Here is a 57,671-nt window from a genome sequence, read left to right as displayed (position 1 = left end):
TATAATACCCTTGTCTTTTGCGATTAGATTTATTTGAGCATTTTCATTTTTTAAAATCGAATCAGTTGTAATATCTCCACTGTTCATATCTTCCTTTAGGGCACAGATAATATACTTGTCAATTAGAAATGGATTTAGCTTTTTCATCCTCTCTTATCCTTTCAAAAATAATTTCACTTGCCTTTTCTTTATCAATCTTTTCATCAGTAATTTTAAAATCTATTTCTTTATCTTCAAATTTATTTTCATTTAAATAATCTGCCAATATTCTACCAAAAACCACACACTCAAGAAGTGAATTGCAAGCAAGCCTATTTGAACCATGAATGCCAACATTTCCAGCTTCACCAACTGCAAATAGTCCTTGTAAATTAGTTTTGCCATTTATGTCGCACTCAATACCGCCCATAGTGTAATGTTGACAAGGCACTATAGGAACATTATCATATCTTGCATCTATACCCCTATTTTTTAATTCCTTAAAAATCATAGGAAATCTATTAGGAATCCTATCTTCTCCAAGTGGCTTCATTGATAAATATTCAAAGTCCACTCCTTCTTTTTCCATTTCTTTTAGTATAGCCTTTGCCACAATATCTCTAGGCTTCATTTCATCAGTAAATCTCTCAGATTTATGATTTAAGAGTTGGGCTCCTTCACCCCTTGCAGACTCAGAAATTAAAAATTGCCTTTCAACATCTTCCTCATAAAGAGAAGTAGGGTGGAACTGAATATAAGAAATATCTTTTAACTTGACACCATTTTTTATTGCCATAGCATAACCATCGCCACATATATGAGGGAAATTTGTGCTTTTCTTAAAAATTCCTCCAAGACCACCTGTTGCAAGAACAACATTTGTTGAAACAAAAACATCATCTAAAGATCTTGCTCCATAACACTTACCATTATTTACAATAATATCAATAATTGGCGTATCTTCAAATATATCTATATTAGATCTTGATTTTACTTTTTCATATAGGACATCTAAAATTCCTTTTCCGATTTCATCATCAATATGAAGTCCCCTGGCGATAGAATGACCACCTTCTTGTGCATATTCAAGTTTTCCGTCCTTTTTTGTAAATTCAACACCGAGATCAATTAAAAATTTTATTGCATCTTGTGACTTATCAACCATCATCTCAACAGCTTGCAGGCTATTTTTATAATGACCTGCCTTTAAGGTATCTTCAATAAAAGTTTTTCTATCAGACTCATCCTTTAAAACATTTATGCCCCCTTGGGCAAGATAGGAATTAGAATCTGCTAATTTTTTCTTTGTAACAAGTCCAACCTTATAATTCTTACTTAATTCCAAGGCTGTGCTAACTCCAGCAAGTCCTGAACCAACAATTAAAATATCATATTTTTTCATTTCATGCGCCTAATTTCAACATTCTTTTTAGAGGTATTAAAGCTTTACTACTAATATCTTCACTAACATTCACCTGATTTTTATTATTTTCTATTACGTCTATAAGCTTATCCAAAGTTAATTTTTTCATATCATTACAAATTGGTTCTTTTCTTAACCTTCTATAATTTGTGTTGGGAAATCTTTTCTTTAATTCTGTGAAAATTCCTTCCTCTGTGACAACTAAAACATCATCATATTTGCCACTTTCATTAATAATAGCTTTAGTAGAGCCAATAAAATCGGCTAAGTCCAAAACTTCCTTTCTACATTCAGGATGGGCAAAAATTTTCACCCTACCCTTATAAGCCTTAATATCACTGGCATCAATTTCATCATGAACGGGGCAATAGCCGTCATTTAAAATGATGTTTTTATCTGGCAAAGATTTTTTTACATAATCACCAAGATTTTTATCCGGAATAAAAAATATATTTTTTTCCTTTAACTTATTTACAATTTTTGCAGCATTCGAAGATGTAACACAAATATCTGAATAAGCCTTAATTTCAGCAGTAGAATTTATGTAAGTTACAACTGCCAAATCATCATATTTTTCTCTAACTTCTTTAATTTTTTGAACACTAACCATGTGCGCCATAGGGCAATCAGCATCAATATCAGGCATCAATACATTTTTACTTGGATTTAGAATTTTCACACTTTCTCCCATAAAGTAAACACCAGCCATAACTATTGTCTTTTCTTTAAGCTCAGTTGCTTTTTGAGCAAGAAAAAAAGAATCCCCAATATAATCAGCCACAGCTTGTATATCCTCATTGACATAATAGTGGGCGAGAATGACAGCGTCTTTTTCAGCCTTCAAGCTATTTAGTAATTGCACCTTATCATTAAGCTTTAAATCCTTTAAATTTTTCAATTTCAGTCTATCTCCTAATAAAATTTGATTAGAATTATATTATACAGAAGAATATATGATATGACAAGTCAAGTGTATATACACTTGGTGTTTGTATTAAATTTTCCTAATAAAAAAATTTGTAAAATATATAGAAATCTAGATATTAAATTAAATAGGAAAAACTTTAAAACCCTCCCAAGATTAGCCATAAGTTTATGGAATAAATATATTGAGGTTCAATAACAATTATAATTTTGCTTTAATTATTCAGATTTTAAATTTTATTATGTTTATAATTATATTATAAGGATATATAATAATAGCTTAAGTCAAATCCATAATATTGTGTAAAATTTTCTAGTACAATATTTACTATTTCTTTCTAATATATAATTTAGAAGATCTTATCCAATCCTCATTGGTATCAATTGGGATTGGTCTCCCATAGCCGACAGGCTAGTTATTAATCGAATAGCTGAATCTTCATTAGGAAATATTCTAATTACTTTTTCGCGTCTTCTAACTTCTTCGTTTAGTCTTTCTAAGCAATTTGTTGACCTAAGTCTACTATGAATTACGATAGTTGCTAAATACGCAAAGGCATCTTCAAATCCTTCATCTAAGGTGTTTAGAGAGTTTTGATATTTATTTTCGCTTTCGTATTTTAAGATGATCTCATCTTTCATTTTTCTTGCCAAGTTTATGTCTTGGATTTTAAATAGTGCTTTGATGTCAGTTCTAAATTCTTCAGTGTTTTTCTTTGGTGCTTTTGATAGGATATTTATTAAGAAATGAACCTGACATCTTTGCCATATTACATTTACAAATGTTTCCTTAATTGCTTTTATTAGTCCTTTGTGGGCATCTGATATTATCATTTTAAGTCCAGATAAGCCTCTAGCTTTTAAATACTCAAAGAAGTTTGACCATGAGTATTCACTTTCGCTAGAACTTAAATCTAAGCATATGATTTCTCTATTTCCTTTTTACACAATTGTACTGACTCTATCACTTCTGCTGACTTCTCACTATTCTTTGCTAGCTACGCTCTGTAGAGATTTTCACCCCAGCATTAGAACATGCCCGTAATACAGTTAAAAGCCCCCATGAAGGGGGCTTTTAGTGTTTTTTGATAGCTTCTTTTAGATAATCTAAAACCGTCTTAGACTTTCTAAGTTTATCACTTGCTATATATTTGCTTATGGCTTTAAGGGTTTTCTTGTTATCTCTGCTTGCGAAAATGAAGTCGCCATTGTTTTTGGTGTGAATTGCAAATCTATTAATTCTTTTACCAAAGATAACTAGGGCAGTTATTAGTTTAATCTCTGTCCAAGGTATTTGAATGAAGTCATTCTTATTTCTATTGTTATAATATTCGAAGGCCTTATCTCCTACCATTATCTTTCCATTTGATGTAAAAGCGTTGAGATTTGTCGCATCAATAGCAAGATCCACCCTAGTATTTTGTGATTTTATCATTACATTATGCCAAAGAATCTAGCGACAATTCCTATTGCAAATAATACAAGAATTATTGTAATTGGAGAAACGTCTTTCTTTAGAAGTTTACAGATTCCAAGGGTTAGTAATAGTGGAACGAGTCCTGGGATTAGGCTATTAAGGTTATCTTGAAGGGTTGTAACCTTAACTGGATCTAGGGCTGTAGCTCCAATAGAGTTATATTGGCTTAGGGCTTGTTTTATTCCTTCTGCTCCAGCAGGAAGATTTGCCCAGTCTATATAAGAGCCTGTTTGTTGGGTAATTTCTGATACCTTTACTGTAAAGTTAATTGATACCCATCTTTGTACTAGGGCTCCAACTATAAACATACCAAGGATTGATGCCATCAAGGTGATTTTACCTAAGAGTCCTCCTGAAAGGTCTTTTGTAATTTCGCTACCTGCCTTGTAGCCCATCTCTTGAGTCTTCCATTCAAAGAAATATCTAATTAAGTTCCATGCTACAAAGAAAATTATTGGTCCTAAGATATTGCCGGATAGGGCAAGAGAAGCTCCTAGAGCACCTAAAATTGGTCTTAGGGTAAACCAGAATACTGGATCTCCTACACCTGCAAGTGGTCCCATCATTCCTACTTTGACACCATTAATTGCAGCATCATCTATTGGAGTTCCATTCGCCCTTTCTTCTTCCATAGCAAGGGTAACTCCCATTACTGGACTTGATACATATGGGTGGGTGTTATAAAACTCCAAGTGTCTTTTTAGCGCTTGTTTTTGATCTTCCTTATCCTTATAAAGAGCCTTGATAGCTGGAATTATAGAGAAGGCCCAACCACCATTTTGCATTCTTTCGTAGTTCCAAGTTCCTTGGAGAAATTGGTGACGATTGCAAACTTTCCTACGAACAGATTCTGTAAGGACAATTCTTTCTTGATTTGTTTTAGTATTTTCAGTCATAATTGCTCCTTTTAATAATCATTAATTATATCGCCAAGTGGGTCGCCAGAGCCTGAACCTCCACCTTGATTAGATATTGCCAAGTTTTTGAGTGTCATATAGATTATAGCTAACACCACACCTATAACACCAAGACCTATTAGGGTTATTTGTTTAATAGCAGCAAATACAAAACCTAGAGCAAAGAATGGCCATGTTTCTTTTGTACTCATCATGTTTAATACCATAGCATAACCTACGGCCGCAACCATTCCACCACCTACAGCCATACCACCTTTTAGCCATTCTGGCATCATGTTTAGGGCATCAGTTACTACTTTTGGTGGGATGAAGCAAAGAACTAGGGCAGGAATAGCAATTCTTAGTCCTTGCATAACAATTCCCATCCATGATAGGACTTCTATTTTCCCAAAATCAGCATTTTCTGCCGCAGCATCCATACCATGAACCATTGGTATAGCAAGAGTCCTTGCAATCATTGTAAGAAATAACCCTGCTACAGAAAGTGGGATTGCAAGAGTTATTGATGTGTTTATTGCTGTCTCTACATTTTGGCTACCACCTTCTAGGGCAAGAGCCATGATTATAGCACTCGCTACAGAAGCTAAAGCAGCATCTGGAGCAACTGCCGCACCAACATTTGCCCAACCTAGGGCTATAAGTTGTAAAGAACCGCCCAAGATAACTCCTTCTTTTAGGTGACCTGTTACAAGTCCTATTAGGGTACAAGCAACAAGTGGTTGGTGGAATTGGAATTGGTCCAAAATCCCCTCACAACCTGCAAGAAAAGCTACAAGGACAATTAAAATTATATTAAGTATATTCATAATTTCTCCTATTAATTCATATTAAGTTCGCTTTTTGCTTTCTTCATTAAGTTGTCAAAGTTTTCGCTCTTATCTGCTGGAACTTTTCTAACATCAATCTTGATTCCGTATGATAAAATTTTATCAAAACACTCAACATCTTCTTTATTCATTGAAACCGCATTGGTAAGGTTGATGTCGCCTTTTTTGTAGGCCATAGATCCTAGGTTAACCTTTTCTAGTTTGCCACCTATTTCTAGGAATTGCAAAACATCTTGTGGTTTTTCAAACAAGAGCATAACACGAGTTGCCCCGAAACGAGGGTCATCTACAATTTCTTTCATCTTCCAAATTGGAACTACGTGAGCCTTAACTCCTGGAGGAGCTGCCTCCATTACCATGTTCTTTCTTAACTCATCCTTACTTACATTATCGCTTACTACTATGATTCTGTCCGGGTTAATGGACTTTGTCCAGCTAGTAGCAACTTGACCATGAAGAAGTCTTGTGTCTATCCTTGCAAGGCCAATGTCAATTTTGCCATCGCCAAGGACTGTTCCTTCAGGGATTGCTCCTTTTGGACTAGAAGTATCCTTAACTTCTTCTTTCTTCTCTTCAACCGGATTTAGCTCTTCCGGTTTGATTCTTACGCCTTCCTTGGCAGATCCTACTATAGCCTTTGCTACATCGTGGCTTTTGTCCGCTGTAAATCTTTCGCTTAAAGCTTCGATAACCATAGGAAGGTTCATTCCTGCAACTATTGCCCATTTTTCTTCATTACCCTCAAATAAATTTGAGCTTTGGTTAAATGGAGTACCACCCCATAGGTCAACCAAAAAGAGGATTTCTTCAGAATCTACTGCTTTTATAGCATCTTTGAGCTTTTGTCTGAACTCATCTGGCCCCATTGAAGCTAATAGGCAAACTGACTCGAATTTTTCTTGCTCGCCAAAAATCATTTGGGCAGATTCTTTGATACCATCTGCAAATCTACCGTGGCTTGCGAGTATTATTCCTAGCATACGAACTCCTTTCTTTAATTAGTTTTAATATATTCATAATATACCCACCTTCCAACATCCTAAGCCTTAAAAGATAATTTTTATTAATAATTTGGAAAAATACGCCCAGCATTTCTTCTAACCCCATCTAAAATCCATGCTCTAAGTAGCTTCAGGAAATATTTATCGATTTCCTTGTATCACTTTAACTATAGGCTTATCATATTTCCTAAATTTATAAATAATCTATCCAAGGCTCATTTAAGTTTACTTGTTCATAATCTAAAAATATTAATATATATAAGTCCTAGACGTCTATTAGCTTGGGCTTACTATCATTTCTAACTCAATGACAAGTCAGTAGATTTTTTTTTCAATTAATAGGGCTAAAAACTTATCTAACAGTTTTTTCTGCCCTCCAAGCCCAAGTTTCATAAGTCTCTTTCAAAGATTAGCCTTAGTAAACTTACCTTTATATAATAACATAATTTCACATCTTGGCAATAGTTAAAAACTTATCAATTTCTTAATATAATTTCTTTAATCTATAAGCTTATTTTAAGTAGTATAATATTACAAATGGAGGAAGTATGACTTACGATTTATTAAAAAAAGAAACTTTTGACAAATTAGGCCTTGAGGTTTTCTATTATGAGCATAAAAAAACTAAGGCCAAGATTATATATGTTAAGACAGATGATGAGAATAAAACTTTTGCTATAGGCTTTAAGACACCGCCCACAGATTCTAAGGGCAAGGCTCATATTATGGAGCATTCTGTTCTTAATGGTTCCAAAAAATATAGGACCAAGGATCCCTTTATGGATATGGCCTCCTCTAGCCTTCAGACCTTCCTAAATGCCATGACCTATCCTGATAAGACTGTTTATCCAGTATCTAGTGAAAACGATAAGGACTTTAGAAACCTAGTAGATGTCTATTTGGATGCCGTTTTTAATCCCTTGGTTTTGGAGAAGAAGGAAATTTTAGACCAAGAAGGTTGGCACTATGAAATGGAAGATGGAAAGATTAAAGGAATTTCTGGAGTTGTTTATAACGAAATGAAGGGGGCACTTTCTGATCCAGAAAGTCTAATCTATAATGACATCAACTCCCTCTTATATAAGGATAGTCCTTACGAACACGAGTCTGGTGGCAATCCTGACTTTATCGGAGATTTATCCTATGATGAATTTATAGACTTTTACAAAGACCATTATCATCCATCAAACTCCCATATTTACTTTTATGGAAATATGGAAATTGAACCACTCCTAAAAAGTTTAGACGAAGATTATCTAAGCAAATACGACTATAGAGAGATTGATACTTCCATAGAAGTAAAGGAAAATTATTATCCAAAGCTAGTAGAAGGCAAATACCCAACTAATAAGTTTAAAGAAAATGAAGATTACTTATCCTACGCCTTTCTTGCAAGCTCTGCCCTAGATAGCAAAGAATACCTAACTCTTTCAATCTTAGTTAACACCATCTTTAATATGGATTCGTCTAAGATTAGAAATGAAATCATAGAAAGGCTCAATCCAGAATATTTCTATGCAAGGCCAGGCTATGGTAATAGGTCTTCTGTCCTTATCCAAGCTCAAAAGGCTGATGGAAGTAAGATAGATGAATTTGTAGAAATTATAGAAAGAGGCTTAGCTGAAGCAAGCAAAAATATTTCCATAGATAGCCTAAAGTCCGCTTTTTCTATATTTGATTTTGCCCAAAGGGAAAATCTAAATGATGTAAATCGTGGTCTAAATTATTATTTGATGACAAATTTCGATGGAGATCCTTTTTCTGTCTTTAGGATAGTGGATGTTTTAGATGAGTTAAAAGCTCTTATAGGAACTAGCTACTATGAGGATTTTATCAAAAAATATTTCATCAACAATAAGACCCGCCTAATCCACCGTGCAAGACCTGATGAAAATTATTGGCAAGAAAAAAATCAAAGCTTTAAAGATAAGATAGACAAACTAAATGCCACAATGGATGAAAAATCTTTGGCTATAATAGAAAATGACCTAAAAAGGCTCAATAATTATCAAAATAGGGAGAACACTCCAGAAGAAAAGGCGACTATACCAAGGCTTGACCTAAAGGATGTACCTACTAAGCTAAAGGAAATTCCAAGAGAAGTCCATGAGGATAAGTTCAAGATAATCTATCACGATTTAGAAACAAGTGGCCTTATCTATGCAAATCTATATTTTAATGTAAACCATCTAAGCCTAGAAGAATTGCAATATCTCCAACTAATCAATGAGTTTATGGGATCTATCGACACTAAAAATATTTCCTACAAGGAGATTGACGATGTCATCTGGCAATATTTGACAGGACTTAACTTTAGCCTAACAAATATTAGAATTAAGAAAGATGAAATCGAAAGTTACCTAAAGGCTTCCCTAAAGACCACTAGAGAAAATATTGATAAGGCCCTTGACATCATCAAGGACTTTCTATCAAATTCTATCTTTGATGACCAAAAGAGATTAATTGAACTATTGCGAATTAGAAAATCAGTTTTCGAGTCTAATATGTATGACTCAGGACACCTCATAGCTATTAATAGAAATAATTCTCATATTGATAAGCTTTCTTATATAAAGGAGGCGATTTCTGGAGTTTCATATTATCTTTTTGTTAAGAAAATAATAAAAGAAGCAGGTGAGGACTTCCCTAGCTTTAAGGATAAACTTTCTAAAGTTTATGGAAAAATCTTATCTAAAAATCTCCTAGTAAATCTTACAGGAGCTAAGGCTGACCTAGACTTCTTTAGAAACTCAATAGAAACTAAGCTAGGCTTTTTGGATAAGACCTATGAGAAAAAAGAAATTAACTTCGAGAAAAAAGCTATCAAGGAAGCCCTAGCCTCTGATGCTAATGTAAATTACGTTTCAAAATCAGCAGACCTTAAAGCCTTCGGAGCTAAATATGATGGTAGATTCTCTCTAGCAAGTGCTATAATATCAAACCCTTACCTCTATGAACTAATAAGGGCTAAGGGAGGAGCCTATGGGGCAGGCATGCTAGTAGATAGGTCTGGACTTTTTTCTAGTTATTCTTATAGGGACCCAAATATTAGAGAGAGCCTTGATAATTACGATAAAATTTCTACTATAGCAAGAGAGCTTGTAATGGATAAAAGGGATTTCGAGAACCAACAAATCTCTGCTATGGGGACAATCCTTAGACCAAAATCTCCTTCTCAAAAGGCCGACATGGATTTTCTAGCCTACATGAAAGGAAATCCTAAGAGCGAAGAAGAAATCCTCGCTGAGATTAAAAATGCTAAAATTTCTGATATTAGAAGTTTTGCTGATATCTTTGAAAAGGCCCTAGCCCTTAATAATATTTGTGTTTTTGGTAACAGAGGAAAGATAAGGGAAAACTCTGACCTCTTCGATAAGATAATAGACCTTGCTGATTAAGATAATTAATCAAAAATGAATTATATTTAAATATCTTTTATAATAAATTGATTTGTAGTATGATATAATTAAGAAAACAAAAGGAAGAATTATGTCAGATAAAAATAATAAAAATAAAAAAAACATCTCCGATTTTGTGGAAGATATCGAAAACTTCTCTTTTGACGATATCCCCTTTGCAGAAATTGGCGAAAGAATAAAAAATTCAATTAACGGAGCTTTAAGGGGCTTTTCTAATTCAGCCAAGAAGAGTCTTCCACCTACTAGAAATCCAAGGGTCTGTGCCCAAAAGCCACCACAAAAAGATTCGGGAGTCTTTGCAGGTATAGTTTCTTTTATAGGAGGCCTTACCGCTCTTTCAGCCTTTCCTATGTTACTCGATGGGGAAGTTATTGCAGCTTTCCTATCCTTCTTTTTTGGTATAGCCTTTGCAGGAGTTTTTTGGAAAATATCAGCTAGACTTAAAAGACTATCTAATAATTACCTAAGATATCTTAGGGAACTTGGGGATAATACAGTAATTTCCATCAAAGACCTGGCAAGTGCTGTCGCCCAAAGCGAAGAAGAAACCACCAAGGACCTCCTCTACATGATGAAGAAAAATTATTTCATGCAAGCAAGGATTGTCGAAAATGGAAAAATTTTTATCCTAGATATACCAACCTTCAAACTCTACAAGGAAAAACTTGAACAAATTCCTTCTTATAGGCAAAATCTAAGTGATGATAGCATGTTAGAGGCTAGTGATATGTCGGTTGAAGATTTAAATAGCGAAAGAGCCAAGGAGATTATTGCTGAATCCATAAAATCTTTGGATAGGCTTAATGATGAAAAAGAAAAAATCGAAAACTTAGCTTTTAGGGAGAATTTGGGAAAGCTTATTGATAATTCAACTGCTATCCTAAGGATAATCGAGAAGTATCCAGAAAAAGCAACAGGCCTTAGCAAATTTTCAAATTATTACTTGCCTACCAGCTTAAAGCTTGTTGCTTCCTACAAGGATTTCGAACTAGTAAATAGTAGCGACCCTAGGATATTAAAGTCCATGGGAGAAATAGAAGGCTCTATAAAAACTATAGGAGAGGCCTTTGACAAGATGAAAATAGACCTCCTTGATGATAGGGCCATGGACATAAAGACTGAAATCGACACAATTAACCTCTTGTTAAAACAAGAAGGACTCGCAGATGATGATTGGAGTAGAAAATGAGCGATATTAAATTAACCCTTGATGGGGCAAATGAAGATGACAAATTAGAAGAAGTCGGAAAAGAAATAGACCTAGTAGAAAATAAAATAACTTTTTCTCCTGAAGAAGACAAGATGATAGAAGATTTTTCCCAAAAAATCGACCTTGAAGATACTAATATTATCCTCCAATATGGATCTGGAGCCCAAAAGAAGATTTCAAACTTCTCAGAAAAAACTCTCGATACCGTAAGAAACAAGGACCTCGGAGAAATCGGTGGCCTTCTAGATAAATTGGTTGTGGATATAAAAAGTATGGATGCCGAAGAAAGCTCTGGTCCACTCGGCTTTTTCAAAAAGCAAATAAATAAACTCGATGCCCTAAAGTCTAAGTACCAATCTGCAGAAAAAAATATTTCTGATATTTCCAAGATCTTAGAAAACCATCAGATAACCTTGATGAAGGACATTTCCATGCTTGATCAAATGTATGATCTTAACGAAGAATATTACAAGGAAATTTCCATGTATATAGAAGCTGGCAATAGGAAACTTATGAAAACTTACAAGGAGGATATACCAGCCCTTGAAAGTAAGGCAAGAACATCAAATCTTCCCCTTGATGCCCAAAAGGTTAATGACTTAAAATCCCAAGCCAATCGCTTCGAGAAAAAACTCCACGACCTAGACCTAACTAGAATGGTATCAATTCAGATGGCCCCACAAATAAGGATGGTTCAATCATCAAATTCCATCATGGCAGAGAAGATTCAAACTACAATCGTAAATACCATACCTCTTTGGAAAAACCAAATGGTTTTAGCCTTGGGTATGAACCACACCGAACAAGCTATCAAGACCCAACAGAGGGTAACTGACCTTACTAATAATCTTCTAAGAAAAAACGCCGATATCCTAAAGCAAAATACCATAGAAACTGCCAAGGCTACCGAGCGTGGTATAATCGACCTTGATACAATAAAGCACACCAATGAAGCCTTAATTTCAACTATAGAAGAAGTGAGAAATATTCAAATAGAGGGTAAAAAGAATAGAGAACTTGCCAAGGCTGAGCTTAAAAACCTTGAAGAAGAACTAAAGAAAAGGCTAAGCATAGGAAACTAGGGTATAATGTATTTGATAATCTTTATCAATACTAGGGACTGTTTTAATTAGCCTATACTCGCAAATTATAAAAGTTTACTTAGGACTTGATAGAGTAGAAGAAGAATTAAAGGAGAAATAATGACAGATAAATTAGAATTTAAGTTCGACTGCCAAATGCTTATAGCAGGCGAAGATTTGGACGAAGATGAAATATTTGACTATATAACAGAACACCTAGAAGGCGATAGCCTCCTTGCTGTAGGAGATGAAGACTTAATCAAAATCCACTTTCACTCCAACAAACCTTGGGAAGTCCTAGAGTATGCAGCAAGCCTAGGAGAAATTCACGATATAGTAATAGAGAATATGCAAAGACAAGCTGAAGGCCTCCAAGGCTAGAAATCAAAAAGACTATCAGGTACAGAGATTGCTTGATAGTCTTTTTTTTTGGGGATAACCCCAAGCCTTATTTACTTTATTTCACAATTTTAATCCAAGAGCTCTTTTAGTCTACCTATAACTTTGTAGTCGACTTTTTTCAATTCTTCGATATTTTTTGCCCCTACTAGGCACATAATAATTTTTATCTTGTAATTTAAATCCCTTAGGAAGTCTTCGCAAGCCTCATAGCCTCCATGGAGGAGATATCTTAGGACTTCCCCGCTCATAGCTGCCATATCAGCACCTATTATTATGGATTTTACGATATCCATGGCGTTTCTCAAACCGCCTGAGGCGATTATAAATACATTTTTTGATACGCTTCTTACATCTATAATTGATTTTGCTGTAGGGATGCCCCAGTCGTAAATTTCTGAGAAGTCTGTTTCTACATCTCTTAAATCTTCAATCTCTATGAAGTTGGTTCCGCCTTTGCCTGCTACATCAATGTATTTTACACCCATAGTCATAAGCTTTTGGGCAACTTTTTTGGAAATTCCAGAGCCTGTTTCCTTTACTATTATAGGCAAATCAAAATTTTCTACTAGATTTTTGATATTTTCATCAAGCTTTCTAAAGTCCCTATCCCCTTCTGGCATTACCAGCTCTTGGGCTATATTTAGGTGAACCTGCATGGCATTTGCCTTGATTAAATCTCTTGCAAAAATAAAATCCTCTAGACTTCTTTCACTTCCCAAATTACCAATTTTGATTAATTCTTTATCCTTCATTAGGGTGAAAGCATCTCGACTTTCTTCATCGTCTATGGCTATAGCTTCGCTTCCTACAGCCATAGGGATTCCTACGCTCTCGCAAATTGATGATAGGTCTTCGTTAATATCGCAACCTGCCTCACCACCTCCGGTCATGGCGTTAACCATAAGAGGCATGGTGATTTTTTTGCCTAAAAATTCTATGGATGTATCAATTTCATCCAAGCTCAAATTTCCCAAGGCATTGTGCTCTATATAAATATCGTCTAGCAGGCTATTGGTTAAACTTTCACTCTTTAAATAATTTTCTATATGTTCGTCTTTCCTTAATCTTCTTTCTTCCATTTCTCCACCTACTATTCGTCTATATCGCTCGTGTCAGCTTTTTCAACTGTGTTTTCTTGAGGAGCTTCTGGGGCTGGCTCGCTAGGCTTACTATCCTCTTGAGGCTCTTGTTTGCTTGTATCTTCTGTATTTTCATAACTTGGCTCATAATATTGATGCTCTTGCTCTGGCTCGTAATAATAATATGTTTCATTGTTTGGGTTACTATTATAGCTTGGAGGGTTAGCTGGTGCTTGATTTTCTACTGGAGGGTTAGGTTTAAGACTTCCAGTATTTTCTTCATGTTCTTTTTCAAAGCCCGCCTTAGACTTATCCCAGTTTTTAAGTTTGAAATCCTTGAAGTGCCTATCCACAAGCTCTAAGGTTTTTTCAAAATCAGGTATATAGTAGCTTGTCGCATATATAGTTTGCTCATGACCAGGAACCATATAGGTGCTTACCTTATCTGATGAGAAAACTTTCACATTATTAGCCAAATCCATCATGATTGGCATAGGTAGGTTGGTCTTAACATATTTCAAATAGTTAGTTATAAAAGTCATAAGATTAATCTTTTTAGACTTATCAACAATTTGATTGACCATAGCCTTCACAAAACCTTGTTGGGCCTTGACCCTTCCTATATCACCATTTACATAGATTTTTCTCGTTCTAAGATACCAAAGGGCATGCTGACCATCGAAATGGTTCATTCCTTCTCTAATTTTTAGTCTTCCTACATCTATTGAAACGCCTTCCGGCACATCAAAGTCTACACCTCCCAAGGCATCTATTATATTTTCGACAGCCTTGTAATTGACTTGTACATAATAATCTATATCGAGACCCAAGAAGTTCCTTAGAGTTTGCATAGTTAGCTCAATTCCTCCAAAGGCATGGGCATGGTTTACCTTATCAAATTCTTCTCTTATTTTAACCCTAGAGTCCCTAGGAATTGATAGAATGTCGATTTTGCCCGTTTCAGTATTTGCTTTCATAAGCATAATAGTATCAGTTCTGGTAAAATCGTCATTATTATCGCTATCTGAATTTTTATCTACTCCAACAAGTAATATCAGATGCTCATGTTCATTAGTAGAAACGGCATTATCATCGAAAGAATAACCTTCGCCAAAGGTCTTCTTTAGCTCTCTTGCTTGAAGCTTATCAAGAATTGCACTTGATCCAAAATATGCTAGAACAGCAACCATAACTACTGCCAAAATTCTTTTTAGTTTCATCTTATTTCCTTATCTAAATTTCAATAGTCCTTATCTATACTATTATATGCTAAATAACATCTCCTACAAGATACTTAGCTTTAGATTTGCACGAAAAAAAAGGAGGCAATGCCCCCTTATTAATCACTTAGAATTTTCTAATATCTTCCCTTAAACTTCAAGGCTTCTGCCATAGATTTGATAGCTACCATGAAAGAAGCTTGTCTGAGGTCGACATCTTTTTCTTCTGCCATATCGAAAATTCTTTTGAAAACTCTTAGCATATCTTCTTCTTCTTTATCTTTAACTTGATCGTAAGAGAAATAATAGCCTAATTGATTTTGTATCCATTCATAGTGACTTACCAAGACTCCGCCAGAGTTTGCCATTATATCAGGAATAATAGTTACTCCCTTAGCCTCTAAGAAATCTGATGCAAGAGGAGTTGTTGGGCCATTTGCCCCCTCAGAAATAACTTCTGCCTTAATACTCTTAGCTATATCTTCTGTGATAACATTTTCTAGGGCACAAGGTAGGAGAATGTCAGTATCTAGACCAAAAAATTCTTCGTTAGAAATCTTCTTAGTTCCTTCTGCCTCAAAATCTAGGACAGACTTACCAGCTTCCTTTAGTTCTAGTAGGGCTTCTGGATCAAAACCATTTTTGTTAACTATAGCAGAAGAACCTGATGGAGCATTTTTATCGCTAGCATTTACAGCAATTAGCTTTGCCCCAAATTCCTTTAGATACTTGCAGGTAAAATATCCTACATTACCAAAGCCTTGGCAGATAAAAGTTTTTCCTTCCAAGCTTTCATTTTTTCTTTGATAGTAATATTTTACAGAAAGAGCAACACCAAAACCTGTAGCTTGATCTCTAGCAAAAGATCCGCCTAGGGCAAGTGGCTTACCTGTAAAGGTAGCTATATCTTGCTTACCTTCATTTAGGCTTATATACTCATCAATAAAATATCCCATTATCTTTGCATTAGTATTTACATCTGGAGCTGGAACATCTTGTCTAGAACCTAAATAATTATTTATGCTTCTAACATAGGCTCTGGATAAAAGCTCTAGTTCTCTTTCGGAAAGTTCTTTTGGATTAACGCAAATGCCACCCTTGCCTCCACCTAGAGGAAGACCTAGGAGGGCTACCTTGATGCTCATCATCATAGAAAGAGCTTCAACTTCTTCTCTTGTAACCTTATCATCAAATCTAACTCCACCCTTGGATGGGCCTAGGGCTGAAGAATGTGCTGACCTATAGCCTTTAAATACCTTAGTGTAGCCCTTATCCATCTTTACAGGAATAGCTACTTCTAAGATTCTTTCAGGCTCTTTTAGTATCTCATAAACACTAGGATCTAGATTAAGTTTGTCACAAGCATCCTTGTATCTTAATCTGGTTGCTTCTAATATATCCAATTTTTCACTCATCATTAGCTCCTTATATTGTTTTATATTAATAATAATACATACATATTTATAGATAGTCAATTTTAAAAATAAAAAAACTTTCCGAAATTTTTCAGAAAGTTTTCATCAATTTTTAGCCCCCATTAGCTGTTGGATAGTTGTTATCGAATCCCTATAAGATTTGGATAAAATATCTGGTGCTGTTGGGTTTTCTTCATTAATTTTTCCTGCTGGATCATAACCGAGAGTATTGGTATAAGTAAATACTAGACCAGAATTTGGCATAACAGAATTTATTACTCCTAGGGTTATTCCATCTCCACCAGTATTTTGTCCGATAAGGGTTGCTGTGTTAGAATATTTCACAAAGTTTGCAAAGCCTTCTGCTGCAGAAAATACTTCTCCATCCACCAAAAGATACATAGAGCCTGGATAGCCATAATCCTTATCCGATGTATCTGGATTAATGGTTAAGACTTCCTTCATATAAAAGTCAAAACGCTTGAGATCATCAGCATGGTCAAGTTTTATTGCTGAGATATCGACATTAGAAAGTCTTTCTACATTTAAACTGTTATCAGCAAAGATAAGTTTAGACTCGTCAGATTCCTTGAAGAATAAATTGTTAGTAACTGTTTTTGGCCCAGTTATTAGCTTAGGTAGGAGGAAGTTTTGCCAATATTCCATATTTCCTCCGGTATTTCCTCTTATATCAATAGCTAGGGCCTTGTATAGGTGTTTGTTTTGGAGAAATTCCTTTAAGACTTTGAGGTCTTGGCTATATTTATCGCTAGATGCCATAGACTTTACTTTTAGTAGGGCTATACCATCAGCCGCTTCTTCAAATTCTAGATTGTTATCAGAAATATTGTCAAAAATAGCCGATCTTCTATCAAGATCAAGCTTTGCCTCAGTATCGCTTTGGACTCCATCTATCCCATACCTATTTCTAACTACCTGCCTATTTAGGTTTAAAAATTCGTAATAAATTGATGGAGACTTCCAATTTTTAGAAAAATACTTCATGGTCTTTAGGACATAGTCCCTATCTGCAATCCTAGTGTGATTATTTTTTAGGTCTAGCATGACCTCTTCCATGGTTTTTCTAAATTCTTCGTCATTTTTGCATGCTTCTACCATTCCCTTATACTTATCATAATTGTTTAGAAAGTCCATCTTGTGCTTTCTCTTTAGGACACCAAAAAAAGGATAATTATTTTTGATTTGATCAAAGAAATAGTTAAAGTCCTCCACTCTTTGCTCTTTAGTAAGCTCTTTTGGTCTTTGGACCTTGGGAAGCTGAAGCTTTAGGGGATGGCTTAAACCCTTATACCATTTAAGGTAATCATCTACTGAAAAATCCGTAATCTTATCTGGGTAAAATGAACCGTCAGAAAGGACAAGTCCCTCCTTGTCATATTCCCTCATGGCTTTTTTCATTTTCATTGATTCAAATCTTCTTTCTACACAAGAAGTCAGAAAAAGGAGGATGATTAATAAAAAGCCAATCCTTAGTTTTTTATTCATCTATAAGTCCTCCATTTAAAACCAAATCTCTCTTGTAGAGATCATAGAGAAGGGCAATATTACCCAAAGGATTAACTAGAGAATAAATTATTATAAAAAGGATTATAAAGGATAATTTATTTAACTCAACTCTTCTGATAGAGGCCTGGCTATAGTTGATGTTTTTGAGATTTAGGAGGGAATAAATCATAGCAAAGACTCCAAATACAATCTCAAATATCTCCCTAAAATATATACCAAAGGCTAAAACTCCCAAACCCGACAAAAACCATAACAAGGAGCTTAGTTTAACTAAGCTATTATATTTTCTTATTACATTTCTTTCTTTGTTTTTTCTCTTGCGCATATCATAATTCCAGATTCGGATAGACTTTCATGAAATTATCGTCCACATCTCCGTTTTTATAGTTAAGATAACCTGCCATGGCTATCATAGCCGCATTGTCTGTACAAAGTATGGTTGAAGGGTGGTAGAATTTGATATTTTCCTTCTCACATTCTTCTGTCAACCTCCCCTTCAATCTAGAGTTTGCTGCAACTCCTCCGCTTACTGCTAGTGTTTTCATCCCAGTTTCTTTTAATAAAGCCATGGACTTATCTACCAAAACATCGACAACTGCTTCTTGAAAGCTTGCTGCAAGATCAGCTTTATTAAACTCCAAGCCTTTTTGTTCCATATTATTAGCATAATTAAGGACAGCTGTCTTTAGCCCAGAAAAAGAAAAATCATAGGACCCCTTCTTTAGCATAACCCTAGGAAAGTCGATGGCTTCCTTATTTCCATCCTTGGCAAGCTTGTCGATTTTTGGTCCTCCAGGATAGCCTAGACCAATCTTTCTTGCCACCTTATCAAAAGATTCTCCAGCCGCATCATCTAAAGTCCTACCCACAACTTCATAATCAGTATAGGAGTTTACCTTACACAAATAAGTATGACCACCTGATACAACTAGACTTATAAAAGGAGGCTTCAAATCTTTATTTGATAGATAATTAGCACATATATGACCCTGCATATGATTTGCACCGATTAGGGGGGCGCCTGTAGCTAGAGAAAGTCCCTTGGCAGCAGAAATCCCTACCAAAAGAGATCCCATAAGACCTGGACCCTTGGTTACAGATATAAGGTCTATATCATCATAGCTAAGCTTAGCATCAGCTAGGGCCTTTTCGATCAGAGGATTTATCGCCTCAAGATGCTTTCTGCTGGCAATTTCTGGTACGACTCCACCAAATAAGGCATGGATATCTATCTGAGATGATATCAAATTAACCAAAACTTCTCTTTCGTTTTTTAAAATTGCAACCGAGCTGTCATCACAGCTGGTCTCAATTCCCATTGTATAAAAATCACTCATATAATTTCCTCTTCATATTGTAGGCATCTTCTCCCAACTTCTGATAATAATTTTTCCTTATGCCGTCTTTTTCAAATCCGAAATTCTCATAAAGGGAAATAGCCTTGATATTTTTGACCGATACCTCAAGCCAAATTTCACTTGTCCCACTTTCTTTACTCTTATCTATCAAATGCCTAAGAAGCTCGCTGGCAATTCCTTTTTGCCTGTGATTTTCGTCAACAGCTATGGTAAAAATCTCTACAAGATCAAGGACCTTACTAGCTATATAAAAGCCTACAACTTCTCCATCAAGTTCATAAACATAGTGCTTCAAGAGGGAATTGTCCATAAGCTCTTTTATAAGCTGTTTTTTGCTCCAAGGTTCGAAAAAAGATGCATTTTCTATTTCATAGACCTTGTCAGCATCCCTTATTTCCATCTTTCTTATCATTTTTATGTAACTGCCTTTCTGCTTGACTAGCCCTTAGATAATTTGGAACAAGTTCATAAAGTTTTGGGCTAGGGGCCTTATCTTCTAAGGCTATCTTAATCAAAGACCTGCCTATAGAATTGTTGAAATTAAGAGAAAGAGGCCTTGCCTTAGTAAATTTATCCCTATATTTCTCATTCATAGTTCCAATAAGCTCGACTTGTTGATCTAAATCATTGACAAGCCTAGCTAAATCGTCAATATTATATAAATCTTCCTTAATAAGTTCATTGAAATCCCCATCGAAGCAGGCCGCATACACCCTATCTCCCCTTGCATCAATCATAGGTAATTTAAGAGTCTTTGATGAAGAGTTATTAGCTAGGGCAAGGAGTGTAGATACTGGGATCAAATCCTTATTTCCTACTTGAGCCAAGGTCTTTGCTATGGTCATTCCTATCCTAAGGCCTGTAAAGGAACCTGGCCCCTTGGCTATGACGAATTTATCAATATCGGCTATCTTCATTCCAAGAAGGGACAAAAGACTTTCAATCATAGGAACCAAGGATTCGCTATGAGTTTTTTGTTGGTTGACATTAAAATCTCCAATAATCTCCACCCCATCTGATATAGTTACAGTAGAAATCATTGTAGATGTATCAATTGCTAAAATATTCATTTATTTCACTTCCCCTAGGAGTATCATTATCAATAATAAGCTGTCTACTAGTCTCATCTATCTTTTTTATCTCTAGATTAATCATATCATTTGGCAAGTAGCCTTCGACATTTTCTGCCCATTCAAGAATAGTGATAGCATCTTGAGGATAAAAATATTCTTCAAAATCTATATCCAATACATCGTCTGGATGATCAAATCTATAAAGATCAAGATGATAAATCTTTTTATCTCCATCGTAAATATTTACAATAGCAAAAGTAGGAGATGAAGAATCGTCTATATGAAAATACTTACAAATATAGCCTGTAAGTGTAGTCTTGCCCGCTCCCATATCTCCTATTAAATTAACGACATCGCCTTCTTTTAAAAGAGAGGCGAATTTATCTGCAAAATTTTTTAATTCTTCTAAATTTTTAATAATCATAATTCCTCTTAATTTATATTATACTAAGAAAGAGCAAATAAAAAAGCCCAATCGGTCTGATTGAGCTAATAAGCTATTTGTACTTGATTATATGTGATACTCTCTTATAAATCAAATCGGTAACAAGACTTGCTATAAGGCCCTTAACTATATTAAATGGTAATATTGATAAAATCATTAGAGAAAAGTAGCTCTTTACAAGGCCATTTGTCTTAGCTGTCATTGCTACAAAAGCATTTAAGTCTATACCCATAACCCTAGCATAGGTTGGAAAAACTACAAAAGCATTGGATATGGTAGCAATTGCAGTCATCGCTACAACTCCTAGGCTTAAAGCGAAGAGAGCATTCTTTTTAGTCTTTCTATTCTTATAAATACTTGATGAAACATAAACAAATACTGCACCAACTATGAAATTAGATAACTCTCCAACACCACCTGTTGTTGTCTTTGTAAGATTCAATATATTTTTGATAAGTTGGATAAGAACTCCATACCAAGGACCCATAGCAAAGCCACCTATGAGGGCTGGCACATCAGCAAGATCGACTTTCATAAATGGTGGGGCTATTGGTATTGGGAATTGAATAAACATCAATATGTAGGCAAAGGCTGCCAAGACACCAACTTTTACAGCTGAATTTAAACTAAAACTTTTACTTCTATTCATACTTCCTCCTTTAGGGCAATAAAAAATGCCCAAGATCAGGGCAAAAAAAGCAGATTATTATAATCTTCTTTCATCCAGACTATACTGTCGGTATTGGAATCTCACCAATTCAGTCATTCGACTCGCGGACTATACCGCCGGTTAAGGAATCACACCTTTCCCTGAAGATGTCGCTTTTGCGACTTTTGTTTAGTTTTTGTTAAAACCATCATACCATATGCTTAAAATAATTTCAAGAAAATTTGCTATTCGTTTTCACACTTATTTAAAATCCACATATAGCCCTTTTTATTAATGGTCTTTATTGGGTTAATTTTTGCTTTTTTGAATTGACTTCTTATCTTTCTTATGTATTCTCTTACAGACCTTTCAGTTGTATCAAAGCCTTTAGCGCACATATCATTAACTATGTCTTCTCTAGATAAGACCCTACCCATATTTTTAATAAGAATAGAGCAAATAGCAATCTCGCTTCTAGTAAGATCTAAGATATCGTTTCCTATCCTAAAGATTCCATTATCCTCTTCTAAGCTACATATGCCCAAGCTTACGATATTAGCCTCTTTTAGCTCTTCAACCTTTCTAAATATATCCTTTATAAACTCTTCTCTAGTTAGAGAATGGATTACAAAGTCCTTATCATCTATCTCTTGCTCGTAAGGATTTTTCTTATACCTTTCTGTAAGATAGATAACAGGAATTTTGGTCTTTTGTTTAATAAATTGAATAACCTGAATGCACTTATTGTGAGTCATGTCTACCAAAATTAGGTCAACGCCCTTTAGGTCTCTAAACAAGAGATCATTAATGGAATCTATCCTTTCTACAAGAACCTCGTTTTTGTTAAAACGAGTATTGATAAGTGAGGATACCCCATTTTCATTTTCTACAGACAGAATCCTCATTATTCCTCCTATTCTAAGGAACAAGCCCTTGATTATGTAATGTGGACAAATATCCCGTCTATTTCATTTTACCCTATATATAATAAGCCTGCAAAATAAAGCATTAGCAATATCTTCCTTGTATCATTAATAGCTAGTTAATGATTAATAGCCTAAGGAGGGATTAGCATAAGGATAGCTTATATCTTCTCAAAAAAAAGAGCCCCTGAAGGCTCCATGTTTTATAGATAATATTTTTTCACTACGTTAAGTTCATCATCTAGTTCGTAAACTAGAGGTTGACCAGTAGGAATTTCTAGGCCCATGATGTCATCATCTGAGATTTTCTCTAGATGTTTTGCTAGGGCTCTAAGGCTGTTACCATGAGCTGCTACTAGAACTGTTTCTCCATCTAGAAGTTGTGGAGCAATATGGTCGAAGTAATAAGGAAGGACTCTTTCGAGGGTTACCTTTAAGTTTTCTGCTCTTGGAACTACATCAGCTGGTAGGTGTTTGAACATTGGAAGCTCTTTTTGTTTTTTAGCTTCTTCATCACTTAGTTCTGGTGGAAGTGTATCATAGCTTCTTCTCCAAATATGAACTTGTTCATCCCCATATTTTTCTGCTGTTTCTGCCTTGTTTAGGCCTTGTAGAGCACCATAGTGTCTTTCATTAAGTCTCCAAGATTTTTCTACTGGAACAAACATTTGTCCTGAATATTCTAGGGCAAAGTTACATGTTTTGATTGCTCTTGTTAGGACTGATGTGTGAGCGTGATCAAACATTATTCCTGCTTCTTTGATTTTTCTTCCAGCTTCTTTTGCTTCTTCTTCCCCTTTTTGAGATAAGTTAACGTCAACCCAGCCTGTAAATTTGTTGGCAAGGTTCCATTCACTTTGGCCATGTCTTACTAGAACTAATTTCTTTGTCATTATCTTCTCCTTAATTTTTCATCCATTTCTAACTCTTTTTGCTTACTTTTTAAAGCATTATTTCTTTCTTCGTCTAGGGAGTCCATCCAGTTAAGGGCTTTGGAGCTTCCAATTATTACGCATTCACTAGGATTGTCAGCTATTTTAACTTCTATTTGAAGCTTTTCCCTAAGCCTATCTTTTAGGCCTAAAGTATTTGCTGCTCCTCCTGTTAGGATTATTTGCCTATCGTAAATGTCAGAGGCAAGCTCTGGTGGTGTTACTTCTAAGACTTTCTTCACTCCATCAACAATTAAATCAATCTCACTTCTGATACAATCGTAAATTTCTGCCACAGGTAGGTATATTTTTTGAGGTAGGCCACTTGTTATAGCTCTTCCTGTAACTTCTAGAGATTGTTCAAGGTCAGCTAGTCCCGCTTCGATTTTGATTTCTTCTGATTTGGTATCCCCTATTAATATACCATATCTTTGTCTAATATAATCTTTAATTTTCCTATCGAAGGAAGTTCCTGCAGAATCAACGGACTTACTTGCCACAACTTGGCCCATAGAAATAACTGCTATGTCGCTTGTTCCTCCACCTATATCAATTACTAGGCTTCCTCCCACATCAGTTATATCACATCCTGCACCAAGAGCAGCTGCTAGGGGCTCTTCTATTAGATAAGTCCTATGGCTACCTGCATTATCGCTGGCTTGAAGGACTGCTCTTTTTTCTACTTGAGTAGACCTTGATGGTACGCATATAAGAAGGTCTGGTTTTAGCAAGGCTTTTTTCACTGCCTTATCGAGGAAGTATTTGAGCATTCTTTCTGTCGCTTTAAAATCGGATATAACTCCATCTTTGATAGGCATGATTGCCTTGATATTGCCCGGCGCTCTTCCTATAAGCTTTTTTGCTTCACTTCCTACAGCGAGGATTTCATCAGTAAGTACATCTATCGCTATAACAGAAGGCTCTTCTAAGACTATTCCCTTGCCCAATACATATACTAAAACTGACGATGTTCCCAAGTCTATCGCAATAGCTCTTCTTAGTCTTGCCATATTATCTCCTAGTATTTTTTCAAATCATTCACTTTATCTAGACTTTCCCAAGTAAAGTCTTTGTCATTTCTTCCGAAATGTCCAAAGGCTGCAGTCTTTTTATAAATTGGTCTTTTTAAATCAAGCTTGTCTATTATAGCTTGAGGTCTAAAGTCGAAGTTCTCCTTAACTATTTCAAGGAGTTTTTCATCATCATACTTTCCTGTTCCAAAGCTATCTACATAAATAGAAAGTGGTCTTGCAACTCCTATTGCATAGGATAGGCCTATTTCTAATTTCTTGGCAAGGCCTGCTGCAACCATGTTTTTGGCAGCATATCTTGCCATGTAGGCTGCAGATCTATCTACCTTTGTAGGATCCTTTCCAGAAAAAGCTCCACCACCAGATTTAGAATATCCACCGTAAGAGTCTACTATTATCTTCCTTCCAGTAAGACCGCTATCTCCCTTAGGTCCGCCTATTACAAACTTACCTGTTGGATTTACATAGATTTTTGTATTACAATCCATGAGATTTGCGTCAATTACCTTATCAATTACTTCTCTGATTATATCTTCTCTGATTTTTTCTAAAGATACATCAGGGCTGTGTTGGGCAGATATTACTATGGAGTCTATTCTTTTTAGGACTCCATCATCATATTCTACGGTTACTTGGCTCTTTCCATCTGGTCTTAGGTAGGATAAAATCCCATCACGTCTAACCTTACTTAGTCTTTGGGAAAGTTTTTGGGCATAGACAACTGATAGAGGTAAGTATTCATCACTCTCATCATCGGCATAGCCAAATACCATACCCTGATCTCCAGCTCCAATTTTGTCATAGTCATCATGGCTATTTTGATAATCTTGGGCAGAATCTACGCCTTGGGCTATATCTGCTGATTGCTCTATGAGGGATGTTAGGACTGCTACATTTGAATAATCAAAACCTAGGCTTGGATCATCGTAGCCGATTTCTTTGATAGTATCTCTTACTATGGCCTCTATTGGAGCATAAGCTTGTGTAGATATTTCCCCTACTACTAGGACAAGACCTGTTGTTGTTACAGTCTCGCAGGCAACTCTTGAATCCTTATCTTGACTTAGACATTCATCAAGGATTGCATCAGAGATCTGATCGCATACCTTATCTGGATGTCCTTCTGTTACTGATTCGCTTGTTATTAATTTTTTCATTATTTCCTTCTTTCTAAAAGAACTACTGCGCGAGCTTCTATCCCTTCACCCCTACCGGTAAAGCCTAGTTTTTCGCTAGTAGAAGCCTTAACACTTATATTTTCTATATCACATTTGAGATGTTTAGCCAAAAGTTTCCTTATTTCTTCTCTAAGTGGGGATATTTTTGGCATTTCACAAATAATTACCGTATCGAGATTTCCAATCTCGTAGCCTTCTTCTCGCATTAGAGCTACAACCCTATCTAGAAGATTTATGGAGTATATATCCTTATAGGCTGGGTCTGTATCTGGAAACAAATTTCCAATATCAGGCTTAGCCAAGGCTCCAAGTATGGCATCCATTATTGCATGGGTTAGGACGTCTGCGTCTGAATGGCCCAAAAGGCCTAGTTCGTAATCAAACTTAACTCCTCCCAAATACAAATCTCTTCCTTCAACTAATTTGTGAACATCATAACCAATTCCAATTCTCATTATACGTCCTTTTTCCTCTGAAGATATGCATTTGCAAAAATTATATCTTCTTGGGTTGTTATTTTAATATTTGAATACTCGCCATGGACAACCTTGACCCCTTCGTCCCTATCGAAAAATTCGAAAAGTTGGGAGTCGTCTGTAACCTTAAACTCACTTTCTAGATATTTTTCATACATGGAAAATATTAGCTTCTTATCAAAAGCTTGTGGGGTTTGGATGTTATAAACATAATCCCTGTTTGGGGTAAAGTCCACATACATATTCTCATCTACGATTTTTACTGTATCCTTAGACTTGGTTGCAGTAATTACAGCCTTATTATCCCTGAGGGATGCTATGGTTTTAAGAAAAAGTTCAGGGCTTGCAAAAGGTCTTACCCCATCATGGGTTAAGACCAAATCACAGCTAGGATCTAGGGCCTTTAGACCCTCAAAGGTCGAAAGTTCCCTAGTATTTTTGCCATATACATAGCGAATATTCTTATCATACTTCTTTAGAAGCTCTTCTACTAACAGACTATCGTCTTTTCTGATGACAAGTATAATCTCATCAATTAAATCTATATTTGTTATGGTATCTAGGGTGATTTCCAATATTCTCCTTCCCCCTACTTCTATGTAGGGTTTGTTAATCTTAGATTTCATCCTTTGACCTGATCCTGCTGCTGTTACTATGCAGGATAAAAACTTTCCATCAATCATTCTTATGCCTTACAAATATCATTCTTCCGGCTGATGTTTGAAGCACTGATGTAACAGTCGCATCTATTGTTTGATCAATATATTTCACACCATCTTCTACTACAACCATAGTTCCATCTTCTAGATAAGCTACACCTTGATTTTTGCCCTTACCTTCCTTGATGACATCAACTCTCATCATCTCACCTGGTATAACCACAGGCTTTAAGGCGTTGGCAAGGTCGTTTATGTTTAGGATTGGTATTCCTTGGACATCAGCAACCTTATTTAGGTTATAATCATTAGTAAAAATCTTACCATTCAAGTCAATAGCAAGCTTTAAAAGCTTAGAATCAACTTCCTTTATGTCCTTATAGTCCTTGTTTATGACTTTTAGCTTGATTTTCTTATTTTCCTTAATCTTGTTGATTATATCAAGGCCCCTCCTGCCCCTTTCTCTTTTTAGGTCATCAGGAGAATCTGCTATATGTTGGAGCTCTTCAAGGACAAACTCGCTTACCACAAGTTCTCCTTCTATGAAGTCTGTTTCTATAATATCTAAAATTCTTCCATCTATTATTACAGAAGTATCTAAGATTTTAGGACATGCACTGTGCTTATTTCTATCAAAGATAAAGCCCTTAGTTTCTTTCGACTCCCTAGTTTCCTTCCTCTGGAATATGCCAAGGATGTCCTCTGCATTATTAGATGCAACTCTCCAACCTAGATAGCCTAGCCCAATATATAATAAAATAGATAATAGCACAAAAATTAAATTTCCTACATAAGGAATGGTTAGTTCGGTTAGGGGTCTGGTTACCAAAGCTGCTATCAAAAATCCTAAGATGGCACCTAATATACCAACAATAAGCTTATTAGCTGGAAGTTTTTTTAAATTGTCTTCAAATAAGTTAAAACCTTCCGAAAACTTATCAGAAAACCTATCAGTTAACATGTAAAAAACTAATGCTCCCAATAAAGCTGCTGCAATATGAGCAAAGATTATAGCAAAGCCGGCGCCTGGTAAAAAATCCGTGCCGGCATTAACAAGTCTTAAAATCACTATGCCAAGAACAGCTCCGATTATTGAAAGCACTAATCGAATTATTCTTTTCATTTATTTCTCCTTAGAGTCCTATGGACTCATCAATCATTTTTTCCGCTTCTTCTTTTTCTAGAGAACCTGCCATTACTAATTCGCTTGCGAGAATTCTTCTTGACCTATTTAAAAGTTTCTTTTCAGTGGTAGAAAGTCCCTTATCCTTGTCCAAAATAGCTAAGTTTCTAACCATTTTAGCAATCTCAAATATGTCGCCTGTCTTTAGGATTTCTTGATTTTGTCTGTATCTTACTGTCCAATTGCTACTCATATCACTTGGTTCATCGTCAAGAATTTTAAGTACCCTATCTCCCTCTTCTTTACTTATAACATCTCTGATGTTCATGTCATTGATTTTATTTGTAGGGATTGATATATCCATATCCCCTATTGGCATCTTTAGGATGAAATAATCTTTTTCCTCTCCCAAAAATTCCTTTTTCTCTATCGAATCAATGATTCCTGCACCATGCATAGGATATACAATCTTATCGCCGATTTTAAACATTTTTACCTCCTAGGTTCTCTATTATATTATAACCTATTTGGTAAATTTAGTAAATGGCAGACTGAACAGTATATCACAATCTAGTAATAATTTCAATCCTTCAGACCATTTTTTATGCAGATTCTCTTCTTCAAAATTTCTATTTTGGCATCCTTGCTAGAACCACCGTAATCCCCATCAAGTGACCAGGCTATTTCCTTGTCCGTCCTTATCCTAAATGATGAAGCCTGCCTTAAAATAACCATCTCGTTTTCCTTCCTATTGGTAAGGGCTGATACTATTTTGTTTAAATCAGAAAGGCTATTAGGTTTTTTTACCATTGTTAGCTCGAATATTCCATCATCAAGACCTACATTTTCGCTAATTATATTGGTAAAACCTCCTACTGAATAGGAGTTTGTAACCATAAAGTGAACAAAATCACCTTCGATTTCTTCATCATCAAAATCTATTATGGCATGATTTGCATCCATTGATTGGAGGGGAAGGGCCTTTCTAAGGCCTTCAAAAACATAGGCGCTCCTACCGAAGATATTCTTTAAATCTTGGTCAGTATTGAAAGAAACATCAGAAATCGTTCCAAAGGCTGCCACATAGACAAAGTATTTATCGTCAATCTTTCCTATATCTATCTCTTTTGTGCTATCACTTATAGCAAGCTCTGTGGCATCTTTTATATCTAGTGGAATCTCAAGAGACCTTGCAAAGTCATTAGTAGATCCTGTAGGCAGATATGAAAAACTAGGGCTTATCCCAGCTTTAAGAGCTCCAGAGATTACTTCATCCAAAGTTCCATCACCACCTGAAACCATAATTCTATCAAATTTATAGCCAAGCTCTTCTACAAGTCTTCTTGCATCTCCTGCTTGTTGGGTCGCATAGCTTGTAACAAGATAGCCTTTCGCACTCAAAAAATCCACTATCCAACTAATATAATCAGTAATAATTTGCTGGCCTGAGTTTGGATTATAAATAAATAACAAGTCTTTCATTTTTAGCTCCTAAGAAATAAGTAATCTTTAGGATAACTTTACTATTTATTTAGCTATTTTAAAAGCTTTGATTTGTATATAAAAAATCTAGGCGATTTAGACCTAGATTTTAATTTACTAAGCTACAGAAAGTTTCTTTTTGTGGAAGTATTCTGTGGCAAAATATAGGAGGACTAGCTCAAGGATTACAAAAATAACAAAGATATAATTCATTTCAAAGCTATTTATGCTGACATTTGCTCCCTCATATATACTGGCACTTATAGAATATTGGGCAAATAATTTTATTTGTATAAAATTTTCAATTATCACTAGACAAACCGCTACGAAGGTTGAACCCCATTTGCCAAGTCTTTTGAAATAATAAGAATTTCCAATACTCAAGGCCGCCATCATAGTTAGAGAAATCATTAGCCCGAAGACAAATATAGAAAATATACCCTTGACTGCCACCATATACTGGTCATAAGTCATAAGACTTAGCACATTCTTAATCTCTCTAATAAATCCGGCAAAGTTAATCCATTTGTTGGTTAAGGGTGCTACTAAGAAAATATTTACCATTAAGACAAGGTTCATGAATATTCCCAAAATCGTGTAATTTAGTAGCCTAGCAAGGCTTATTTTTCTTGTACTTGCTGGATAGCTTGAGTAAAGTGCAGCATATTTGCCGTAGAACCTGTCATTATCTCTTAGAACAAGAATTATCAAGCCTATGAAAGGTCCTGCGACTAAGATTGTTATAGATATAGCTGTTATTATGTTAAAACCATCTATTCCCGTAAGATGGGTCAGTTTAAGTCCCGTTAAGGCTCCAATCAAAGGAATAAAAAGCCAAGGTAGAATGGCAAAAAAGTCTTCTTTTAATAATTGTTTGAGTAAGTTTTTCATCTAAATTACCTCCGTAAAGTATTCTTCGACACCCATCTTTTGTTTTTCTCTAATGTCATCTACTCTTTCATTGACTAAAACTCTCGCCTGGTCTATGAAAATTGCCCTATCAAGCACTTTTTCGATTTCTCCTATAAGGTGGGTTGATATTATCAATATCCCCTCGTAGTCAAAGTTATCTATGATTGTTTGAAGGATGATTTTTCTTGATTTTGGATCAATTCCACTCATCGGTTCATCTAAAATATAAATCATAGTTTTTCTTGATAGGCTAAGGGCTATTTGAATCTTATCCTTCATACCCTTAGAACATTCCTTGATTTTTAAATCCATATCTATATCAAAATCACTTATCATCCTTAGAAATTTTTCTTCATCAAAATCCGTAAAGAAATTTTTGTATAATTTAGAAAGCTTACAAATCTTTAGGGAAGGGTCAATTGGCAAGTGGTCTGGCTGATAGGAGATAAAGTTATTTGTTTCTTCTCCTGGATTTTTGCCATTAATCTTAACTTCTCCCAAATAATTTCTCTCAAGACCTGCAAGAATCCTAAGTAGGGTAGTCTTTCCCGAACCATTTTCTCCAAGTAGGCCTACGATTTGCCCCTTATCTAAATTCAAATTTACATGATCTAGGACAGCTCGTCCCTTATAAATCATAGTCAAATCCTTAATCTCTATCATTGCTTATCCTCCCAATAATTTTTTAATAAATCTATTGCCTCATCTTTTTCTAAATTAAGATTTTTTGCCCCATCTATAAAATCATCCGCAAATTTATAAAAGGCCCTATTAGATAATTTATCAATAATCTTTTTATCATCAGTTACAAATCTTCCAGCAGTCCTCCTGCTTTCACATAGACCTTCTCTTTCTAGTTCGCTAAGAGCCCTCTGGACAGTGTTGGGGTTTACTTCATAAGTTTTCGCCAAGTCCCTTACAGGAAGAATCTTTTCTCCTGCCTTCCAATCGCCTACTGATATCTTTATTTTGAAATCATCGACTAGTTGGAGATAGATAGGTCTATTATTATCAAATTCCATCTTAGCTCCTTTCTTAATTTTGTATTATTGTATTATTATCTTAATACAATAATACCACCTCTAGTAAAATACTGCAAATTTTTTTGAAAATTTTTTTATATTATTTTTTTATGTTAAAATAGTGAAAAGGAGAAAGCTATGAAATTAATAATTAACAATCTATCCAAATCTTTCGGCAAGAAGGATGTAATAAAGAATGCTTCCTATACTTTCGATCAAGGAGAAGTCTACGCTCTTTTGGGAAGAAATGGAGCTGGTAAAACCACTCTCTTTAAGCTTATAACTGACTCTCTTAGTAAGGATGAAGGAGAGGTCTTACTTGAAGATAAGGATTCTATAAAGCCTATCGACTTTAAAGATGTTTTCTTTATGGTAAGCGAGCCAGAACTTCCTAAGTTTCTTACTGGCAGGGAATTTATCAGCTTTTTTATTGAAGCCAACCGAGAAAATATTAAAAATTTAGCAAATCTTGACGACTATCTAAGCCTTGTTGACCTTGAAGTTGATGATTCAAATAGACTTATCCAAGATTACTCAACTGGTATGAAAAACAAGCTTCAAATGATTATGTTTTTGATTTTAAAACCAAAGGTCATCCTCATGGATGAGCCTCTTACAAGCCTTGATGTCCTAGTCCAAGTTCAGATGAAAAAAATTATTAGAGAAATCCACAAGGACCATATCATTATTTTCTCAACCCATATCCTCCAACTGGCTAAGGATATTTGCGATAAAATAGTCCTAATTCACGATAAAAAATTAAATCCAGTAGACGGCCTCCTAAAGGATGATCCAAACTTTGAAGATACTATAGTAAGCCTTTTAGCTGGCGATGCTGAGGCAAGTGAAATAAAAAGAATCGAAGATAATTTAGGGGAAGGTCATGAATAAGAGTCTAAGAACTTTTTCCCTAATTAAAAGAATAGACCTCGCCAAGGCAATCAATGGCATGGTCTACTTTATAAGAAAAACTCCCCTCCTGGGTAAATTTTTGGGAGATAAGTATAGGTTTTACGAGTTTAAACAAATCGTCTATATGTTTTATCCACTCTTTGCCCTTATTTGGCAAGTAATTAAATCAGCTCTAGCTTTTGGAGTGGCTATTATTTTTATGATAAATTATAATAAATTTGCTCTAAAAATTTTAGGAAGCAATGAAATCATTATAAATAATATGGCGGGCCTAACTCTTGACGAATATACTGCAAGCCTTCTTGTACCAAGCTTTCTTTATATAGTTATAGGACTTTTTAGAAATATGATTGTCGATAATGGTAATTCCATCCATGAACTTTTCACAAATTTTTCTATGGATGCAAGGGATATTTTCAAAGCCTATCTCTACTACGAACCTATCCTAAGATTTGTGGGAAGGAGCCTAATCTTCGCTATAGCTTTTAAATTCCTAGGTGGACTTTCCCCTATATATTCCCTCGCTATGAGCCTTGCCATCTTATTTATAGAACTAGCTAGTTCTATATTTTGGATGAAGCGAAGTCTACGATATGAAAAAAGTATCTTGGATAGTGCATGGGTTCATTTGTTTGCTATAATAATTTTTCCTCTTTGCTTGTACCTAGGAGATATCTACCTTGCTATACCAGCTAGCTATTTGAGCTTAGGAGTTCTAGTCTTATCCACAGTTGCATTTTGCTTTAGCCTTGCTTTTATGAAAAATTTCAATTCTTATGGGGCTGTAATTGAAAAAGCAAGCAGAAAATATGAACTTAGCATGGATACAATCAAGGACGCTCAGGAAAATCAAATAAAAATCAAAGAAAAAGATCTAGGCCAAGAAAAAGTTAAGGGTGAAGGTTTTAAGAAACTAAATAAGTTATTTTTCCTAAGGCACAAGAGGCTAATCAAAAAGCCAATCCTAATCAAAACTGGTATCCTTGTAGCAGTCGGCCTTGTTATAGTAGCCTTACTGTCCAAATATGGCTATAGTGGCGAAGATAGTTTGAATAAAATTGCCGCCTTTATAATCCCCCTAATCATGTATATGCTATTAAGGCAGGATAATATAATAAGAAGCATGTACCTAAATTGCGACCAAGGCCTTATGCCTTATGGTTTTTATAGGGATAAGAAAAATATCCTAGCCATGTACAAGGAAAGATCTATCTCTCTTTTTAAAATAATGATTATACCAAGCCTTATCCTTATAGCTATCTACCTTCTTGTAGCAAGCTTTGATAAGACAATTGGCCTTAATCAAAAGATTTTAACTATAATCTATATAATCCTCTTAGACTTGTTTTTTGTAAACTTGCCTTTGATGGAATACTATCTCTTCCAACCCTTCAACAGGGAAGGTCAGAAAACTGGAAAAGCTGTTATGCTAATAGACGGACTCGTCTACGCTTCGGTATTTTTCATCCTTCCTCAAATCACAAGAAAGGTTTCTTATGGAGTGTTTTTGATGATTATGTCAATCTTTATCCTAAGCTTCATAGTCCTAAGCCAAGTTTTAATCTATAAATACGCACCAAGGACCTTTAAAATTAGAAACTAAAAAGTCGGTGAGAATAAGCTCACCGACCTTTTTTATATTCTTTGCAAGTCTTTTGTTATTACATTTCTTAGTAGGTAGATGATTATTACAGTTATAACAAATTCTACTGCCAAGTAACTTGCATTATAAATTATTGAATACATCCAAGGATTTTGTCCTTCTGGGGCGTAGGATGCGAAAAATATAGCTCCAGTTAGGGTATGGGCAAGCATCCTTAGGGCAATTCCCAAAAATGTTCCATAGAAAACTGGCTTGATGCTTCTAGTTTTTTCAAACTGGCTGGCAAATATTCCAGCTAGTCCCAAAACTCCAAAGGCTACCGGATAATCGAGTAGGGCTTGGATTGGATGATAGACAGAACCACCAAAAAGCAATTGGATAAAGCCATAAACTGCACCAACGACTATTCCTTGAAGGCTTCCATGTCTTAGGGCAAAGATAATTATAGGTATCATCTCTCCAGCTGTTACTGAGCCTCCTTGGGGCATAGAAAATAATTTTATATAACCTAGCACGAAAGAAAGAGCTATACAAAGTCCTCCTTCGACTAGCATTTTTACTGACCAATTTTTCTTCATAAAAAATACCTCCTTTACACGAATGTTAGCGAGGTATTCACTTACCTCCGCCAGCATTACCTGGATCAGGTTAAGGGTCTTCTCTCAGCCACTGTTTGGCACCCCTAGTGTATATTCATAATATTGTTTTTTCCTGAATTTGCAAATCAAAAGTCCTTGAGGACATCTTTTTTTACGAAACCGATGTTGCCATTGTAATCTACTAAGGCGAAATCTTTATCACTTGGATCTATCATCTTCACTATAGAGCCTTTATCCAGCTTATCGACAGCTGATTTTTTGTCCTTATCCGAATACATTTTAGTATCCTCGCTAATCAGATAAGAAAGTTCGGGACTAAAACTATTGTCTTCACCCCTATAAGTCCTTTCTCTTATCTTTATATCCATTTTTTGGTAGGCTTCATCCTTAGCACATCCTGTAAGGCTTAAAATTATCAGTCCTAAGCCAATTATTTTCTTATTTATCGTAAATCACCCCTAAAACTTTGCAACCCATATCTTCTATGGCCTTGATTTTTCTAATCAATTTTTCCATAGATATATTCTCATTTACTACGACAATCTTGTAGTCCTCATATCTTAAACTTATGATTGGTCCAAGCCCCCTAAGACTAGATTCATTGATTAAAACGTAGTTGTAGGTGTTCTTTAAGTCGAAAATCTTTTCTTCGAAGGCATAGGAGTCGAGGATTCTATCATATTTTTCCCTTAGAATAATAAAATCCATATTCTTATATCTTAAAATTTTGACATCCTCTTCGCTAGATTGGTATTTCTTTTCGACATTTTTATTCTCACCCATAGAGTCGATCAAGCAAAGCCCTAGGGATGTGGACATAGTTTGGGCAAGTTTTTCTGAAAAATCATAGGTCGATTTTTTAGGGTTAATTGAAGTTATACCTATGACAGCATTTTCTGTTAGGTGATTTATAGTCGACTTGGTTGTGTATATACAAGCCTTCTCATCTTCATAAATATTACCCAAGACTCTAAGACCCATATCCTCTATATCTTTCTCATCCCTTATCCTATCTGATAAAATCTCTTTGAGGATGCTTAAAAGAATACCCAAGAGTAGGCCTGCAAAAAGACCAGCCATAGAAAATATTATCCCCTTTGTAAGAGAATATTTTTCAAGCTGTGGTTTTTGTAGGTAATTAATATTATCCATATTGAGAAGTTTTAGGGCATAATTTCTAAATTCTTCTGTAATCAAAGTAAGACAATCCTTAGCCCTATCTGCGTTAGTATCAGAAAAAGTAAAACTAATTACTCCTCCTTGAGGGTTTACATCGTATTCTAAATTAGCCTTAATTTCGGAAGGAGTAAGGACACCTCCCATTTTTTTGCCTACATCTGAATAAAGATCACTTGATTCTAGAAAACCGCTATAAATATTAGCAAGCTTCTCATTTAAAATTATATTGTTATAGCTTATAGCTTGATCCTTACTTTGACCTGTAACCATGAGCATGGCTGTTGACTTATAACTTTTATATTCCTTAATTACTGTCTTATAAAAAACTAGAGCAAATAACAAGATTGCTGGAATAAGGATTAGTAAAATATTTCTTTTTGCCGATTTCAATAATTGTTCTGTAGTAATTTTTCTCATAAGTTCCTCTTTTATTTTAGTGAATGAAGTGCGTTAAGATTGCTGAAGAAAAAGTCATATGTTGGTGCTTTCGCCATCAAAAATCCTGCATAAGGCAAGATGAAGATTATTATAGCCAAAGCTATAAAGAAAAGTCCCAACTTATCATCTAGTTTAGCCTCTTTTATGATTTCCGGTATAAATATCAACTGATAGATTGTAAAGAAATTGCCAAATCTAAAGGCAACAGCAGTTGATGACCTAAAGATTAACAGTACCATAAGGCCAAACCAAATAGCCTTAGAGCTTATCTCTACGAGAGAGTATTTCTCAAAAGTATATTTAGAAAAATACATGATCGAAAATAGAAATAACATCATAGCAAAAACTATCCTCGGGTCATAAAATTTCATAGGAAAGGCAAACATTCCTCCCGAGAATACATAAGTATTTAGCTTGCTAGATATTACCCCTAAGCCAACAGCAGCTGTTATGGCCCCTACTATATTAAATACCACAATAGAAAATACTGATGTAACCAAGGCAAAGCCCATGGTAAATATCTTAATTAAGTTACCAATCCTAAAGTTAATAAGGATGAGGAAGGGTAGGACTATAAGGGCCGACTTGTGAAAGGCTACACTAAAGGCAAAAAAGAAAAGTGCCCTCAGATACTTCTTCTTAGCTAGGAAGAAAGAAGCCAGCATGCTAAGACCAATTGCCGATGCAGTCCTAGATGTTTGCATATCAAATTGGATGAAGATAGGCAAAAATATTATAACTGAAAGGAAGGGGTCAGCTGATTCTTTGATGGTGATGTAGGCTATAGGTAAAATCGAGCATAGATTCATTATAACTATAACCCACTGCCTCGATATGCCAAGCATATTGATAAGAACAGCAAAAAACCTAAAGGCAAATTCTACTGGATAAGTAAAATCAAAAATCTTCCTATAGTCATCCCCCAGGTCTTTTGCAAACCACAAGTAATTGTAGTAATCTCCATCGCCCGAACCTCTTATACCTGCAAAGATGAACATTATTAAGAACATGACCCCACAGGCTATATTCATTTGTTTTTTGTTTTTAAAATCGATGCTCTTGTTTATAAAAAAAAGAAGAAGCTCGATTGTCGTAAATAAGGCAAATCCCATAATATATTCTCTCTTGAATATATTATAACATGAAAAGACCCAAAGACTAAAGAATTTGTGATAGGATTTTACAAAAAAATACACAAATTTATCAGAAAATAAAATTTCCCAAACGAAAACCCCTCCATCCTTCTTTTGGATTTCGGGGTTTAATAACTTGTCTATAAGTATCTTTATCTTAGAGAAACTCTACCAAAGTCACAAGATACCTTTATTGATAAATCAGGATCTTCTGTACTTGTGCTAATTTCATAGCCCTTGCCATCTTGAATCTTGTTGGCAAATTTTTCTGTAATATTTATAGACTTACTTTCAACATTAGCCCTAATTATTCCATCAAAATCGCTAGTATCAACTACCATATTGCCAAAGCCAGACTTTAGTGATATCTCCTTAGTGCTTTTGATATTGAAAACTCTAATAGTTCCAGCATTAGAATTGGCAATTAATTTTGAAGATCCTAGACCATCTACCCTAACATTACCATTAACTGTGGAAATATCAGCATAATCTCCACCTATATTGTAGGCATAGATTGATCCGTTGACATTGTTTATATCTATTGGACCGAACACATTCTTAATATCTATCTTACCATTGACATTAGAAACATTTACAAAAGCCTTAGTATTTATCAAAAGAATCCTACCATTTACAGTATTTAGATCTAGATTATTAAAATCAACATCTGCTATCTCGATTTTTCCGTTAACTTGGTTAATAGAAAGATCATCATAGCTACTAGCTGGTAGGCTTATTTTTAAATCACAAGTAGCTTGTATTAACTTATAGGCTTCATTTAAGTTAATTGATAGCTTATCACCAGCTACTTCTACGTTTAGGAAGTCTGAAAGGTCAGCCTTTTTTGCCCAAACATCTGCCCTAATGACTAAAGAATTATCATCTGACTTGTCAATTTCTATATCACCATTTACTATATCAATATCTATGGTCTTAATCTCATCATCTACCCTAATTTCCTTGTGGGTATTATACTCGCCCTTAAAGTTAAATTGGCTTAAATCCAAAGCTTGATCAAGATCAATGGCTTGGATAGTATCAGTTGCTTTTTTTATAATACTATCAACCGCTCCAGTAATCTTGTTAGTAAGATTATCAGACTTATTCTTATTTGCTCCCAAAGCTCCTAGTAAGTCGCTAGCTTGTTCAACAGTGATCTTTCCTTCTTTTAGCATATTTAAAATCATTTGTTTTTCATCATTCATCTTTAAGCTCCTCTAATAGATTCTTAGCCTTCTCAGCTGTAATTTCACCATTATCTAGCATATTGAGTATATCAATCCTGCCAGCCTTCTTGTCGACCTTACCCCCAAGTTTAGAAACTATTCTGTCGATTCTATTTCTAACTGTAGGATAAGATATGCCTATTTCTTCTCCCACATCCTTAATAGAACCTCTTTTTTGTAAAAATAACTCAATAAATTCTTTATCTTCTTTATCTAATCTTTGAAATTTGTCAATCTCAAACTCGCCTGTAACTTCTGTATAACATGAATTGCATCTATAAGAGGTGATAACCATCTCATCACCACAATTTGGACATTTATTAATCATAAGACCTCCCTTTTGATAAAATTATACTCGCTCTTATATATTTGTAAAGTTAGCTTTGAATATTTTAAAATATACAGTGAAATTATTTAACATATCAATCACAACTTTCAGATGTGTAAGTTTTGCAAATAAAAATCCACAAGTCTCCTTGCGAATTTCATCAAATATATTTCCTATCCCAAAATGATGTTGTAGTCCTTATAAGCCAGATTATTGCATTTATCATGAAGGCTAAAAGCATAGCTAGACCTAAAAGATAGAGTAAATACAAAAAAGAAGGAGTCATTGAAAGGCTCTTTTTCCCTATGCTTACAGGTCCTAGGAGGAGGAAAAAGGCGACAAGCCATTTGATACTTGTCTTTAGATTTTCCTTAAAGTCTGGATATATCCTATGTCTATTTGCATATTTTTTGTTAAAATTATCTCTTCTGATTTTAATTTCTTCTCTTTCTTTGCCAGAAGAGCTTGCGATTAAGGCTGAAAAATAATGTTTCATATCGTCAACCGAGTCGGTGTATTTTCTCAAATTATTTGCTTCTTCTTTGGAAAATCCTCTATTTAAGATTTCCCTTGTAACCATAGCCTTTGATTTATAAGTAAGTCTTTTTTCCCTAAGCCTTCTCAATTCCTCTATACTTCTTGCCTGTTTTATCAACTGATTTGTCCTTAGCTCATAAGTTCTCATAAACTCGAAAGACTTAGTAAAGGAAATTACCAATAAAAGCATTATTATAAATTGGCTTATGATTACTACAAGCTCGCTTGCCTTTAGGAAAGTTACAAGTCCCATAACAAGGCTTGGAATAAGGATTGCCACAAGTATGTAAGCTAAAAGTTTAACTATAGATCTCATTATTTATTACCCTTTCATAGATTTCTACAAGCCTTTTGCCTGTATTTATTATAGATTTATCTTCTGCCTTGGCATAGGCTAGATCACTTAGTGATTTAAGTTTACCCTCGCAAAGACCTATGATTTTTTCCCTAAAATCATCTAGGTTTTTAGCCTTATAGATATTGACTCCATCCTCATAGTCTTTTTCGAAAATTTCTATATCACGAATTATAATGTCCGCCCTAGTTGCCAAGGCTTCCAAGAGGACTATCCCCTCAGTTTCCTCGTGGGTTGGAAAAAGATAAAGGTCAGATCCACTATAGGCAAGTCTTAAATCTTCACTATTTACATAGCCTGGAAATTTTAAATTAGAAGGAGCTTCATCTATTAGCCTTTTGATATTAAGACTCATCAAGGCCCTATCGAGTTTGCCAAACCAGACAAATTCATATTGGGGAAGGCTTTGGGCGAGTTTAATAAAATCATCAATCCCCTTTCTTTTTATAGGAAGGCCTACCGATATAATCGACTTTTTCTTATCATCAAGCTTATATTTTTCGTAAAATATTTTTCTATCACAAGCTTTCTTTTTCCAAAAATCTAGGTCGATTCCATTGGAAACAACCTCAATTTTTTTGCCAAGCTTGTAGCCTTCTAGGATATTTTTGGAATATTCACTGGGCGTAAGGATTAGGTCTCCTTGCTTGTAAGCGTGGATTAGCCACTTCTTGAAAAGCGGAGCTAATTGATTTGAAAAAATAAAGGAATTTCTAAAGTCTTCCATGGTTGAATGGCCATGATAGATTACTTTCTTGCCTTTTTTATGGGCTTTTTTGGCAAAAGATACGGACTTAGGAAAGACTGTATTGATATGGACAAGATCGTAGTCGTCATTTTCATCTAAGGTAAAATCACATCCGACCTTCTTTAGGGCAGATATTTGATGGTCAATAGCCTTGCCTACCCCACTTTCTTTGACCAAGTCATAGTCTTTTGAATATATTAATACTTTAATGCTCATAGTCACTTATTACCTTCTTGTAGATATTCTCACACTTTTGACCAAAGGCCTCTACCGAGAATTTCTCAATGGCGAAGGATCTGGCATTTTTGGATAAGTAGTTTTCAAAATTTTTATTTTCCATTATCTTTTCTAGGCTCCTATTAAAGCCAGCGAAGTCCTCATAGACATAACCGTTGTAGCCATTAATTATCACCCCATCGAGGGCCCCGTCCTTCCTACAAAGGGCTGTTGTTCCATTGGCAAGGGCTTCATAATAGGTAAGGCCTTGGGTTTCTGAAGTTGATCCTGATACAAAAACATCAGCCATTTGGTAGTATTTGTTTACATCCTCGGGGCTTACCATGCCTACAAAATTTACTTCCTTAGCAAAGCCACTAGCAAATTCTTTTAGTTTATCAAGATGAGGGCCTCCACCAACTACATAGAGTTTTATTTTAGGATCATCTAGTCTTTGGTAGTAGTCGATAATCTCTTCTATGTTTTTTTCTTCTCCAATCCTTCCCAAGTAGAGGAGGATTTTCTCGTCTTTTCCGATTGAGAGGAGCTCTCTTGGATTAGTCTTGATGATTTCTGGTATGTGGATACCGGTAGGAACTACATAGATTTTTTCTTCACTTATGCCATATTCCTTTAATAAGTTAGAAGTTTTCTCGCTTGGGGCTATGATTGCATTGCACATATCAGAAAACTTCTTGCTGGCAAGGGCAACTGCCTTCTTGCCCATCCTCTTACTTGCTATAAAATAATGGGTGTAATCCTCATAAATTGTGTGATAGGTATGGACTATAGGAATCTTACATTCGTAGGCTAGGGTCTTTGCCATAATGAAAGTCGAAAATTCACATTGGGAGTGAATTATATCAGGTCCCCATTTTTTTATTTCTTTTATGTAAGTTTTTGATAAGAGATTAGTTACTCTTGCTTCGGGGTAGATTTTTCTTGCTGATAGGCTTCCTATATAGTAAATGTTTCCAGCCCTATATGATTTTATAGTATTAGAAAGAGTCAAGATTTTAACATCGTGGCCCTGTTTTTCTAAATATTCTTTTAAATTTAAAACCGACCTTACTACTCCATTGATAACAGGATAGTACCAGTCGCTAGTGATTAATATTTTCATAAGTACCTCCTTATAAGGATAACATAAATAAAACAATTTACAAAGACTCGTTTAATAATTTATGATTGGTATAATAGAAGCTAGCGAGGTGAAATATGGGAGCATTAATAATTACCGATACCCTACTTTTTGTTTTTAGTATTTATATTGGAGTTTTTCTTATAAACTTCCACTCAGCCTATCCAGAGATGACTGTCGGTTTTCATGTATGGGAAGTCTGCTATTCAAAAAAGACTTGGACCTATGGCAATAAATTAGCTGGCAAAATAGCAATACTTTTAGGAATTGTATTTTTTGCTATAATTTTTCCCCTATGCCTATACATCGGATCAAACAGGACCTATCTTGCCATCCTTATAACAGGACTTGTGGTCTTGTATCTAATCTTATTATTCACCATAGTTAAGCTTTGGATGAGAAAGAAATTCTCCCTTAAAGATAAATAGGTTACTTTTACTTAAAAACCGAAAACATAGGCTTATGTTCTCGGTTCCTTTTTCATTTATCAATTTTATCAAACAAGGAATTAATTTCCATTTTTTGGGAGTAGGGACTAAGCCTTACATATACATCTGCTCCCCTTTTAGAAAAGTCCTCGAAAATTTTCAAATCTTTATCATCTACTGCTACTTGATCAGTAAGGGCCTTTTTTCCTATGGCCATGTGAATTATGCCTATGTTTACTTCTGGAATTTCTATATTTTCTTGGCTGATTTTTTCCAAATCGCTGGCACTATCTACTATGAGAAAGACATCCTCGTCGTAATTTTTAAGAAAAGATCCTACCTCGCCCACCTTTAAATAAAAGGCAGAAATTCCTTCAGGTATGGTAAGGTCCATGACTTTTTTTCTAAAATCATCCAAGCTTACTTCATCATTGGCTATTATTACAGTTTTTGTATCAAGTTCCTTAGACCAAACTTCTACGACCTTGCCATGGGATAGGCGTGAATCTATCCTACAAAGCTTGACTTTACCCACTACATCCTCCTTATATCTTTTATTTCACTCGGATCATCTATAATAAGATTTGGCTTCTCCTTCATAAGTATTGCCTTATCTCTAAAACCCCAAGCACATCCTATTGTAAATATCCCAGCGTTTTTACCGCATTTCATATCGACTTCACTATCACCGAAATAAAGAATATCAGAAAAATCCACTCCAAATCTTTCCTTTATAATAATAATTCCCTCAGCAGATGGTTTTCTCTTGTAACTTTCCTTATAGCCCAAAATAAAATCAAAGTAATCTTTGCCAAAAACAGCCTTTATCACCTTATTAGAGGTTGAATCTGGCTTGTTGGAAAAGCAAGTAATAATTTCTCCTCTTTTTTTGATGGCATCTAAGCTTTCCCTAATCCCATCATAAGGTTTTAATAGGTAGGTCGGATCATCGTCATAGGCCTTATTGTAGAAATCCAAGATTTCTTTTCTGTAACGAGAATCAGGGTCTGCCCCAACAAAATGCAAAGTTTTTTCTATCAAAACAACTGGCCCATTTCCGACAAACTCCCTAACCTTAGTCTTGGAAATTTCTCCTAGCTTATATTTTTCTAAAGTCTTGTTTATATAAAAATTTATTGACTCTATTGTATTTAACAAAGTTCCATCTATATCAAATATATACATAATCTCTCCTCGTATCTCTTCTCTATCACTCTACCTGTTTTTTATTGATTTTGTTATAAAAATTTATATTCATTTACCGATTGGGTATAATAGAATAAAGTAAATTAAATCGAGGAGATTATGAAAGAATATAGAAATTTAAGTCTGCTTAGTGATTTTTATGAATTTACTATGGCAAACGCTTATTTTAATAATGGTATGAAAGATACCACAGCAATATTCGATGCCTATTATAGAAAAAATCCAGATGGAGCAGGTTTTTCGATTTTTGCTGGACTAAATGACATAATTTCTTATGTCAAAAACCTAAGCTTTAGTGATGAGGATATCGAGTATTTTAGAGAAAACTCAGATTTTTCCGAGGGCTTTCTTGAATATTTGAGAAATTTCAAATTCACAGGTGATATTTGGGCCTTCCCTGAAGGATCTGTTATGTTTCCAAACGAGCCTATAGTTACTGTCAAAGCTCCAATTATCGAATGTTCCATATTAGAAACTTATCTACTCCTATCAATGAACTTCAATTCCCTAGTTGCTACAAAGACAAATAGGATTGTAAGGGCAGCAGGAAATAGATTAGTTATGGAATTTGGTGCAAGACGTGCCCAAGGGGCTGACGCTTCTATTAATGGAGCAAGAGCAGCCTATATTGGTGGAGCACCTATTACAAGTAACACTTACTCAGCCAAAAAATACAATTTTAAGGCTGGAGGAACTATGGCCCACTCTTGGATTCAAGCCTTCCCTAGTGAGTACGAAGCCTTTAAGACTTATGCCAAAGCCTATCCAAACAATTGTATCCTTCTAATAGATACCTACGATACCCTTCACTCAGGTCTTCCTAATGCCATGAGAGTCTTTAGAGAAGAGCTTGTGCCAAAGGGAATTTCTGGAGGAGTTAGAATAGATTCAGGCGACTTGGCCTACCTATCTAAGGAAATTAGAAAAATCTTGGATGAAAATGGCTTTACTGATGCCAAAATCGTAGCAAGTAACTCCCTAGATGAATTTAAAATCGAATCCCTCCTTTCCCAAGGAGCAAGAATCGACTCTTTCGGTATAGGCGAAAGACTAATAACTGCCAAGTCAGACCCAGTCTTTGGTGGAGTTTATAAGCTTGTCGGAATTGAAGTCGATGGAAATATCCAAGCAAAGATCAAGGTTTCTGAGAATGTAGAAAAAATTACAACCCCAGGCGAAAAGAGAGTTTACAGGCTCTATGACAAAAAAACTGGCAAGGCTGAAGCTGATTATATAGCACTTGATAATGAAATAGTCGATGACTCAAAGCCAATGGTAATCTTTGATCCTCTCTTTACTTGGAAGATGAAGAGGATGGAAGACTACACAGCCCGCAAGATGCAGGTAAAAGTTTTCGAAGCTGGTAAGTTAATATACGAAAATCCAAGTCTTGATGAAATAGCGACCTACTCCAAAGCCGAAGTAGCTAGCCTTTGGGATGAGGTTAAAAGATTCGACCAACCTCACAACTACTATGTCGACCTTTCCCAAGAACTCTGGAACTTAAAACAAAACTTAATACTTGAAGCAAAAAGAAAATAAAAAAATCGGAGCTTATGTAGGTCTTACACAAGCTCCTTTTTCATGCTTAATTTAATTGCTAGCTTCCTTTAAGGCTTCCTTAGCTAAAACATAGCCACCTATTAGGCCTGCTTCATTGCCTAACTCTGGGAAAACTATATAGTCATCCGCCCTAGGGATATCTATATATTTATTGTCTAGCTTATCAAATTCACGTCTTATTTTTTCAATCATGCCTTCCTTATTGGCAACTCCACCCCCTATTATAATTATATGAGGTCTTAGAATCATAGTTATACTCATTAGTCCCTTGCTTATATATTTGGCTAGGATATCAAAGGCCGGATCGTCCTTATCTAGATTTTCTCCCCTATCCCCTGACCTTAGTTCGAGGGCTGGCCCTGCACAAAGTCCTTCAAAGCAAGAATCGTGGAAGTCGCAGAAACTTTTAACTTCATCATCTTTTTCTCTTGCTATTTCTATATGGCCCATCTCTGGATGAGAGAAGCCTTGAAGCAAGACACCATCTTGGATATAAGATCCACCTACGCCAGTTCCTATTGTTATATAAACAGAAGATCTCTTATCCTTAGCTGCTCCGTACTCATATTCGCCTATTCCACTTGCCCCAACATCCGTTGTAAAGCCCATAGGAAGGTCTATTTCCTTTTTGATTGAACCCAAGAGATCAAAATTTCTCCAAAGTTTTTTAGGAGTTTCCAAGACATAACCGTAGGTCTTTGACTCTTTATCCACATCTATAGGGCCGAAGGCTCCTATGCCTATGCTTTTTACAGGATTTCCCCTTAAAAATTCCACAACTTCCTTCATATTTTCTTCTGGATTTCCTGTCTTGATCCTAATTTCTTTTACAATATTACCCAAGTCATCTAACACTGCACATCTAATTTTCGTTCCGCCTAATTCAATTGATCCGTACATACTTTCTCCTTTTTATCCTTGCGATCTAAAATCATAATAAGTTATTATGAGGGATGCTTCTGGCTTAAAGCCTCATAGATTCCTTCCAAAACCCTGGAAGTCTTAACCCCTATTTGCTCATAGCTATCTAGGCTTGATTCTTTAAGAACTGAAATCTTACAAGCCAAACTTTTATCATAAAACTCTCTTGCCCCAAGAAAATCTTCATCAATTGCTAATCTTACTGCCTTTAATAAGTAGCTTAGGGCTGTAAAAAAGCAATCAACCTCCCTAAATAGACTCTGATTTGTATAATTTTTATAATAAGAATCTATAGCAGCAAGCTTTCTATCAAGTAAGGCCTTCAACTTTTCAAAATCTCCTTTTTTGTAGGCTTCGTTGATTTGTGCATCTTCTAAATATTTTTTACCTTCAAACTTATCGTAGACGCCTGAGCCAAAAAAAGAGTCCGCAATTATAAAAAGCTCATGGCAAACGGCCTTATCTAGGTAGGAAAGGGCTTTTTTGAAAGATTCTATAGGCTCATAGCCTTCTGGATCTTTTATAAAATCCTCTATTTGATAAATTTCAAGCTTGCTTAACTCTGCTTGATTCATAGGATTAGATAGGATTGATTCACAATTTAGGTCGGTCGAATCATAAAACTCAAAGACCTCCATAAAAATTTGATCTCTTAGATAATCATTGACTGGCCAGTTGAACCAAATATTTGCCTTCTTTCCACTTAATTTCATAAAGCTATCGTTAGATGACCTAGAAAGAGGAACTACTACATGAGAACCTGTCCACATTATAGATAAATTGTCCAAGTCCCTAAAAATCTTATGATATTCTTCTCCCTTTTCATCAGTCCAAGCGCCGTTATACCAAGGATGGACAAAAAGCAAGTTCTTATTTTCAAAAGATTCTATATGTTTTAGGATATCCTTAACCATTCTTAAATGTTCATATCTTTGTTCATAGGCAAGATCCCTGTCAATATCATCCATACAAAGGGCAAAAGATTTTACACCAGCCTCATGAAGGCTATCATATTTAGCAAAAAGCCTCGCCATTTCTTCTTCATAAAAGTTAAAATCAATCAAGTTTTGTCCAGGATGGATTGCCCAAACGAAGTCTATACCTTTTTTCTCGGAAAGGCTTTTAAGTTTACTAATCTCAGCTAATTTATCATCCGGATAAGCTTCTCTCCACTTAATATTGTGGTAGGGATCATCCTTTGGCGCATAGACGTACTGATTCATTCCGATGGCAGAAAGAAATTCTATCATCGACATTCTTTCTTCAAAGCTCCATGGAATCCCATAGAAGCCTTCAATAACTCCTCTTTTTTCTAGCATAATTACTCCTCTTCCAATAAAGTAGTCGGATAGGACTCTATAAGGCTAAGTTCTCCTTTGATTTCAAATTTATCGCAAAATTTGCTAAGTATAAAAAAATCACCCTTTTTTATCCCATAAGACCTGCCATCTATATATATTTCTCCTTTTCCATCTACGAGACTAAAAAGACTATAAGGCTTATCCTTAGTGAACTTATTTTTTCCCCTAAGCTTGTATTCAAGAACAGAAAAATATTCATTTTCCGTCAAAATCCTTCCCCTCATATTAGCTTGGCCGAAGGATTTAATCTCAGTGTCATTTTCATTTATCTTTATTGCTTCTTTGGCCTTATCTAGGTGAAGCTCTCTTAGCAAGCCATCCTTATCTGTCCTATCATAATCATAAAGCCTATAGGTCAAATCACTGGCCTGTTGGATTTCAAGAATTAAGGAGCCCTTTTTTATAGCATGGACAGTGCCCGCCTTAACAAAGAAAAAGTCTCCCTTTTTTGTAGGAACTTCCCTAAGTAGGTCTTTCCATCTTCTCTCATCAATTAATTTTAAAGCAAGATTCTTATCCCTTGTCTTTAGCCCATAGATTATTGAAGCAGCTTTTTCATTTAAGATATACCAACATTCGGTCTTTCCCCTAGAATTTTCAAGCCTTTGGGCCATTTCATCATCTGGATGAACTTGGATGGATAAGTCGTCATTGGCATCTATTATCTTTACTAGGAGGGGGAAAGTTTCTTCCTTAGGATTTCCAAAAAGCTCCTTGTGATTTTTATAGACCTCTTCTAAGCTTTCACCTTTGAATTGCCCATTTTTAATTACAGAACTCATATCTCCCATAGCCGATATGGCCCAATACTCTCCCGTCTTATCTGATGGGATTTCATAAAACTGTCTAAGCTTACTTCCTCCCCAGATTTTTTCTCTGAATTTACCTTCCAAAAATAGAATTTTTTCCATCAATTCCCTCCTTACTCTTTCTTACTTCTATATTATTATAAATCTTAAAAAAAGTAAAAGAAAAAGGACCCTAAGGTCCAAGATTTCTATTTAGCAAGAGAGCCCATAGGATCCCATGGTTTTAGGTGGATTGGTTCTTTCTCCCAAGCCTTTTTTTGATCATCGGTTAGATATTTCTTATCAACAGCTATTTGATACATATATTCATTAAACCACTCATCGCTCATTACGAGATAGCCCTTGTTGCCTGCACGATCTCCCCAAGAGTTTTCTATTTTCCATCTTATAGGATTACCCTCATCATCAAGGTCAACTCCAGTAAAGACCATAGCGTGAGTCATAAGACTTTCTGAATAATCTAGTCTATCTTCCTTGGTCATAGCAAAGTCTAGACCGAATAACTCTTCTAGCTTGAAGGCCTTGGTTGATAGGATTCCTTCTTTTCTTACAAAGCTTTGGCCAACATCACAACCCATCCATACAGGATATCCATCTTCAAGTTGTCTGATAGCTGCTTTTTTTAACTCATCAATAGGAAGGTTTAAGTATTTGACAGGCTTACCTTCGCAAACATTGCCGAGATAATCAACTGTGAAGGTTTCATTAAATGGCTTATCAGCTGTTGGGGCATTGATTAGGGATACGAAATCATCTATGTTCATCTTCACATATTTATCGAAAAATTCCTTAGGGCTTAGGTTCTTATCGCAGATATAATTGTCATCCTTATCCCTTGCTTCAAAGTCTATTGTCTTTGGTGGAGTTCCAAGGATAAGAGTTAGAGCCCTATATATATCCTCATTAAAGCCATCTTTCATCTTTTCTAATTCTTCTAGGCTTTTGCCCTCTTGGTGAGCCTTTCTCAAATCTTTGGCAAAAGACCTCAACATCTTTGTAAGATAGGAGTCCATTTCCCTTGTAGCTGATGAAGCATTTACTTCAGGCATGGCATATTTTGGGACAACTCCATATTTGTTAACCAAATTTACAAACATATCCCATTGACCACCATCTCCCAAAGGATCAGCAAGGATATGTTTTACAAGTCTTCCTTGGAGGTCCTCATCCAAGGTTTTGATAATTGATTCTAGAAAATAGTTGCTCTTTTCTAGCTTATCAAAAAATAAAGGATAAGCTTGAGAAAGCTCAAAGGTTTCGAGCTTTAAGTCTTTTATAATCCTATATCTCATAGTATTTAGGGCAGAAAACATCCAACAACGACCAGATTGCTTTTGATCTGTAATTTCCCCTTGCTTTAGCTCAAGTGAAAATGAGTGACGCATATCTTTGATTACATCAGGATCTAGGACAGATTCTGTAATGCCATTTCTTGTAACTGCACTTTGACCTATAACATTGGCCCTGTCGGCATAAAATTTCTTATCTAAGTCTTTAAATTTTTCTTTATTAATCATTTTTTCACCTCTATATTATTTTACCTAAAAGAATAATAATTGATAGTTATTATTAGTTAGATTTTTTCCAGATAAGATAAAGTTTCCCTTATGTGGCCATCTGGAAGGTCGTCTATATTAGTAAAGGCTACTCCCATGACAACTACTATATATTCCTTGCCATCTTTCTTAGCTAGTGTCGCCCAGCAAAGGCCAGCATTATCAGTAGTCCCACTTTTGCCACCAATAATTTCAAAGCCATTTTCGTCATAGTCTTTAAGGTGACTAAAAATTGTACTTGCTATATGAAGTCCATCCGGATGTTCGTTAGTTGGACTTGATAGAAACTCCTTCTTTGTAAAAATCGCCCTAAAATTTCCATCTTCCAAAGAAGCTTTTATAAGCATGGCACAATCCCTAGCTGATTGATAGTTCTTTTCATCATCCATCCCATCAGCATTGGCATAAGACGTGTTAGTAAGCTTTAACTCCTTTGCCTTAGCATTCATTAACCTTACAAAATCATCAACAGACCCACTGACATTAATAGCCAAAGAGTCGCAAGCCTCTGCCCCTGAGGCGAGGATTGTCCCATAAAGCAGATCCCTATAAGTTGTAGTTTCATTAGCCCTAAAACCTGCCATAGAAGCATTAGCATTAACAGCATCCATATATGCATCATGATCAATAGGAGCAAGTGCCCCAAGGTCTGTAATATGCTCAAGACTTACTAAAGCAGTCATTATTTTTGTAAGGGATGCCATGGGCAAGGGCTCATCAGCATTCTTAGCATAGACCTCCTTATCGTCGGTCAAATTATAAATATAGACTGCCTTGCTTGTAAAACTATCATCATGAAATCTCTCATCCTTATTCGATAAATACTTTTTCCCAAATACCAGCCCTACAATTATTAAAACACCAAGGGCAAGTACCCCTATTTTTTTCTTCATTAAGCTACCTTCTTTCTAACATTTTAGTCTTAGGCAAATATTTATGTCTTCTACTTATTATACACCTCATAAACTCTTTAATAAGTATTTATTCGTAAAAATTCCCATAAGAAAAGGATTATCGCTAATGGCTAGTCGATAATCCCCGCCTTATATATTCTATTAAACACTAGCTTGGGCTAGGACTTTTCTATCGCTTAGCTTTTGCCTAGAAATAATATATTTTCTTAGTCTTAGAACAACATAAGAAACATAAACTAGAGTATATACTATGATAGAAAGTCTGTTCTTTTCTACATTCATTGAAAATAGAAGCATAACATGGATGTAGATTAAGATAAAGAAAGGATAGGCTAATCTTTGCAATCTCTTCCAGCTTTTTGCCTTCATTTTTTTCCTTACACACTTAAAAGATGTAATAAAAAGCGGAATCATAAGGCAAATCAAAATCAAACTTATAATTGCTGCAATCTTTACTTGTGCTGGCATAAATGATGGCTTTTTGAATAAATTAACAAAGTAAACTACCCCAAAAATAATATTGTGGGTCAAAGCCATAAGGCAAGCTATAATTGACATCTCCCCTCTTATGGTGAAAAATGTCTTGCTTAGCTTGTTGTGCTTGGTAAATACCCCTATAAACATTATTATTATGAACATAGAAGTCGATATAACTCCCCTTTGGAAAAGGTCTATATAAAACTTTCCAATAGGAGATAAATTCTTATAATAGCCTAGGGCATTAATCCCAATCATAAGAAGGATCATGGCATAAAATCCCACATAAAAGGCAAGGCTATATTTTTTTAACATATCGCTAGTTAAGTAGAAAAAGATTCCACTTATTAAAAGCCCTGTGATTAAATTCATTTTTTCTCCTTATAGTTAAAATTTTGCTGCAAGACCCCAAATGAGTCTTGCAGCTAATATTTTCTAAGAAACAACTACATTAATTGTTGTTCTAAAAGTTTTTGGAACATGAGTTGAATTAAACTCTATCCTAATCATGTTGTTACCCGGTTTTGACATATCTGGATCTTTTAATAATTTAATTGATACGCTTCCATCATCTGGTAGGTTTGTGATTAATTTCATATAGTCTTCGACAGTTGGAGCAGGTTCTCCGACCTTCTTCTCAATTTTCATTGCACTCAAAGCTGGATTGAACATCGCATCTCCATCTTCGCCTTCATCAATGGCAGATTTTCCGTCCCTATCCTTATCTTGGTAGACTGTAAGCTTTAGAGTTCTCTTTATAGCTTTACCAGCTTTCTTTCCATAAATGGTGATTGGATACTCTTTCATAGAGGCAAAGCTATCTTCGCTATAAAGTTGTCCACTTATGCTACCATCTGCAAAGTCAAGACCTTCTGGTAGACCTTCTACATCTTCTATAGTTACTCCTTGGCCCGCAGTAATTGTTATAGGTGTTATTTCCTTATAGTTATCGTAGTGATCTTTTAGATTTGCATTAATATCGCTAGCTCCTACTTCCACTGCATCTTTTGGTATTTCATAATCTGAACCTTCGCCGCCTTCATCATCTGGTTTTTCTACATCTGGTTTAGATCCTGAAGCTCCATCTTTTTCGAAAGTGATATAGAGAGCGAAGTTAGCATTTGGATTGTCTGTTGCTACATTCTTATCCTTCAAGAAGGTGTACTTAAAGCCGTAGTCGGTAATTGGGCTAGTGCAATTGTATTCATAGGTCTTGCCAGATTTTGTTTTAAGTCTGAAGCTTGCGATTTTTCCACGATTTGCATCGTTGATTTTGATTGTTTGCCTGTAAGAAACATTGTTAGGATTTTCTTTAGACATAGCTGGGCTTGTTAATTCTTGCCAATTACCATCACCAAATTTATATTCCATGGCTACTATATAGTCATCGCTGTATGTTTCAAATTGGATAGCGAAGTCTGTGCTTCTCATTGAGCCCTTGTGGGTAACATCAGCAATTATAGCTTGATTCATCTCTTCATTTGTTAGTCGAGTATTGTTTTCAAGTGTTTTGCCTGTATCCCTGTCTTTTATTTCTATGCCCTTAGCTTTGAAGTCCTTGTATTCAACAACTTCCTTTTTGCCGTCTTTGTGTACAAGTTCAAGTTTTAAGCGACTTAGGTCCAAGGCCTTTGATCTATCTTGTTTTAGAACTCTTTGACCTGTTATTCCATTTACATCACTTGGTTCTATTATATTGATTTCTTTGATGTCATTTCCAGTTTCCTTATCATGGGCTGACATTCTTAGGGCGTTATCTACTGATTGACCAAGACCTCCTGATGTTAGGGTTGCACCTGTAACAGCATCTAGCATTTCTTTGCCTTCTCCTCCAATAGTACCAGCCATAAATTCTCTAACTATTGGTGAGATCAATTCTGGTCTTCTTAGGTCTTTAATTTTCTTGGCGTAATTTTCACCTAGGAGTTCTTCGGCCTTCTTCTTTCTCTTATCCATATCTTCAACTGCCATGATTTGGTTTACATAGTTTTCGTGAGCTCTTAGGATTGCGACATTTTTCTTGCCATTAACCCCAGCTAGATATGGGATAGCCTTTGATGACATAGTCCTATATTGGTCACCAGAATATCCCTTACCTTCAACAAAGGTTACATTCTTGATATCCCCATGGTCTATTTCTACTATTGTCTTTAGCTTTCCTCTAGATAAATCAAAACCTACTCCGTAGCCCATAAATTCTCCATTGAGAAGCTTTGATCTGATGGCTAGACTATCTATAGTTTTTTCCAACTGATCTTTTGGATCTGGTTTAGCTTTAGCCGCTTTTAATTTTACAGTTATGGACTTGTGGGAAACTCCATCTACATGAGTTGAAGTGAATTTAAGCCTTGCTATAGTTTGTTTATCCTTAGCATTCATATCAGGTTTCTTTACTACTTCTATTGTTACAGAACCATCATCTGGAATATTCTTGAACAACTTCTTGTAATCTTCGATGCTTGGTTCATCGCCACCAATAAAAGCAGTCAAGCATTGGTCATTACGTGTTTCTCCCTTAAATTCAGGATTGAACATCACATCTCCATCTTCGCCTTCTTCCATGGCAGATGTTCCGTCCCTATCCTTATCTTGGTAGACTGTAAGCTTTAGAGTTCTCTTTATAGCTTTACCATCTTTCTTTCCATAAATGGTAATTGGATACTCTTTCATAGAGCCAAAGCTGTCTTCGCTATAAAGTAGACCTGTTATGCTTCCATCTACAAAGTCAAGACCATCTGGTAGGCCATCTACGTATTCGATAGTTACTCCTTGACCTGCATTAATTGTTATAGGACTTATTTCCTTATAATTAATGTAAGATGCGGCTAGATTTGCATTAATATCACTAGCTCCTACTTCCACTGCATCTTTTGGTATTTCATAATCTGAACCTTCGCCACCTTCATCATCTGGTTTTTCTACATCTGGTTTAGATTCTGTAGATCCTTCTTTTTGGAAAGTGATATAGAGAGCGAAGTTAGCATTTGGATTGTCTGTTGCTACATCTTTACCCTTTAGGAAGGTGTACTTAAAGTCGTAGTCTGTAATTGGGCTTGTGCAAGTATATTCATAGGTCTTGCCAGATTTTGTTTTGAGTCTGAAGCTTGCATTCTTTCCACGATTTGCATCGTTAATTTTGATTGTTTGCCTGTAAGAAACATTGTTAGCATCCTTAGCTGGATTTGCTAGTTCTTGCCAATTTCCACCATCGAATTTATATTCCATGGCTACTATATAATCGTCACTGTATGTTTCGAATTGGATAGCGAAGTCTGTGCTTCTCATTGAGCCCTTGTGGGTAACGTCAGCAATTATAGCTTGATTCATCTCTTCATTTGTTAGTCGAGTATTGTTTTCAAGTGTTTTGCCTGTATCCCTGTCTTTTATTTCTATGCCCTTAGCTTTGAAGTCCTTGTATTCAACAACTTCCTTTTTGCCGTCTTTGTGTACAAGTTCAAGTTTTAAGCGACTTAGGTCCAAGGCCTTTGATCTATCTTGTTTTAGAATCTTTTGACCTGTTAATCCATTTACATCACTTGGTTCTACTATATTGATTTCTTTGATGTCGTTTCCAGTTTCCTTGTCATTGGCTGACATTCTTAGGGCGTTGTCTACTGATTGACCAAGACCTCCTGATGTTAGAGTTGCACCTGTAACAGCATCTAGCATTTGTTTAGCTTCTCCTCCAAGCTTTCCAGCTATAAACTCTCTAACTATTGGTGAAATCATTTCTGGTCTTCTTAGGTCTGTTATCCTATCAGCGTATTCTTTGCCTAGGAGTTCTTCAGCCTTTTTCTTTCTCTTATCCATATCATCAACTGCCATGATTTGGTTTACATAGCTTTCGTGAGCTCTAAGGATTGCGACATTTCTCTTGCCATTATCCCCAGCTAGGTATGAGATAGCCTTTGATGACATAGTCCTATATTGGTCACCAGAATATCCCTTACCTTCAACAAAGGTTACTTGCTTGATATCCCCATTTTCTATTTTTACTATTGTCTTTAGTTTTCCTCTGGATACATCAAAGCCTACTCCGTAGCCCATAAATTCTCCATTGAGAAGCTTTGATCTGACGGTTAGACTATCTATAGTTTTTTCCAACTGAGCTTTTGGATCAAGCTTAGGTTTATCTACTAGTTTTACAGCTATTAACTTATATGAAACTCCAGAAACATGAGTTGAAGTGAATTTAAGTTTTGCTGTCGCTTGTGAATCCTTTGTATTCATATCAGGGTGTTGGGTAATTTCAACTTTTACCGAACCGTCATCTGGGATATTATTAAACAAGGCTTTGTATTCATCAAGGGTTGGTTCAGCTTCTCCCCTTACCTTTTCTATTGTAGGAGTCTTATTTCCTGGTGTTGTAGGGTCAAATCTATTTGCTCCCTTATAACCTTCCTCGTTATCATCTATTCCATCCCTATCCTTATCTTGGTAGACTGTAAGCTTTAGAGTTTTCTTGATGTTGTTTCCATCTTTTGTAGCATGGATTGTTACATCAATTACCTTATAAGCTCCTTCGAATTTATCATCTGCTATTTCAATAGTTCCTAGTATCTTATTTCCTTCTAGCCTTAGGCCTTCTGGAAGTCCCTCAGCAGATGTTATTGTAACACCATTGGCAGCCTTGATTGTAAGGTCATCAATCTTTCTGTGGTTAAGGTTCTTAAGAGCGAATGTTAGGTCGATATCACCATCACTAGCTTCAGTTTCTGGTTTGTGTGGATCTACTTCATGGCCTGGCTTACTTGGACTTGACTTATCTTCACTAATAACAAGGAAGACTGCAAATGATGCGTTGTTGTTTTTCTCATAAGAATTATCTGTACAAGGAAGTTTTATTCTATCAAATTGAACTCCCTTATCATCACTCTTGTAGGTGTAGGTGTTGCCCTTAACTGTTGTAGTTCTAACTAGGATTTCCTTTCCTAGGTCATCCTTCTTTAGCTTGATACTTTGCTTTTCAGCTATATTTTTCTTGTTTTCATCTGATAAGGTTGGATTTTCTATCTCTGTCCAACTTTGACCCTTATCTAGGCTATATTCCATTTTCTTTATATAGTCCTTGCTATAAAGACCGAATTTAATAGCTAAATCTACACTTCTCTTTGAGTCCTTGTGGGTAATTGTTGCATTAAGAACTTTTTTATTCTTTACTTCATCTGTAAAGTTCATCTTATCAGAAATAGCTTTTCCATCTTCACCTTTGATTTCTAGGCCATACTTAGCAAAATCCTTGTAGGAAACTATTTCTTCCTTCTTATCCTTGTAAATAAGTTTTACTTTTAAATCACTCAAATCAAGTAAGTCAGCTTTATTTGAAAGCAACTCTACCTTTTTGGTGTAGAAGTTTTTCTCTATCAAGCCATCCTTGTTTTCTACAATTTCAATTTTGTCTATATTGCTATTTGTCTTTTTATCATTTTCTGCTTTAGCAAGGGCAGCATCTACAGATAGGGCTGTTCCTCCAGCTGATAATGTGGCACCTGATACTGCATCATACATTTCCTTAGCCTTGTATTTTGGTGATAGGTAGGCTTTGACTGCATAAGAAGCGTAAGCTCTTAGAGGGAAGGATGGATTATCCTTATTATTCTTGATATAGTTTGCTCCATAATCCCCAACAAGCTCCCTAGCCTTGGCAACAGGATCTGTAGCATTTGCAATTTGCTCTACCATATCCATGTGCATTTTCATTATAGCTATGTTACGCTTACCATTTACAGGGTCTTTTAGGAATTTAATTATCTTGGCAGATGTTGTTCTGAATGCATCTCCATCATCTGGGTAGCTATCTTCATCTCTTACAATGTCTATGATTTTACCATCTTTTATTACTACTTTTGTCTTAACTTTTCCTTTTCCAGTATTGTATCCAGAGCCTTCTCCGTCAAATGAACCCTCAGCAAGCTCTCCCTTTCTCATTTTCTCTTCTAGGGCCTTTTCTTCCTTGCTTTGTGGTTTTTCTTCACTTCCTGGAGCTGGTGTTGGTTTTTCGCCTGGTTTTTCTTCGCTTCCTGGGCTTGGTGTTGGTTTTTCGCCTGGTTTTTCTTCACTACCTGGGCTTGGTGTTGGTTTTTCGCCTGGTTTTTCTTCACTACCTGGGCCTGGTGTTGGCTTTTCGCCTGGTTTTTCTTCACTGCCTGGGCCTGGTTCCGGTTGTGGTGGTAGTGGTGGAAGAGATGGGTTTGGTTTAGGAATTTCTGGAATCTTACTTGATGAATCATCTATAGCCTTGTTGATTGCATCATTTACTGCATTCATTATTCCCACGCTTGAGTAGGTTGCTCCTGATATTGAATCAACTGTTCCGCTTTGTTTGCCTATCATCTTGTTGATTACTCCAATAGCACTGTTGAAGTAGGCTTGGTCATCTTCATTCGTTGTTATATCGACGCTTGCTATTTTACCATCTTTTATTGTTACTGATACGCCGATATTTCCCTTAAAGCCTCTAGCAGATCCAGTGTATGTTCCATCTTTTAGCTTGCCTTCTTTTGGTGGAAGTGGGCTTGGTGTTGGTGATGGACTTGGTGTTGGCACTGGGCTTGGTGATGGTGATGGACTTGGTGTAGGAAGTGGACTTGGTGCTGGTGTAGGAAGGCTTGGGATTTTACTTGATGAATTATCTATAGCCTTGTTGATTGCATCGTTTACTGCATTCATTATTCCCACACTTGAGTAGGTTGCTCCTGATATTGAATCAACTGTTCCGCTTTGTTTGCCTATCATCTTGTTGATTACTCCAATAGCACTGTTGAAGTAGGCTTGGTCATCTTCATTCGTTGTTATATCGACGCTTGCTATTTTACCATCTTTTATTGTTACTGATACGCCGATATTTCCCTTAAAGCCT

The 57,671-nt window shown here is 35.6% G+C and carries 55 protein-coding genes, 1 pseudogene and 2 riboswitches (2 of these 58 cut by a window edge); of the genes and pseudogenes, 8 read left to right on the top strand and 48 right to left on the bottom strand.

Annotated features, from left to right (window positions below):
• The 8 genes and pseudogenes from nadC to P6936_RS02395 form a co-directional block, all read right to left on the bottom strand.
• Window positions 1-147, bottom strand: partial view of a carboxylating nicotinate-nucleotide diphosphorylase gene (gene nadC, locus P6936_RS02430; protein ID WP_276880724.1) — the 5' portion only. Its footprint begins 699 nt before the window's first position; the window shows 147 of its 846 coding nt (coding positions 1-147); it begins with the start codon at window positions 145-147; its stop codon lies beyond the left edge, outside the window.
• Window positions 119-1,381 carry an L-aspartate oxidase gene (locus tag P6936_RS02425; protein ID WP_276880723.1) on the bottom strand — a complete coding sequence of 421 codons (1,263 nt, stop codon included), beginning with the start codon at window positions 1,379-1,381 and terminating at the stop codon, window positions 119-121. Before P6936_RS02425 ends, nadC begins: the two co-directional genes overlap by 29 nt.
• A gap of 1 nt (window position 1,382) precedes the next feature.
• A complete protein-coding gene (gene nadA, locus P6936_RS02420) occupies window positions 1,383-2,300 on the bottom strand; it encodes a quinolinate synthase NadA (protein WP_276880722.1) in 918 nt (305 codons plus the stop codon).
• 354 nt (window positions 2,301-2,654) lie between these two features.
• A pseudogene (locus tag P6936_RS02415) lies at window positions 2,655-3,268 on the bottom strand (IS256 family transposase); the annotation flags it as partial.
• 133 nt (window positions 3,269-3,401) lie between these two features.
• The gene (locus tag P6936_RS02410; RefSeq protein ID WP_004837620.1) at window positions 3,402-3,761 is read right to left on the bottom strand and encodes a DUF956 family protein; all 360 of its coding nucleotides are present in this window, start codon (window positions 3,759-3,761) and stop codon (window positions 3,402-3,404) included.
• Window positions 3,761-4,699 carry a PTS system mannose/fructose/sorbose family transporter subunit IID gene (locus tag P6936_RS02405; protein WP_060929066.1) on the bottom strand — a complete coding sequence of 313 codons (939 nt, stop codon included), beginning with the start codon at window positions 4,697-4,699 and terminating at the stop codon, window positions 3,761-3,763. Before P6936_RS02405 ends, P6936_RS02410 begins: the two co-directional genes overlap by 1 nt.
• A gap of 11 nt (window positions 4,700-4,710) precedes the next feature.
• Window positions 4,711-5,526: a PTS mannose/fructose/sorbose transporter subunit IIC gene (locus P6936_RS02400; protein ID WP_060929065.1), complete on the bottom strand. Its 816-nt coding sequence runs from the start codon at window positions 5,524-5,526 to the stop codon at window positions 4,711-4,713.
• 11 nt (window positions 5,527-5,537) lie between these two features.
• On the bottom strand, window positions 5,538-6,527 hold the full coding sequence (locus P6936_RS02395) for a PTS sugar transporter subunit IIB (protein WP_004837617.1): 990 nt from the start codon (window positions 6,525-6,527) through the stop codon (window positions 5,538-5,540).
• Window positions 6,528-7,096: 569 nt separating this feature from the next.
• Between P6936_RS02395 and P6936_RS02390 the strand changes: the two genes are divergently transcribed.
• From P6936_RS02390 to P6936_RS02375, 4 genes are all read left to right on the top strand, one after another.
• Window positions 7,097-9,946, top strand: a complete 2,850-nt coding sequence (locus tag P6936_RS02390) for an insulinase family protein (protein WP_276880721.1) — start codon at window positions 7,097-7,099, stop codon at window positions 9,944-9,946.
• Between the two features lie 91 nt (window positions 9,947-10,037).
• Entirely contained in the window at window positions 10,038-11,156 is a 1,119-nt protein-coding gene (locus P6936_RS02385; RefSeq protein WP_276880720.1) for a 5-bromo-4-chloroindolyl phosphate hydrolysis family protein, read from the top strand.
• Complete coding sequence (locus P6936_RS02380; protein ID WP_060929063.1) at window positions 11,153-12,259, top strand: toxic anion resistance protein; 1,107 nt, start codon at window positions 11,153-11,155, stop codon at window positions 12,257-12,259. The genes P6936_RS02385 and P6936_RS02380 overlap by 4 nt, the downstream gene beginning before the upstream one ends.
• A gap of 120 nt (window positions 12,260-12,379) precedes the next feature.
• Window positions 12,380-12,640 (top strand): hypothetical protein, encoded by a 261-nt coding sequence (locus P6936_RS02375; protein WP_004837613.1) that lies wholly within the window; start codon window positions 12,380-12,382, stop codon window positions 12,638-12,640.
• A gap of 89 nt (window positions 12,641-12,729) precedes the next feature.
• Here P6936_RS02375 and fni read toward each other — a convergent pair whose 3' ends face one another.
• The 22 genes from fni to P6936_RS02265 all read right to left on the bottom strand — a co-directional run bounded on the left by fni (window position 12,730) and on the right by P6936_RS02265 (window position 31,162).
• Window positions 12,730-13,740, bottom strand: a complete 1,011-nt coding sequence (fni, locus tag P6936_RS02370) for a type 2 isopentenyl-diphosphate Delta-isomerase (protein ID WP_004837612.1) — start codon at window positions 13,738-13,740, stop codon at window positions 12,730-12,732.
• 11 nt (window positions 13,741-13,751) lie between these two features.
• Complete coding sequence (locus P6936_RS02365; protein WP_276864080.1) at window positions 13,752-14,960, bottom strand: LCP family protein; 1,209 nt, start codon at window positions 14,958-14,960, stop codon at window positions 13,752-13,754.
• Window positions 14,961-15,097: 137 nt separating this feature from the next.
• Window positions 15,098-16,375 (bottom strand): Glu/Leu/Phe/Val family dehydrogenase, encoded by a 1,278-nt coding sequence (locus P6936_RS02360; protein ID WP_004837610.1) that lies wholly within the window; start codon window positions 16,373-16,375, stop codon window positions 15,098-15,100.
• Window positions 16,376-16,480: 105 nt separating this feature from the next.
• Window positions 16,481-17,881, bottom strand: a complete 1,401-nt coding sequence (locus P6936_RS02355; protein WP_276862443.1) for a S41 family peptidase — start codon at window positions 17,879-17,881, stop codon at window positions 16,481-16,483.
• A complete protein-coding gene (locus P6936_RS02350; protein WP_276880719.1) occupies window positions 17,874-18,227 on the bottom strand; it encodes a hypothetical protein in 354 nt (117 codons plus the stop codon). The genes P6936_RS02355 and P6936_RS02350 overlap by 8 nt, the downstream gene beginning before the upstream one ends.
• Before the next feature lies 1 nt (window position 18,228).
• On the bottom strand, window positions 18,229-19,239 hold the full coding sequence (gene tsaD / locus P6936_RS02345) for a tRNA (adenosine(37)-N6)-threonylcarbamoyltransferase complex transferase subunit TsaD (protein WP_004837607.1): 1,011 nt from the start codon (window positions 19,237-19,239) through the stop codon (window positions 18,229-18,231).
• Window positions 19,232-19,672: a ribosomal protein S18-alanine N-acetyltransferase gene (gene rimI, locus P6936_RS02340; RefSeq protein ID WP_004837606.1), complete on the bottom strand. Its 441-nt coding sequence runs from the start codon at window positions 19,670-19,672 to the stop codon at window positions 19,232-19,234. The genes tsaD and rimI overlap by 8 nt, the downstream gene beginning before the upstream one ends.
• Window positions 19,641-20,330: a tRNA (adenosine(37)-N6)-threonylcarbamoyltransferase complex dimerization subunit type 1 TsaB gene (tsaB, locus tag P6936_RS02335; RefSeq protein ID WP_004837605.1), complete on the bottom strand. Its 690-nt coding sequence runs from the start codon at window positions 20,328-20,330 to the stop codon at window positions 19,641-19,643. Before tsaB ends, rimI begins: the two co-directional genes overlap by 32 nt.
• The gene (gene tsaE, locus P6936_RS02330; RefSeq protein WP_004837604.1) at window positions 20,311-20,757 is read right to left on the bottom strand and encodes a tRNA (adenosine(37)-N6)-threonylcarbamoyltransferase complex ATPase subunit type 1 TsaE; all 447 of its coding nucleotides are present in this window, start codon (window positions 20,755-20,757) and stop codon (window positions 20,311-20,313) included. The genes tsaB and tsaE overlap by 20 nt, the downstream gene beginning before the upstream one ends.
• A 73-nt stretch (window positions 20,758-20,830) precedes the next feature.
• Window positions 20,831-21,427, bottom strand: a complete 597-nt coding sequence (locus P6936_RS02325; protein ID WP_004837603.1) for an ECF transporter S component — start codon at window positions 21,425-21,427, stop codon at window positions 20,831-20,833.
• 58 nt (window positions 21,428-21,485) lie between these two features.
• A riboswitch (FMN riboswitch) is annotated at window positions 21,486-21,600 on the bottom strand.
• A gap of 72 nt (window positions 21,601-21,672) precedes the next feature.
• Entirely contained in the window at window positions 21,673-22,332 is a 660-nt protein-coding gene (locus P6936_RS02320; protein ID WP_004837602.1) for a winged helix-turn-helix transcriptional regulator, read from the bottom strand.
• Window positions 22,333-22,553: 221 nt separating this feature from the next.
• A complete protein-coding gene (gpmA, locus tag P6936_RS02315; protein WP_004837601.1) occupies window positions 22,554-23,243 on the bottom strand; it encodes a 2,3-diphosphoglycerate-dependent phosphoglycerate mutase in 690 nt (229 codons plus the stop codon).
• Window positions 23,243-24,292 carry a rod shape-determining protein gene (locus tag P6936_RS02310; RefSeq protein WP_004837600.1) on the bottom strand — a complete coding sequence of 350 codons (1,050 nt, stop codon included), beginning with the start codon at window positions 24,290-24,292 and terminating at the stop codon, window positions 23,243-23,245. The genes gpmA and P6936_RS02310 overlap by 1 nt, the downstream gene beginning before the upstream one ends.
• 8 nt (window positions 24,293-24,300) lie before the next feature.
• A complete protein-coding gene (metK, locus tag P6936_RS02305; RefSeq protein WP_060929057.1) occupies window positions 24,301-25,470 on the bottom strand; it encodes a methionine adenosyltransferase in 1,170 nt (389 codons plus the stop codon).
• Window positions 25,470-25,946 (bottom strand): 2-C-methyl-D-erythritol 2,4-cyclodiphosphate synthase, encoded by a 477-nt coding sequence (ispF, locus tag P6936_RS02300; RefSeq protein WP_276864070.1) that lies wholly within the window; start codon window positions 25,944-25,946, stop codon window positions 25,470-25,472. Before ispF ends, metK begins: the two co-directional genes overlap by 1 nt.
• Entirely contained in the window at window positions 25,946-26,650 is a 705-nt protein-coding gene (gene ispD / locus P6936_RS02295) for a 2-C-methyl-D-erythritol 4-phosphate cytidylyltransferase (protein WP_060929055.1), read from the bottom strand. The genes ispF and ispD overlap by 1 nt, the downstream gene beginning before the upstream one ends.
• Window positions 26,643-27,746: a PIN/TRAM domain-containing protein gene (locus P6936_RS02290; RefSeq protein ID WP_276880718.1), complete on the bottom strand. Its 1,104-nt coding sequence runs from the start codon at window positions 27,744-27,746 to the stop codon at window positions 26,643-26,645. Before P6936_RS02290 ends, ispD begins: the two co-directional genes overlap by 8 nt.
• A gap of 10 nt (window positions 27,747-27,756) precedes the next feature.
• On the bottom strand, window positions 27,757-28,236 hold the full coding sequence (locus P6936_RS02285; RefSeq protein ID WP_004837595.1) for a CarD family transcriptional regulator: 480 nt from the start codon (window positions 28,234-28,236) through the stop codon (window positions 27,757-27,759).
• Between the two features lie 92 nt (window positions 28,237-28,328).
• Window positions 28,329-29,228 (bottom strand): diacylglycerol/lipid kinase family protein, encoded by a 900-nt coding sequence (locus P6936_RS02280; protein WP_004837594.1) that lies wholly within the window; start codon window positions 29,226-29,228, stop codon window positions 28,329-28,331.
• A 117-nt stretch (window positions 29,229-29,345) separates the two neighbouring features.
• Window positions 29,346-30,119: a hypothetical protein gene (locus tag P6936_RS02275; protein ID WP_276864064.1), complete on the bottom strand. Its 774-nt coding sequence runs from the start codon at window positions 30,117-30,119 to the stop codon at window positions 29,346-29,348.
• Window positions 30,120-30,803 carry an ATP-binding cassette domain-containing protein gene (locus P6936_RS02270; protein WP_060929713.1) on the bottom strand — a complete coding sequence of 228 codons (684 nt, stop codon included), beginning with the start codon at window positions 30,801-30,803 and terminating at the stop codon, window positions 30,120-30,122.
• Window positions 30,800-31,162, bottom strand: coding sequence for a GntR family transcriptional regulator (locus tag P6936_RS02265; RefSeq protein ID WP_060929714.1), 363 nt, complete (start codon window positions 31,160-31,162; stop codon window positions 30,800-30,802). The genes P6936_RS02270 and P6936_RS02265 overlap by 4 nt, the downstream gene beginning before the upstream one ends.
• A 138-nt stretch (window positions 31,163-31,300) precedes the next feature.
• Here P6936_RS02265 and P6936_RS02260 point away from each other — a divergent pair, with 138 nt between their 5' ends.
• Window positions 31,301-32,053, top strand: a complete 753-nt coding sequence (locus P6936_RS02260; protein WP_060929715.1) for an ATP-binding cassette domain-containing protein — start codon at window positions 31,301-31,303, stop codon at window positions 32,051-32,053.
• The gene (locus P6936_RS02255; protein ID WP_060929716.1) at window positions 32,046-33,677 is read left to right on the top strand and encodes a hypothetical protein; all 1,632 of its coding nucleotides are present in this window, start codon (window positions 32,046-32,048) and stop codon (window positions 33,675-33,677) included. Before P6936_RS02260 ends, P6936_RS02255 begins: the two co-directional genes overlap by 8 nt.
• Before the next feature lie 32 nt (window positions 33,678-33,709).
• Here the strand turns inward: P6936_RS02255 and thiT are convergent, their stop codons facing one another.
• The 9 genes from thiT to P6936_RS02210 form a co-directional block, all read right to left on the bottom strand.
• Complete coding sequence (gene thiT / locus P6936_RS02250) at window positions 33,710-34,255, bottom strand: energy-coupled thiamine transporter ThiT (protein WP_004837588.1); 546 nt, start codon at window positions 34,253-34,255, stop codon at window positions 33,710-33,712.
• Between the two features lie 25 nt (window positions 34,256-34,280).
• Window positions 34,281-34,371, bottom strand: a riboswitch (TPP riboswitch).
• Window positions 34,372-34,401: 30 nt separating this feature from the next.
• Entirely contained in the window at window positions 34,402-34,644 is a 243-nt protein-coding gene (locus tag P6936_RS02245; protein WP_276880717.1) for a hypothetical protein, read from the bottom strand.
• A 70-nt stretch (window positions 34,645-34,714) separates the two neighbouring features.
• A complete protein-coding gene (locus P6936_RS02240; protein ID WP_276880716.1) occupies window positions 34,715-35,872 on the bottom strand; it encodes a YveK family protein in 1,158 nt (385 codons plus the stop codon).
• 11 nt (window positions 35,873-35,883) lie between these two features.
• Window positions 35,884-37,005 carry an EpsG family protein gene (locus P6936_RS02235; RefSeq protein ID WP_060929719.1) on the bottom strand — a complete coding sequence of 374 codons (1,122 nt, stop codon included), beginning with the start codon at window positions 37,003-37,005 and terminating at the stop codon, window positions 35,884-35,886.
• A 173-nt stretch (window positions 37,006-37,178) separates the two neighbouring features.
• The gene (locus P6936_RS02230; protein WP_060929720.1) at window positions 37,179-38,231 is read right to left on the bottom strand and encodes a DUF4097 family beta strand repeat-containing protein; all 1,053 of its coding nucleotides are present in this window, start codon (window positions 38,229-38,231) and stop codon (window positions 37,179-37,181) included.
• On the bottom strand, window positions 38,224-38,580 hold the full coding sequence (locus tag P6936_RS02225; protein WP_276880715.1) for a DUF2089 domain-containing protein: 357 nt from the start codon (window positions 38,578-38,580) through the stop codon (window positions 38,224-38,226). The genes P6936_RS02230 and P6936_RS02225 overlap by 8 nt, the downstream gene beginning before the upstream one ends.
• 160 nt (window positions 38,581-38,740) lie before the next feature.
• On the bottom strand, window positions 38,741-39,433 hold the full coding sequence (locus P6936_RS02220) for a hypothetical protein (protein WP_060929721.1): 693 nt from the start codon (window positions 39,431-39,433) through the stop codon (window positions 38,741-38,743).
• Window positions 39,417-40,430: a glycosyltransferase family 4 protein gene (locus P6936_RS02215; RefSeq protein WP_060929733.1), complete on the bottom strand. Its 1,014-nt coding sequence runs from the start codon at window positions 40,428-40,430 to the stop codon at window positions 39,417-39,419. The genes P6936_RS02220 and P6936_RS02215 overlap by 17 nt, the downstream gene beginning before the upstream one ends.
• Window positions 40,426-41,559: a glycosyltransferase gene (locus tag P6936_RS02210; protein WP_060929722.1), complete on the bottom strand. Its 1,134-nt coding sequence runs from the start codon at window positions 41,557-41,559 to the stop codon at window positions 40,426-40,428. The genes P6936_RS02215 and P6936_RS02210 overlap by 5 nt, the downstream gene beginning before the upstream one ends.
• Window positions 41,560-41,654: 95 nt before the next feature.
• Between P6936_RS02210 and P6936_RS02205 the strand changes: the two genes are divergently transcribed.
• Window positions 41,655-42,005 (top strand): SdpI family protein, encoded by a 351-nt coding sequence (locus tag P6936_RS02205; RefSeq protein WP_060929723.1) that lies wholly within the window; start codon window positions 41,655-41,657, stop codon window positions 42,003-42,005.
• A gap of 52 nt (window positions 42,006-42,057) precedes the next feature.
• Here P6936_RS02205 and P6936_RS02200 read toward each other — a convergent pair whose 3' ends face one another.
• Both P6936_RS02200 and P6936_RS02195 read right to left on the bottom strand, forming a co-directional pair.
• Window positions 42,058-42,540 carry a PTS system mannose/fructose/N-acetylgalactosamine-transporter subunit IIB gene (locus tag P6936_RS02200; protein ID WP_004837578.1) on the bottom strand — a complete coding sequence of 161 codons (483 nt, stop codon included), beginning with the start codon at window positions 42,538-42,540 and terminating at the stop codon, window positions 42,058-42,060.
• Window positions 42,540-43,190 carry an HAD family hydrolase gene (locus P6936_RS02195; protein ID WP_276880714.1) on the bottom strand — a complete coding sequence of 217 codons (651 nt, stop codon included), beginning with the start codon at window positions 43,188-43,190 and terminating at the stop codon, window positions 42,540-42,542. The genes P6936_RS02200 and P6936_RS02195 overlap by 1 nt, the downstream gene beginning before the upstream one ends.
• Before the next feature lie 120 nt (window positions 43,191-43,310).
• On the opposite strand from P6936_RS02195, the gene P6936_RS02190 reads away from it, so the two are divergent.
• Window positions 43,311-44,753, top strand: coding sequence for a nicotinate phosphoribosyltransferase (locus P6936_RS02190; RefSeq protein WP_060929725.1), 1,443 nt, complete (start codon window positions 43,311-43,313; stop codon window positions 44,751-44,753).
• 51 nt (window positions 44,754-44,804) lie between these two features.
• Here P6936_RS02190 and P6936_RS02185 read toward each other — a convergent pair whose 3' ends face one another.
• The 7 genes from P6936_RS02185 to P6936_RS02155 all read right to left on the bottom strand — a co-directional run.
• A complete protein-coding gene (locus tag P6936_RS02185; protein WP_276880713.1) occupies window positions 44,805-45,674 on the bottom strand; it encodes an ROK family protein in 870 nt (289 codons plus the stop codon).
• 44 nt (window positions 45,675-45,718) lie between these two features.
• On the bottom strand, window positions 45,719-47,014 hold the full coding sequence (locus tag P6936_RS02180; RefSeq protein WP_276880712.1) for a beta-N-acetylglucosaminidase domain-containing protein: 1,296 nt from the start codon (window positions 47,012-47,014) through the stop codon (window positions 45,719-45,721).
• A gap of 2 nt (window positions 47,015-47,016) precedes the next feature.
• Entirely contained in the window at window positions 47,017-47,967 is a 951-nt protein-coding gene (gene manA, locus P6936_RS02175) for a mannose-6-phosphate isomerase, class I (protein WP_276880711.1), read from the bottom strand.
• Window positions 47,968-48,053: 86 nt separating this feature from the next.
• Window positions 48,054-49,382 carry an aminopeptidase C gene (locus P6936_RS02170; protein WP_276880710.1) on the bottom strand — a complete coding sequence of 443 codons (1,329 nt, stop codon included), beginning with the start codon at window positions 49,380-49,382 and terminating at the stop codon, window positions 48,054-48,056.
• Window positions 49,383-49,438: 56 nt separating this feature from the next.
• A complete protein-coding gene (locus P6936_RS02165; RefSeq protein WP_276880709.1) occupies window positions 49,439-50,314 on the bottom strand; it encodes a D-alanyl-D-alanine carboxypeptidase family protein in 876 nt (291 codons plus the stop codon).
• A gap of 162 nt (window positions 50,315-50,476) precedes the next feature.
• On the bottom strand, window positions 50,477-51,184 hold the full coding sequence (locus P6936_RS02160) for a ferric reductase-like transmembrane domain-containing protein (RefSeq protein WP_060929731.1): 708 nt from the start codon (window positions 51,182-51,184) through the stop codon (window positions 50,477-50,479).
• A gap of 63 nt (window positions 51,185-51,247) precedes the next feature.
• Window positions 51,248-57,671, bottom strand: the 3' portion of a protein-coding gene (locus P6936_RS02155; protein ID WP_276880708.1) for an FMN-binding protein. The gene runs 1,070 nt beyond the window's last position; 6,424 of the gene's 7,494 nt are visible here — the last part of the coding sequence; the start codon falls outside the window, past its right edge; it ends in the stop codon at window positions 51,248-51,250.

The sequence above is a fragment of the Anaerococcus tetradius genome, assembly GCF_947087635.1.
GTDB lineage: Bacteria > Bacillota > Clostridia > Tissierellales > Peptoniphilaceae > Anaerococcus > Anaerococcus tetradius.
Note: the sequence above shows the minus strand (reverse complement) of the source record. Positions and strands in the feature narration are given on the sequence as shown.

Coding starts and splice junctions, on each gene's coding strand:
- P6936_RS02425 (WP_276880723.1), bottom strand. CDS start 1,381: ATGAAAAAATATGATATTTTAATTGTTGGTTCAGGACTTGCTGGAGTT.
- P6936_RS02410 (WP_004837620.1), bottom strand. CDS start 3,761: ATGATAAAATCACAAAATACTAGGGTGGATCTTGCTATTGATGCGACA.
- P6936_RS02405 (WP_060929066.1), bottom strand. CDS start 4,699: ATGACTGAAAATACTAAAACAAATCAAGAAAGAATTGTCCTTACAGAA.
- P6936_RS02400 (WP_060929065.1), bottom strand. CDS start 5,526: ATGAATATACTTAATATAATTTTAATTGTCCTTGTAGCTTTTCTTGCA.
- P6936_RS02395 (WP_004837617.1), bottom strand. CDS start 6,527: ATGCTAGGAATAATACTCGCAAGCCACGGTAGATTTGCAGATGGTATC.
- P6936_RS02390 (WP_276880721.1), top strand. CDS start 7,097: ATGACTTACGATTTATTAAAAAAAGAAACTTTTGACAAATTAGGCCTT.
- P6936_RS02385 (WP_276880720.1), top strand. CDS start 10,038: ATGTCAGATAAAAATAATAAAAATAAAAAAAACATCTCCGATTTTGTG.
- P6936_RS02380 (WP_060929063.1), top strand. CDS start 11,153: ATGAGCGATATTAAATTAACCCTTGATGGGGCAAATGAAGATGACAAA.
- P6936_RS02375 (WP_004837613.1), top strand. CDS start 12,380: ATGACAGATAAATTAGAATTTAAGTTCGACTGCCAAATGCTTATAGCA.
- fni (WP_004837612.1), bottom strand. CDS start 13,740: ATGGAAGAAAGAAGATTAAGGAAAGACGAACATATAGAAAATTATTTA.
- P6936_RS02365 (WP_276864080.1), bottom strand. CDS start 14,960: ATGAAACTAAAAAGAATTTTGGCAGTAGTTATGGTTGCTGTTCTAGCA.
- P6936_RS02360 (WP_004837610.1), bottom strand. CDS start 16,375: ATGAGTGAAAAATTGGATATATTAGAAGCAACCAGATTAAGATACAAG.
- P6936_RS02355 (WP_276862443.1), bottom strand. CDS start 17,881: ATGAATAAAAAACTAAGGATTGGCTTTTTATTAATCATCCTCCTTTTT.
- P6936_RS02350 (WP_276880719.1), bottom strand. CDS start 18,227: ATGCGCAAGAGAAAAAACAAAGAAAGAAATGTAATAAGAAAATATAAT.
- tsaD (WP_004837607.1), bottom strand. CDS start 19,239: ATGAGTGATTTTTATACAATGGGAATTGAGACCAGCTGTGATGACAGC.
- rimI (WP_004837606.1), bottom strand. CDS start 19,672: ATGATAAGAAAGATGGAAATAAGGGATGCTGACAAGGTCTATGAAATA.
- tsaB (WP_004837605.1), bottom strand. CDS start 20,330: ATGAATATTTTAGCAATTGATACATCTACAATGATTTCTACTGTAACT.
- tsaE (WP_004837604.1), bottom strand. CDS start 20,757: ATGATTATTAAAAATTTAGAAGAATTAAAAAATTTTGCAGATAAATTC.
- P6936_RS02325 (WP_004837603.1), bottom strand. CDS start 21,427: ATGAATAGAAGTAAAAGTTTTAGTTTAAATTCAGCTGTAAAAGTTGGT.
- P6936_RS02320 (WP_004837602.1), bottom strand. CDS start 22,332: ATGAGGATTCTGTCTGTAGAAAATGAAAATGGGGTATCCTCACTTATC.
- gpmA (WP_004837601.1), bottom strand. CDS start 23,243: ATGACAAAGAAATTAGTTCTAGTAAGACATGGCCAAAGTGAATGGAAC.
- P6936_RS02310 (WP_004837600.1), bottom strand. CDS start 24,292: ATGGCAAGACTAAGAAGAGCTATTGCGATAGACTTGGGAACATCGTCA.
- metK (WP_060929057.1), bottom strand. CDS start 25,470: ATGAAAAAATTAATAACAAGCGAATCAGTAACAGAAGGACATCCAGAT.
- ispF (WP_276864070.1), bottom strand. CDS start 25,946: ATGAGAATTGGAATTGGTTATGATGTTCACAAATTAGTTGAAGGAAGA.
- ispD (WP_060929055.1), bottom strand. CDS start 26,650: ATGATTGATGGAAAGTTTTTATCCTGCATAGTAACAGCAGCAGGATCA.
- P6936_RS02290 (WP_276880718.1), bottom strand. CDS start 27,746: ATGAAAAGAATAATTCGATTAGTGCTTTCAATAATCGGAGCTGTTCTT.
- P6936_RS02285 (WP_004837595.1), bottom strand. CDS start 28,236: ATGTTTAAAATCGGCGATAAGATTGTATATCCTATGCATGGTGCAGGA.
- P6936_RS02280 (WP_004837594.1), bottom strand. CDS start 29,228: ATGAAAGACTTGTTATTTATTTATAATCCAAACTCAGGCCAGCAAATT.
- P6936_RS02275 (WP_276864064.1), bottom strand. CDS start 30,119: ATGAAAAACTTACTCAAACAATTATTAAAAGAAGACTTTTTTGCCATT.
- P6936_RS02270 (WP_060929713.1), bottom strand. CDS start 30,803: ATGATAGAGATTAAGGATTTGACTATGATTTATAAGGGACGAGCTGTC.
- P6936_RS02265 (WP_060929714.1), bottom strand. CDS start 31,162: ATGGAATTTGATAATAATAGACCTATCTATCTCCAACTAGTCGATGAT.
- P6936_RS02260 (WP_060929715.1), top strand. CDS start 31,301: ATGAAATTAATAATTAACAATCTATCCAAATCTTTCGGCAAGAAGGAT.
- P6936_RS02255 (WP_060929716.1), top strand. CDS start 32,046: ATGAATAAGAGTCTAAGAACTTTTTCCCTAATTAAAAGAATAGACCTC.
- thiT (WP_004837588.1), bottom strand. CDS start 34,255: ATGAAGAAAAATTGGTCAGTAAAAATGCTAGTCGAAGGAGGACTTTGT.
- P6936_RS02245 (WP_276880717.1), bottom strand. CDS start 34,644: ATGGATATAAAGATAAGAGAAAGGACTTATAGGGGTGAAGACAATAGT.
- P6936_RS02240 (WP_276880716.1), bottom strand. CDS start 35,872: ATGAGAAAAATTACTACAGAACAATTATTGAAATCGGCAAAAAGAAAT.
- P6936_RS02235 (WP_060929719.1), bottom strand. CDS start 37,005: ATGGGATTTGCCTTATTTACGACAATCGAGCTTCTTCTTTTTTTTATA.
- P6936_RS02230 (WP_060929720.1), bottom strand. CDS start 38,231: ATGAATGATGAAAAACAAATGATTTTAAATATGCTAAAAGAAGGAAAG.
- P6936_RS02225 (WP_276880715.1), bottom strand. CDS start 38,580: ATGATTAATAAATGTCCAAATTGTGGTGATGAGATGGTTATCACCTCT.
- P6936_RS02220 (WP_060929721.1), bottom strand. CDS start 39,433: ATGAGATCTATAGTTAAACTTTTAGCTTACATACTTGTGGCAATCCTT.
- P6936_RS02210 (WP_060929722.1), bottom strand. CDS start 41,559: ATGAAAATATTAATCACTAGCGACTGGTACTATCCTGTTATCAATGGA.
- P6936_RS02205 (WP_060929723.1), top strand. CDS start 41,655: ATGGGAGCATTAATAATTACCGATACCCTACTTTTTGTTTTTAGTATT.
- P6936_RS02195 (WP_276880714.1), bottom strand. CDS start 43,190: ATGTATATATTTGATATAGATGGAACTTTGTTAAATACAATAGAGTCA.
- P6936_RS02190 (WP_060929725.1), top strand. CDS start 43,311: ATGAAAGAATATAGAAATTTAAGTCTGCTTAGTGATTTTTATGAATTT.
- P6936_RS02185 (WP_276880713.1), bottom strand. CDS start 45,674: ATGTACGGATCAATTGAATTAGGCGGAACGAAAATTAGATGTGCAGTG.
- P6936_RS02180 (WP_276880712.1), bottom strand. CDS start 47,014: ATGCTAGAAAAAAGAGGAGTTATTGAAGGCTTCTATGGGATTCCATGG.
- manA (WP_276880711.1), bottom strand. CDS start 47,967: ATGGAAAAAATTCTATTTTTGGAAGGTAAATTCAGAGAAAAAATCTGG.
- P6936_RS02170 (WP_276880710.1), bottom strand. CDS start 49,382: ATGATTAATAAAGAAAAATTTAAAGACTTAGATAAGAAATTTTATGCC.
- P6936_RS02165 (WP_276880709.1), bottom strand. CDS start 50,314: ATGAAGAAAAAAATAGGGGTACTTGCCCTTGGTGTTTTAATAATTGTA.
- P6936_RS02160 (WP_060929731.1), bottom strand. CDS start 51,184: ATGAATTTAATCACAGGGCTTTTAATAAGTGGAATCTTTTTCTACTTA.